The following is a 57,671-nucleotide window of genomic DNA, read 5'->3' on the forward strand; positions in this document are numbered from 1 at the left end:
AAGCCGAACCTTTGGTGTTGAAAAATGTCAGCATGAATTAAACGCTATCCTCGCTCATAAGCAGGCAATCACCGCCGTAGATTTAGCCGGTGATGAATATAACTTTCCTGGTGAATTATTTGTTGAACATTTCAAGCAAGTTACAAAAGCAGACCTGCAAGTCACTGTTCATGCAGGTGAAGCAGCCGGTAGTGAAAGTATTTGGCAGGCAATACAAGGGTTAAACGCGAATAGAATTGGTCATGGAGTAGCGTGTCAGCACGACAATAAACTAATGGATTATATGCGTGACAACGACATTGCTATTGAATCTTGTATTACTTCAAATTATCAAACGGGAACCGTGACCGATATAGACAATCACCCTATCAAAACATTTTTAGCCAATGAGTTATTGGTCTGCTTAAATACTGATGATCCTGCGGTGCAAAATATCGAGTTAAAACATGAATTTAATCTAGCATCAAGCAAATTACAGTTAAATGATAGCCAAATTAGTCAATTACAACAAAACGCACTGAACGCGAGTTTTTTATCTGAAAATGAAAAACAAACCTTGCTAAAGCAAAAACAAAATTGAAATAATACGTCCCTTAAGCGTTTTCATTTATTGAAGAAATAAGAACGCTTAACATTTAATGAATGATTTACAATCGCACTTCATTAACCATTTACAATAAAAACAGGAGGTTAAATGACAGAAATATTATTAGCATTATTTGCTGGTGCCATCGTCGGCATTTTATTTTCGTTAATTAAATTACCGTTACCTGCACCACCCGTGTTATCTGGTATTGCAGGAATTGTCGGCATTTATTTAGGCGGAATGGCTTATAGCTGGATTATCGAACGCTTTTTTAGTTAAAATAAACAGGTATAAATTCTAAAATCAACTAGAATAACAAAAGTAAAACTAACACCCTTCAGTAAAACACCCTTGATAGCAGCTTGCACATACTAATGCGCTGGCTAGAAACTTACTGAGACATAAAAATATAAGTAATTATAAGGTTATATCTCATGGCAACACCCCATATAGAAGCAAAAGAAAATGAATTCGCAAAAACGGTTTTAATGCCGGGCGACCCTCTTAGAGCAAAATTTATTGCCGAAAACTTTTTAGACGACGCAAAGTGCATTACCCGTGTTCGTAATATGTTCGGTTACACAGGCACTTATAAAGGCAAACCAATCTCAGTGATGGGCTCAGGCATGGGTATTCCATCTATTTCAATTTATGCAACAGAATTATATAAAGAGTACGGTGTAGAAAATATCATTCGCATTGGCTCATGTGGCGCAGTAAGAGACGATATAAAAGTACGTGATGTTATTGTTGGCATGACAGCAAGTACCGACTCAAATGTTAATCGACAACGATTTAACAACATGGATTTTGCCGCCAGCGCTGATTTTTCACTTTTACAAAAAGTAGTAAATACCGCTGATAAAATTAATAAAAAAGTGCATGTAGGTAATGTATTTACTGCCGATTTATTCTATACCCCACAACCAGAAATGTTTAAAAAAATGGAAGACATGGGAATTTTAGCGGTTGAAATGGAAGCGGCTGGTTTATATGGCGTTGCGGCTGAATTAGGTAAAAAAGCGTTAGCCGTATTTACTGTCAGTGATCATATTAAAACCGGTGAACAAACCTCAGCTGACGAACGTGAAAATACCTTTAAAGATATGATGGAATTAACCTTAGAAAGTATTCTTTAATCATTTACATGATATCAAGGCATAAAAAAGGTTGGCGACTAAGCCAACCTTTTTATTTTATACTTCATTAATTAAGTACATTTATTCAAGCTAATTAGTAAAAATCAGCTTTGAATTCAAGTCCCCAAAATACCGGCTCATTAACATAGCCAGTTAAGTTGTTGAAATCGATAGCACCTGTTAACTGCTCTTCATCGGTAATATTTCGACCAAAAGCTGCTACTTCGTAATCAGCCGACTCACCTGACCATTGATAGCCAACACGAATACCGCCTTCTAATAATGCATCACCGGTAAATTCTGTAGATTCATATAAAAAGAAGTTTACTTTGCTTCGATATGACCAATCTGAATAAACATAAAGCTCACCATTTTGCACTTCCTTCGACCAACGAAGCGCTATATTACTGATCCATTCAGGCGATTGCGGTAATGGATTTCCGTCGATTATTGCTTGGCCATCTCCACGAATCGTATCAGTGACCGTACAACCACCACCACAAGGAGCAACACCAATTGAACCATCTTGAAGCTCAGTATTGTTATAACTTACACTGCCTGTTAATACTAAATCAGCATTGATAAACCACTCGCCGTCTAGCTCAAAACCATAACCAACCGCTTTATCCGCATTTAATAAACGCGCTAAGTTACCTTCACCACCAACAGCCGTTAATTGTTGATCACTGACTTGATAATAAAAAATTGCACCATCTAAACGTGCCATATTATCTGCGCTAACGGTTTTAAAACCCGTTTCACCTGAAAGTACCGTTTCTGAATCTGCAGTCGTTGCATTTCCAGAAAACAATAAGTTACGACCTTGAATACTTGGCGCACGATAACCTCGGGCAATACGAGCATAAACATTGGTCTCATCTGTCCATTTATAACTTAAGCTTAAATCACCGCTGACTTGTGAATCGTCAACTGATGATTTTTCGCTAAAGCTTGGCGCGCCAAAAGGCGACTGAACTAACGTACCATCCCAATCTCGTTCGTCATTTGAATAACGTAAACCACCATTTAAACTTAATTTATCAGAAAGTTCGTAATCCCATGAACCAAATACCGCCCATGCAGTTGTTTGCATATTCTGTACTGCGATACCGTTCTGAGCACCGTTGGCCAATGTGTCAAAGCTTAGGTTATTGATCGTTAAGTCTTCATCAAAATAGAAAAAACCAAATTGATAATCTAATTGACCTAATTCATTGCTCGCAACGCGTATTTCTTGTGTTATTTGCTTATGATCAGGCATTGCCGCGCCCGTTTCAGAAGGGAATGGGATAAAACCTGGTCCCATGTAAGGTAAGAATGAGGCTCCGTAACCACCATCAATATCACCTACCGAGAACATTTCCGCTGATTCATAGCCACTAACAGACGTTAACGTGTGATTCCCCATATCATAAGATAACTTTAAACTTGCGCCTGACATTTCGATTGTTTGGTTATTACGACTAGCGGCATCGTGGTAAACCACTTCGCGATCAAAGTCAGAAACTAAATCGTTGGTACCCGGCTTAATAATATTGGCGCGAAAAACACGAGCATCGGCTTCAGCGTCTCTGAAATGATAATTAAAAAGTGCGTTAAACTTATCACTTGGCTCCCAAAGTAGTTGAATACGTCCAGCTGTTTCGCTGTAACCACCTAACTCATCTTTTGCTTCAAAGCCTGGTGCTTCGTTGTCAATCCAATCATCACGGTCTTGCTGTAATAATGAAACACGTGCAGATAAATCATCGGTTAAACCACCGCCAACCGCTAATCTAAAGTCAGTTGAACCGTAACTCCCGACACTAGCTGAAACAGAAGCATCAAAGTCTTGCGTAGGCTTTTTCGACTGAACTTTAATAATACCGGCGGTAGTATTTCGGCCAAATAAAGTCCCTTGAGGACCACGTAATACTTCTACGCGCTCAAGGTCAAACATCGGCATACCTTTGGTTAATGAGTTTTCTAATACCACATCATCATAAACTAAAGAGACAGGTTGAGAGGCTAATAAATCAAAATCTGTATTACCTAAACCACGAATATAAAAACGTGGGAAAGTACGACCAAATGAAGACTCAATTAATAAACTAGGTACTTTGCCTGATAACGCACGAACATCCATACCTGATGAACCTAAGATTTCCATTTTCTTAGTCGATAAAGCCGACACAGCAATTGGAACATCTTGAACATTTTCAGTTCTTTTACGCGCAGTTACTTGAATAACTTCAATACCTACTACTTCTTCTTGAGCTTCTTCGGCAATTGAAGTGGCTGAATAGCCTAACGTGGTAGAAAGTAATGCAGCTTGCACACTAGTGGCAAGCGTAGTTCGTCCGAACAGTTTCATGTAGTTCTCTCCCAAGGACTCATTAGTGTTATATAGTTAAAAAGAATTTCTTATAATCTCAGACATTATAGCGATTGTTTTATATTAATTGTGTTTTTTAAATAAGTTTTTATAAAAACTTTGACCATATTCAAGCTTTTCAAGATTAAACATTTCAGCAATGGTTTGCCCTAAATCGGCAAAAGTTGAACGCTCACCGAGATCAACCGATGCAATATCATGATGATAAGCCAACATTGGCACGTATTCGCGTGTGTGATCATTGCCGTGCCACGTAGGGTCACAGCCGTGATCTGCGGTTAAAAATAATACATCGTCATTATTCATCGCCGCGAAAATTTCAGGAAGCCGTTTATCAAACGCTTCAAGTGCTTTTGCGTAGCCAACTGCATCTCGTCGATGACCAAAATCTTGATCAAAGTTCACTAAATTAGTAAAGATTAAACTGTTATCTTGTGCACTAGTTAAATGTGAAATGGTAGCATCAACTAAAGCATCAATACCGGTTGCTTTTGTTTTTTCACTGATCCCTTGGTGAGCAAAAATATCGGCTATTTTACCCACACTGATCACATGTCCACCGGCCTGACAAAATTTGTCTAAAACGGTCGGCGCAGGCGGTAAAACAGAATAATCTCGTCGATTTCCTGTACGGACAAAATCATCAGAATTTTCGCCAATAAACGGTCTAGCAATGACGCGACCAATATTATAATCATCCAGTAATTCACGAACGGTTTCGCAATAGCTATATAGGTTATCTAAACCAAAATGTTCTTCATGAGCCGCTACCTGAAAGACACTATCTGCAGAGGTGTAACAAATAGGTAAACCCGTTTTGATATGTTCATTGCCTAACTTAGCAATAATATCCGTGCCTGAAGCATGACAATCACCTAAAACTCCAGCAAAACCCGTCGCATTATTGATCGATTCAATCAATTTTTTTGGAAAACTAGGCACCGTTTTAGGAAAGTATCCCCAATCAAACAATACAGGCACGCCTGCCATTTCCCAATGACCACTTGGTGTATCTTTACCGCTACTAATTTCCGCAGCATAACCATACGCTCCTTGGCTTAAACCGTAATTTTCGATAGGAAAAGTTTCTTTACCCGCCGCTAAACACGCATCTACCAAACCCATTGAAGCAAGGTTTGGCAGTGAAATTTTTTGCTGAGTTTGTTCAAAGTAATATTGTGCAAGATGAGCGAAAGTATTTGCAGGAACATCGCCAAATTTGTCAGCATCGGGAGCATGTCCTATGCCAAAACTGTCCATTACTAAAATTATTGCTCTAGCCACATTTCACTCCAAAAATTGATTTTATTTAATTTACTTCATGACCAACTAGTCAAGTTATGCTAATTTAGCACTAATCAATAAATAGTTATAGCGTATCGAGTCATTTGCTACGTTAATATTGAGTATAGATTGGTAATTAAATTATACTTAGCCAACAAAAATGTATTTTATTTCATTACTTTTATTTAATTTTAGTTCTTTTAAGGCAACTAGCATTGCAAACGATTAAACCAACAATTATTGCTATCACCGGCGCTTCAGCTTCAGGAAAAACCCTCTTTGCCCAAACGATTTATGATGAACTATTAGGTGAATTCGGCGAAAATAGTATCTCAATCATCAAGGAAGATGCTTATTACCGCGCACAAGATCATTTACCTATGGCTGAAAGAGAGCAAACTAACTATGATCACCCCGATGCTTTCGAACATGAATTACTCTCTGAACACTTAACCCAACTATTGAATAATCAATCGATTGAAACACCTATTTATTGCTATCAAACGCATACAAGGACAGATCAAACAACACCTTTGAACCCAACGTCTATTATATTAGTCGAAGGAATATTGCTTTTTTCTAATCATACATTACGCGACTGCTTTGATATAAAAGTGTATATGGATACGCCTTTAGATATTTGTTTGATCAGAAGAATTCAACGTGACACTGTTGAGCGTGGCCGCAGTATCGAATCAATCACTAATCAATATATTAAAACGGTTCGACCAATGTATTATCAACATATTGAACCGGAAAAATCTTGGGCTGATTTAGTGATCACCAAAGGCGGTAAAAATAGAATGGCAATAGAAGTATTAAAGGCGAAAATTCGTCAATTAATTAATCAGTACCAAAAATAACCTTGTTCCACTAACCACAATAATAAAATATACAAAGAGGTTTTTATGAATTTAGCGGCACTGCATGGCGTAATTGGCATCATAGCTTTATTACTCGTCGCGTATTTTTTTTCCAAAGATCGTAAAGCTATCAACTTTAGAACCGTTGGCTTAGCCTTTCTTTTACAACTAATGTTAGGCGCCTTTGTGCTTTATGTACCTTTTGGCAAGGATCTGCTTGGCTCATTCACCAATGGGGTGCAAGGTGTTATTGATAGCGCTAAAGCTGGAATAAACTTTCTCTTTGGCGGCTTAGGTACAGATGCGATGTTTGAAAATGGCGTTGGATTTGTCTTTGCGGTTCGTGTTCTTCCTGTGATCATATTCTTTTCTTCACTTATTGCCGTGTTATATCACCTTAATATTATGCAATGGGTGATCCGGATCATAGGTGGTGGATTACAAAAACTTCTTAAAACCAGCCAGCCAGAATCATTATCTGCTACGGCGAATATTTTTGTTGGCCAAACCGAAGCGCCATTAGTGGTACGCCCTTATATTGCAAAAATGACACAATCTGAGCTGTTTGCCGTAATGGTAGGTGGATTAGCATCTGTAGCAGGTTCAATATTAGCGGGTTACGCTGGCTTAGGCGTAGAACTTAAGTATCTCATTGCTGCCTCATTTATGGCGGCTCCTGGTGGATTATTGATGGCAAAAATAATCCTACCAGAAACTGAACATGACAAAATTAACACAACCAATATTGACATTCCTGAAGATGAAGAGAAACCCGTGAATGTCATTGACGCTGCAGCTTCCGGCGCGGCTTCTGGATTAAAACTTGCCGTAAATGTTGGCGCGATGCTATTAGCCTTTATCGCTATCATCGCTTTACTAAACTCCTTAGTTACTGGAGTCACTGGGGCAATGGGATTTGAAGGTATCACTATCGAATGGATTTTAGGTTACTTATTTGCACCATTTGCTTTTTTAATTGGGGTACCTTGGGATGAAATGCTACAAGCGGGTAGTTTTATCGGACAGAAAATTGTCGTCAATGAGTTCTTTGCCTATGTCAATTTTGTTGAAATAAAAGACACACTTAGTCCTGTTACTCAAGCTATCATCACGTTCGCGTTATGTGGTTTTGCTAACTTATCTTCAATTGCCATATTACTAGGCGGTATTGGTTCAATGGCACCTAATCGACGTCCTGACATTGCCAAGTTAGGCATGAAGGCCATGCTTGCTGCAACACTTGCCAATTTAATGAGTGCCGCTATCGCTGGTGTATTTATCAGTTTATAAGAGAATTGAATATGTCTTCACAAAAAGAGATTGCCAAACTTGCCTTATCGTTAATGGATTTAACCAGCTTAACGGACCAAGAAACTGAGCAAGATATCATAAACTTATGTAAACAAGCGAAGTCGACAGCGGGTGATACGGCTGCAATTTGTATATATCCTCGCTTTATTCCTATTGCGAAAAAACAACTTGCATCACAAGGTAGTAATGACATTAAAATTGCTACAGTGACCAATTTTCCACATGGCAGTACCGACATCATTCAAGCGGTAAAAGAAACCGCTGAAGCAATCGCCTTAGGCGCTGATGAAATTGATGTCGTCTTTCCTTATCACGCCTTAATACAAGGTGATGAGCAAATAGGGTTTGATTTAGTACATGCTTGTAAACGTGCTTGTGGTAGTCATATTTTACTGAAGGTTATTATTGAATCAGGTGAATTAAAAACCGATGAACTGATCACCAAAGCGAGCGAAATAGCCATTAAAGCGGGTGCTGATTTTATAAAAACCTCAACCGGTAAGGTGGCAATAAATGCGACACTTCCAGCGGCAAAAACCATGTTAACAGTCATTAAACAGCTAAACCCTAATATCGGTTTTAAAGCCGCTGGTGGAGTAAAAAATGTTGAAGACGCCGCGCAATATCTCACTTTAGGCATGGATATTTTGGGTTCTTCATGGCTTAGCCCTACTCATTTTCGTTTCGGTGCTAGTGGTTTACTTAATAATTTATTATTAACGCTTAGTGCTGATGAAACATCAGCAAATAACGTTAACCAAGACCAATCAACTTATTAAGAATCGATTGATTATTTCATTATTTACAACTTCATTTAACTGATAAACCATGGCCCAATTATATTTTTACTATTCAACGATGAATGCGGGTAAATCTACGCATTTATTACAATCTTCTTATAATTATCGTGAGCGCGGTCTAAATACTGTTTTATATACAGCGATAATTGATGACCGCTTTGCCCAAGGCAAAGTATCCTCACGATTGGGGATCAATGCCGAAGCAAAATTGTTTGATCAACAAAGCAATATTTTAAATGAAGTGACCCAACTCAAACAACAAAATCACATTGATTGTGTCTTAATCGATGAAGCACAGTTTTTAACCACTGAGCAAGTAAAACAGTTAACTGATATTGTTGACCATTTAAAAATTCCGGTTTTAGCCTACGGCATTAGAACTGATTTTTTAGGGCAAACTTTCAATGGCAGCGCTGCCCTACTTGCTTGGGCGGATAAACTTATTGAACTGAAAACTATCTGCCATTGTGGTAAAAAAGCTAATTTTGTTATTCGTCGAGATGTCAACGGAAAGCCTGTGACTAACGGACAACAAATTGAAGTAGGCGGAAATGAAAAATACGAATCTTTATGTCGTAGTCACTTCAAAGCACTAGTTTGGTAAAAATAGTTAAGTATTCTACAGTTAAATAAGTTTCACATTATAGGATAACTCATGGCGGTATATGCTAGTAATCACCCCTTAGTAAAACATAAAGTAAGTTTACTTCGTGACGATAAAATATCAGTTAAGTCGTTTAGAGAACTCACTAAAGAGCTTTCAGTGTTACTGACAATAGAAGCAACGACACAATTAACATTAGCAAACAAACCTTTAACCTGTTGGTCAGGCGTAATTTCTGCCCCTTTATTAGCGGAGAAACAACCGACCTTAGTACCAATTCTTCGCGCTGGTTTAGGTATGCTTGATGGTGCATTATCAATTTTACCTTGTGCTAAGGTGAGTGTGGTCGGTCTTAAACGAGATGAAGAGACCTTACAACCTATCAGTTATTATCAAAATATTGTTAATGATGTGAGCGAGCGACAAGCCATAATCATCGACCCTATGTTAGCGACGGGCGGTACGGCTTTAGCGACTCTTAATTTATTAAAACAATCTGGTTGTAAGCACATTAAAGCAATATTTTTAGTTGCTGCGCCCGAAGGCATAAAAATTTTACAAGAAGCTCACCCTGATGTAGATTTATTTATAGGCATGATAGATAAAGAATTAAATGAACAAGGCTACATTTTACCAGGTTTAGGTGATGCGGGAGATAAAATTTTTGGTACTTTATAAGTTAGAGCATAAGTTAAGCAACTGTAAATTAACGTTTAATCGTGGCTTTTTGTTCAATGTTTATAAAGTCATTATCTCGTTTTTTTTCTGCTTAATTAGCTTGCAACTAAATGCCAATGAACAAGCTGCACAACCAGAAATCACGTTTTATACTGAAGTTTACCCGCCAGCAAATTATTTTGAAAATGGCGAATTAAAAGGCATAACGGTTGATACGCTAAAAGCCATTTGGCAAGAACTTAAACAACCTGAACAATTTATCAACATAGTGCCTTGGGCAAGAGGTTATCGTAATACTTTAGATAAACCAAACAGCGCCTTATTCACTATGTCTAGAACACCACCACGTGAAAAGTTATTTAAATGGGTAGGGCCTATTTTTAATTCCACTCATGTCATAATGACGAAAAAATCAAATCAGTTTAACTTTACAGAATTAACTCAATTATTTGAATACAAAGTTGCTGCAGTCAGAGGCGATATTTCTGAGATATCACTGATAAAATTAGGCTTTCCAAATCAAAATATTGCAAAAGTCACTGAACTCAAACTTGCATATAAAATGATGGAAACGGGTCGCGTAGACATGTTAGTTGCAACAATTCATGGCTTCCAACATTTAGCGCAACAACTTAATTTTGATCATACCAAATATGAAAATGTATGGCAGGTAAACAAGTTCGCCAATTATATTGCTTTTAATATTGAAACACCTGATAGCATTATTAAACAATACCAAACTGCCCTCAATAATATCAGCGAAGAACATTTGCAAATTAAACAGAAATATAAATTAGCCCTTGAAGAGTATTAATCGAAGTGTTTTTTCGTAGTATTCGTGTTATTTTCTTCCTCACAAGTTATCATTGTTATAATTGCTTCATTTGAAATGGTTAACCCAAAGTAACATTTATATTTTTCAATTTAATTGTGATAAGGATTGAAAATGCATAAAGTTTTAATACCTTTACTGGTTTTTGTTAGTTTCGCCTGTCAAACACAAAGTATCCGTGTCGGCGTACCAAATATTGACCATAGTAGTTACTCAAAGGGAAATATCTCCGCTAACGTTTTTGAGCATAAGCCGCTGTTTAAATGCATGGAAGACAGTTTGCAAACAGCTATAGATTGGCAAGGCTACCCCCTTTTAAGACTGATGAAAATGGTCGAAAATAATAAATTGGATGCAAGTTTCCCCTTAATTTTTAATCAAGAGCGTGATAAAAAAGCTCACCGCAGTGAATATGTCAATGATGGGGTTTACTCTTGGGTAGCCATAGACGAATCCGTTGATATGGCCGACCGAGAATTAGACGTTGGTGCCATGCGCGGCTCAGCACAACATAGCAAATTATCCGCTTTAAATTATAAATATATATATCTCTCTGATGAACACAGCAAGTTATTTACATTATTATTGGCTAGGAAACTAAAAGTGATCGTGATCTCAAAGTTTATTTTAGATAAATTTAGGCTAGAACACCCCGACACTAAGCTAACAATAAAAAAACAATTTGGTTTTCAAGTAGGTTTTTATATGTCGCCACAGTATCATGCCAATAACGCCAATAGTTTTAATAAAGCAATAGCAGAATGTCGTCATTTATTTATCATTTAAAAGAAAACAGATACGAATGCTAAAGCGACGTTTAGCCTGCTGCTTCAGCCCCCTTCTCAGCTACATTGCTGACTTAAGTAAAATATCAAGGTTAACATTCATTAGCATTCAACAAAATACCTTCTACTGTTAGCCGCTTAAGTGGTCTCGTTGGTTATCTCGATAATCCACCCACTTCGTCTCAATTTCAATTGTTCAATCAAAGCCTTTATCACAGCTAACTGCCTATCGACAAAAGACGATGAGATGAAATAAAAGACACTTATTAGAATACTTACCCTATTAACATGCACTTAAAACGTGCAAAAGTTCTCTAGAAGTGCAAATCACATTGCACCTTAAACGAAGCATCATGTATAAACCCTTGTTTTTAAATGATTAAATTTATTTCACTGCCGTGGCACTCACTTTGCTTTACTGATATTAATTAAGATGAATCAATATTTGGGAGAATATAATGAGTGGACAAGCAGGTTTTAAACTCTGGTCATTCACAGGAAAAATAAAAATTTTACACCTAAGCTGGATGGCATTTTTTATTACGTTTGTCGTTTGGTTTAACCATGCCCCGTTATTAGCGGTTATTGGAGACAGCTTAGGATTAAGCAGTAGTGAAATTAAAACATTACTAATTTTAAACGTTGCTTTGACAATCCCCGCGCGGGTGATTATCGGTATGTTAACGGATAAGTACGGCCCAAGACTCACTTACTCGTTTATTCTCTTTTTCTGTAGTATTCCTTGTTTTATGTTCGCTACAGCAAACAACTTTGAACAAGCCGCTATATCTAGATTTTTACTAGGTTTTATCGGGGCAGGTTTTGTTATCGGTATTCGAATGGTCAGCGAATGGTTCCCTGTTAATGAATTAGGCACTGCTGAAGGTATTTATGGTGGCTGGGGCAATTTTGGCTCAGCTGCGGGCGCTATGTCTTTACCTGCCATTGCATTAATTTTTGGCGGAGAAGACGGCTGGCGATACGCTATTGGCCTGTCAGGTTTGATGAGTTTAGTCTTTAGCTTTGTTTGGTATTACAATGTAACGGATACACCTAAAGGCTCTACCTATTTTAAACCAAAACAAACAGGTGCGATGGAAGTGACCAGTGTCGGAGACTTTTGGTTATTATTAATCATGAAACTTCCTATGTATGGTGCGCTTACCCTCCTTGCTTGGAAACTTTCACCAAGTGGTGTGAGTTTACTAACCGAAACTACCACATTAATCGCCTATGTATCACTAGTGGCTTTATATCTTTTTGAAGTAAAACAAACCTATAAAGTCAATGGTCATATATTTAAAAAACCAGTCGATAAGATTCATCAATATAAATTTAAACAAGTAGCAGTCCTGAACGTGCTGTATTTTGCAACATTCGGCTCAGAGCTTGCGGTTATTTCAATGTTACCGTTATTTTTCGCCGAAGTGTTTGAATTAGATATGGTTTACGCTGGTTTACTTGCATCCATGTATGCTTTTATGAATTTAATGTCTCGCCCAGGCGGCGGTTGGCTCAGCGACAAATTTGGCCGTAAGAAAACGTTATTGATTTTAACAGCAGGTTTAGCATTAGGTTATTTCACTATGTCGACTATAGATAGCAGTTGGCCTCTTGCCCTAGCCGTTGTTGCAGTAATGGCGTGTTCGTTTTTTGTTCAAGCTGGTGAAGGTGCGGTATTTGCGGCTGTGCCTCTAATTAAACGTCGTTTAACAGGGCAAATAGCAGGCATGACCGGGGCATACGGTAATGTTGGAGCCGTAGTATATTTAACGGTATTGTCTATGGTAAGTTATCAAACATTCTTCTTAGTCATAGCTGCCACCGCTGTAGTTGGCTTTATCACACTACTCTTTATGGAAGAGCCAAATGGCACTATCACAGAAGTAAAAGAAGATGGTTCAATAGAGTTAATTAATGTAACTTAACGAGATGACAACACAGCAAAACACCTCAACACTTAACAAAGCCAATATAACTGCATTACAGTTAAGTTTTGGGGGCGATTCACGCAAAGGGATCAAAGATGAAAATCAAGATGCCTTTGCGGTTTCTTATCCTACTCATTCCGTGTTATCAGCTAAAGGTGCAATTGCAACTTTAGCTGACGGAGTAAGCAGCGCAAGTCATGCCGCGAAAGCAGCCCAGCTTGCGGTAACTCAACTTATTCAAGATTATTATGCAACGCCTGAAACTTGGTCTACCGAAAAATCGGTGTCAAAAGTACTCACCAGTTTAAATCAATGGTTATTTTCACAATCTGATAATATCGACTTGCATGATAACTCGATGCGTAACCAACAATGGTTCACTACCCTTTCCTCACTTATTATCAAATCAACAACCGGTTATATTTTTCATATTGGTGATACTCGAATTAGTCGATTAAGAGCAAACCAGTTTGAAATAATCACGCAAGATCACAATAGAAAACAAGGCAACCAAAGTAATATTTTAACGCGGGCACTAGGAGCAGATAGTCGCCTAAGAGTTGATTATCATAAAATTGATGTGCAAAACGACGATATTTTCATTATCAGTTGTGACGGTGTTCATGATTTTGTCGACAAAAAAACAATCACTCAAATGTTAACTACACTAACTGAAAAACCGACGAATCAGGAGTTAGAAGCGGCAAGTAGAGCCATCACAGACACTGCAATAAATAATGGCAGTGATGATAACGTCAGTTGTTTATTAGTACATGTAGCGCAAACACCTAATCGTCAGTTAAATGAAATAGAAAGGGATATTAGAGAAAGAGCCATTCCGCCTGCGATGGAACCAGGAATGAAAATTGATAATTACATTATTGGAAAGGCGATACATTCCAGCACGCGTTCACATTTGTATTTGGTTGAAAACATTCTCGATAAACAAACTTCGGTGCTTAAAGTACCGTCTTTAAATTTTAGTGACGACAGCCTTTACCTACAAGGATTTATGCGAGAAGCCTGGGTAGGCGAACGAATTAATCACCCTAACATAATGAAGGTCACCTCAGATTGTCATGACAGTCGATTTTTATACCATATTTGTGAATATATCGATGGTCAAACGTTATCTGAATGGATGCACGATAACCCTTCTCCTAGTATCGCACAGGTTAGAGATATCATAACGCAAGTTATTTCAGCATTGCGTGCATTTCAACGACTTGAACTTGTTCACCGTGATATTAAGCCCGACAATATTATGATCGATAAATACGGACAAATTAAGCTGATAGATTACGGTACAGTTTCTATCGCTTCGTTAGACGAAGACATTAACTCGATTAAAGATGAAGTACCACAAGGCACGTTAAATTATATAGCGCCAGAAACCTTGCTATCTATGCAGTCGAGCAATATGAGTGACTTATTTTCATTAGGGGTTATTTGCTATGAAATGTTAACCGGCGAATTACCATTTAAACCAATGAACAGAGCAGAAGTCACGCAAACAGGTTTTCAAGATTGGCAATATCGCAGTATCAAACAGTTTCGTCACGATATCCCTTTTTGGTTAGACCTTTGTTTAAAACAATGCACAGAGCCAGATCCCAGTTTACGTTATCAGGCGTTTTCAGAGTTTCAAAAAGACCTTACTAAACCAAATTTATCTGCCATTGAAGAATATAAAAAACAGCCGATACTACAACGAGATCCAATAAAATTCTGGCAAGGCATGTCTGTGATCCTTTTTGTCTTACTGATAATTTCGCTAACCAATTAATATTTTTCGTTTTGTTCAAAATGAACAAGCTAGCATCGGTTAATCCTCTACCCGCACCATCATAGCGCAAAAGCCCTGTTATAGTTCAACATACCTAGGTCAAAAACACATTAACCATTGATTTATAAAGAATTTATTTTCGGTGCGATTATTGCAAATCACAGACACACGCACTTTAAATTTATAAATTGGAATACGCTATGTTGTTTGGGCGAAAGAAAAGAAAACCTATTTCTATTCCTGCTAAAAAAGTAAAAGAGTGGAAATATACCACTTGTAATTATTGTTCTACCGGTTGTTCAATAGAGATCGGATTAGACGAAAACAAAAAGCTTGTTACTTCAAGAGGTCATGCGGGCGCAGATGTAAATCGCGGAAAATTATGCATTAAAGGTTTACTTGAACATGAATTGTTTGAAAGTCCTGGTCGTGGTACAACACCATTAATCAGAAATAAACATTATGAAAAATTTGAGAACACCTCATGGGACCACGCTTTAGATACCACCGCAGAACAAATAAAAAAGATACAAAACAAATACGGACGCGACGCATTCGCTATTATCTCAACCGGACAGCTTCTAACTGAAGAATTCTATACGCTGGGTAAACTTGCCCGCGGCTGTATTGGTACAAATAATTATGACGGTAACACCACACTATGTATGGCGTCAGCGGTAAGCGGCTATAAAAGAAGCTTTGGCTCTGACGGTCCTCCGGGTTGTTATGATGACTTTGAACATACTCATTGTTTTATGGCGTTTGGTTCAAACCTACCTGAACAACACCCTATTATTTACTGGCGATTAAAAGAAGCATTAGAAAAAAGAAAATTTCCCCTTATTGTTGTTGACCCTCGCGTCACAATGTTAGCGCAATTTGCAGATATTCATTTACCGATAACACCGGGTACCGATTGCGTATTAATCAACGCCATGATGCACGTGATCATCAATGAAGGTTTGCAAGATCAAGCGTATATCGACGCACATACTCAAGGTTTTGAAGAAGTTAAAGCCTTAGTTCAAGATTACGATCCAAAATCTGCTCAACATATTTGTGGTATTGATGAAGATAAAATTCGTACTGTAGCAAGGTTATACGCCAAAGCGCCAGCCGCGATGAGCATTTGGACAATGGGCATAAACCAATCAACCCATGGCTCTGACGGTGTTGCCAATATTAATAACTTAAACTTAATCACAGGGAACATCGGCAAACCGGGTGGCACCAGTTTATCAATTACCGGTCAATGTAATGCGATGGGCACTCGTGAATGGTCTTCTTGCTCGGGTTTACCTGGATATCGTTACCTTGAAAATCCAGAAGATCGAAAAGAAATCGCTGATTTTTGGGGCATTGATCCTGAGTTCTTCCCTAAAAAACGAGGCTTAGCTGAAACCGATATTTTTCCGGCCATTGAAACAGGTGAAATTAAAGGCTTATGGATAGTTGCTACGAATCCAATGACATCAATGCCAGACACCAGTCGAATTCGTAAGGCGTTAGAAAAACTCGATTTCCTTGTCGTACAAGACGTCTACGAAGATGTTGAAATGAATCAATATTCACACGTTTATTTTCCTGCTGCTGTATGGGCTGAAAAACAAGGTTGTCATACCAACACTGAACGTCGCGTTAACTTAATCGATAATGCCCTTGAGCCATATAAAGAATCAAAACCTGATTTTTGGATATTTAACCAAATGGCAAAACGTTTTGATAATGGCAATATTATTCATTTTCCTGACGAACCAGAGCAAGCATTTAACGAAATGAAAAAGCTTTCGGTAGGCACCAATGCTTACGGCAATGAAAGAACGTTAGACATTTCAGGCATGAGCTATGAAAAAATTATCAAAGCACGTGGTATTCAATGGCCTTATCGCGAAACGGCTGAAGGTGAAGAAGAAACCTTAAAAGGTGATCCGCGCTTATACACTGACGGACAGTTTCAAACAAAATCAGGTAAAGCAAATTTACTGCCGATTTCATTCTTTAATAATAATGAGCAGCCATGTAAAGACTATCCGTTTTGGTTAAACAGTGGTCGCGTCGTTGAGCATTTTCACACAAGAACACGTACCGGAAAAATCGGAAACTGTAATAAGTTCAGCCCTACTCCGTATATGGAAATGAACCCTGATGCAGCAATTGAATTAGGTATTGAGCATCAAAGTTATGTGCGATTGACAAGTCGTCGTGGTGACGCTGTTGTCATGGTGCAATTAACTCAACGTGTTCCGCGCAACATGGTATTTATCCCGTTTCATTTTCATGATTGTGTGAACCGCTTAACTTTAGGTTTATTAGACCCGCATTCAAGACAACCCGCTTTTAAACAAGGCTCCGTCAGAATCGACAAAGTAGATCAAAAAGAAGCCGCACAACTCAATGTTGAACGACGTGCATTTTAGAAAAAAGAAAAATCATTAAGCCGTATTATTTAGCTGACAAGGCATTAAAATGAATAATGTAATAGATAAAAAAATTGAAACTAAAGACCCTGTTGATTTAAGTGTAGGCAGTTTTGATCCTGCAACAATGTCTGTGGCTTCACCCGAGCAAGCAGGACGATCTAATCATTGGGAAGTGAGAACGCAAGAGCAAGATTATGCGTTTTTACCCACTCACGAAGATAAAAGTGAAATCAAAGAAAAAAACCGCTACGGGCAATTAATTGATTGTGTAGACCTTTCTGGCTTACCGAAAGAACGCTCAATGTTTATTAATGAAAACCCCGAAGTAGGCACAAACCCAAATCGTAATAAACAGCATGGTTTTTTCTTCACCGCTGATAACTGTATTGGTTGCCACGCTTGTGAAGCAGCCTGTTCGGAGAAAAATGAAAACCCCGCTCATTTAGCGTTTCGTTCAGTAGGTTATGTTGAAGGCGGTTCTTACCCTGATTATAAGCGTATGAACATATCTATGGCATGTAACCATTGTGATGACCCTGTTTGTTTAAAAGGTTGCCCAACAAAAGCTTATACCAAACATGCGGAATATGGAGCAGTTTTACAAGATCCTGAAACCTGTTTTGGTTGTGGTTACTGTACATGGGTTTGCCCATACAATGCCCCACAACTTGATCCTGTAAAAGGACAAGTATCAAAATGTAATATGTGTGTTGACCGTTTAGAGGTTGGGTTAAAACCTGCGTGTGTTTCAGCTTGTGTCGGTAACGCATTAGATTTTGGCGTAATCGAAAATACCCCAGAAAACCGTGAACAGTGTAAAACCAGTATTCCGGGTTTCCCTGATCCAGAAATTACTCATCCAAATATCCGTTTTCAACAAACAAAAACTTTACCGGATGAAATGAATCGTACCGATTCTATGCCTGTTAAATATCATAAAGATAAAGAAGGTTACTATAAGTCAGTTATCGATCAAAAAGCAGGTAAAGCGAAACATTGGAATTTTGGAAAACTTAACAGTAGAGAAAATCCATTAGTACTATTTACCTTATTTGCTCAAGCAGCATTTGGTACGTTTTTAATTCCATTTTTAACGGCATTATTTGGCGTTGAAGCGTTTACCGCTTTCGTAAAATCAGAGATGTTTTTACCACTAACGATTGTTTCGTTGCTAATGACAGCGTTTGCCTTATTAATGAGTGTTACTCATTTAGGTAAACCTATGCGCTTTTACCGCGGTTTTAATAACTTAAGATATTCGCCAATGGCACGCGAAGGTTTTGGTTTGGCCATGTTTTCTGCGGGTTGTGGTTTAACTGCATTATTTAGCTTACCAATGAACGAGTGGGTAAATGAGTTAAGCGTCGATTTATTCGCAGTAAACTTAGTTGAATTAACGAATGGTCTGCCATTAATTAATCTACAAGTGTCGGCTGGTATATTTGCCTTACTCGCGGGTACTGGCGGTATTTACTACATGAATAAGTGTTACCAAATTAAAGCACGTCCTTTTTGGCATCACATTCAAACGGCAACGTCATTTTTAGGGAATAGTTTATCGTTAGGTGCATTAGTGAGTGGCGTTATTGTGCTAGCAACACTTATCATTTCTGACAGTTCTGCTGAATTAACGAACCAAGCATTATTAGTATTTACCAGTGTATTTACCTTAGGATTATTACTAGAAGGTATCGGCTTAATTAAACATAACAAAGACTTAAATAGTAGCGATAATGAAGGTGGGGCTGCACATTACATTCAATGCACCACTTTTGGTAAAACTTACGTATTTAGAAATACCCTACTCGCTTTAAACACGTTAGCAGCAGTTGGGCTTTTAACGGCTAATATTTTAGGCTTTAATGATATCAATTCATTATTAGTATTATGGAGTGTTTTAGCGCTAGTGAATTGTGCAACCGCCGTTATTGGTAGAGCTTTGTTTTATATTCTTGTTATTCCAACGACAATGCCGGGTGCATTTTTCTGGAAAAACAAAGGATTCGAGCAACACGCTAGAGACATTGGCTTAGCAGACAACCCTGCTACAGGTGTTGCGCCGTTAGCCCATTAAGTTAATCTATTATCAAATAATCCCGATATTAGATTAAGAGATTCGAGAGATATTGCTAAAATTAAAGAATATCTCTCGATCAAATATTTGAGAACCATTCATGTTAGAAAACCTTGAAGACACCATAAATAAACGTTGTTTAATTGCCTTAAGCTATTTCAGTGTTGATGACAAACCCTTAAAACAAACATTACTGGCTGGTACCGTAAAATCGGTTGATAAAGAAATGGGGATCACCCTTTCACTTGATATTGAAGATGAAAATAAAACCACTACCCCAAGCCAACCTGAATTTATATTACCTGCAAACCTTTCTTGCTGGTTCAACTCACCTAAGGGAACATTCAATACTAGTAACCCAAAAATTAAAATTGAAAACCCCGATTTTTTAGTGACATGGGACATTTACCAAACCAAAAAACCTAAAGATGCCAAAGAAGAAGGCGAACAACAATGGTGGGAATGGCACCCAAGAACAGCACCACCACAAGTAAATTAAATCCAAGTTAGCTTTCATGCTAAAGACTGAAAGCTTATTTACCTTTTACCCTTCTTTTATTCCCCCCTTTTATTTTACGGAACAACTAGAATTTAAGCTTTATAAGTGATTGATAAACATTAACTGTTCACGTATTGTATTTTTATATCAATAATAAAAAGAGAAAATATTCTTCGATGATTGAGAGAATTTTTCTTATAATTAAGCTGTTAGGTGCTTCACAAGGAAGTTGAGGATTTAAGTTTGACGAAAAATTTCAAATTATTTTCAGAAAGTATCATTCTTGCAGCGATACCTGCATTAGGCTATTGGGTCGCTTTCGTTTACGAACTTGGATACTTTAACTATTTTGAGCTTCCAAGAAGCTTTATTGAAATTGCGTTAAACTCAGTTCTCCTTAACTCGTTATCGGTTGTAAGTGGTTTGTTTTTCTTTTTCATCGTATTTGATTTTATTCGGCGTGCAATGTCAGGAGTAACAGAGGCTCTTAGATACATATTGTATAGGCTTCTATTCGTCTGTTTCCTAGTTTTTGGCTTCGGACTCATATTCGACAAACCAATAGAGCAAATACAAGTGCTGCTATTCATTGTGGCTACTCCAATTATTTTCAAAGACATCTTGTGGCCTCTTTGGTCTCATCGCCATATTAAGGGGTTTGGAAATAAGATTGCGGCAGCTAGGAAACAAGACTTAGAGTTCGACTCCGTAACTGACAAGTTGGTAGAAAAAGCAGGCATAGCACCATTTTTAATAGTTATATTTATCTATCTTTTCTCCATTTTTTCCTACCTAGCTGGCGGCTATCAAGCAAATAAGCAAGAACACTTTCTAACGTCTAAAGAAAGACCAAGTTTCATTTTGGTTAGAAAATACAATGACAAATGGCTTTCTTTAAAAGTTGATGTTGTATCCCAAGAGTTTCATGAAACCTATGAATTAATTCCAAGTGACAAAATAAGTGTATTTTCAAATACCAATATCGGTAAACTAAAAAAACGGCAGAAAGATAATTCAACAGGTGGGTCGGGCGGCGGCACCTAACAAGCGCATTAAGTACGGGACTGCTAACAGTTGGCTCGGTTCCGTTTCGCTTAACATTTTAGCCAACTGCAAAAAGCATCTTAACAGGGCGTTAGATGATTAATCAAGTTTGGAGCATTAAGGAATATTTATGGCAACTATTAGACTTGCAGTAATAGAACGAATGAAAAAGAACTTTGACCAAACTGCTTTCTCAAGACATATGTTTGATTTTTCAGTAAACCAAAAAGATCACGTATTACAAGTGACTTTCCTCGGAAATGAAAAATTTCAATTCACTATAAAAGAAGTTTCCCCTCCAAAACAAAATAGATTTAAATTTGTAAGTATTGAGTCACCTGGAGATGTTTCAAATGAAATTGAACAGTTTGATCACGAAACTTTAAATAATGCCCAAAGTAGAGCTTACAGCTGGGCTGTTCGAATTGAAGAAGATTTTAGAATTGCGGCTCCTGAAGATAATGAATTAGAAAATTTCAGAGCCGAATTTTTTGCCAGCTTTGATCAGAGTAAAACAGCTGCCGATCATTTTACGGAAGATGAAAAATCAGTTGTTAATAATAAAATGAATGAGTTTGAAGAAAAGTTAGAAACTCTTTATGAAAAACTCAACGCAAATCATCAGCAAATGAATGAAATGCGTAGACAAATAGAAATGCTTAAGAAAAGTGTCGAGATATTGGATAAAAGAACTTGGTTATCAGCTGCATGTAATCGAGTTTTTGATATTGTTAAAGAAGTAAAAGGAGCTAAAAAAGAAATATCAAATCTTCTTGGCGATATGAGTAATTTACTGCCTGATAATACTTCAGCTACAGAAGAAAACCAAGATGAAATGGCTTAAAATCATCTCACAAGAAAATAAAGCGGGACTGCTAAAAGCTTGCTCGATTTCGCTCCGCTTCACATTTTAGCAAACTATTAATCAGCCCCTTATTTGGCGTTAAGCGTAAAAGGAATTCATTTGAGTAATCTGCAATACAAAAACCAAAAGAAACCGCTTGCGACTTCAAAGAAAGAAATCGATAGAGCTGCGACTTCAATTCGCCACGGAATTTCAGGTGAGGAAAGGCTAGCGGCTATTAAAACGATTCAAGGCTTTAGGGAGTTTCATTTATATCCATTAATGCTTTTGAAAAATCATCTTGTTAGGACATCATCAAAAGTATCTGGCAAAACTAATGTTGCTAGGAGATTAAAACGTCTAGCAACGATAGTTAATAAACTAGAAAGATCAACTCTTGATGGTGAGAGTTCTAACTCTATAAAATTAACTAGAATGCAAGATATAGCAGGTTGTAGAGTAATAGTTAAAGATATTAGCAAATTAAAAGCATTACAAAAAAAATTAGAGAAAAGTACTTCTGTCCATAAAATTATAAAGATACGTGACTATTTAATTCCAAAGGAAAGTGGCTATGGTGGCGTTCACTTGGTTTATAGCTGTTATGAAGGACTAATTGAACCTCACGAATGGAAGAAAGCAAAAGTCGAGGTGCAACTACGAACTGAGCTACAACATGCTTGGGCTACAAGCCTTGAGATTATTGATACTCTTGAGCAGATAAGCCTAAAAACTAGTCATGAAGGTCATGAGCAATGGCGTAATTTTTTTTCATTAGCAGGAAGGCTTGTTGCTCATCAAGAAGGTGCTTGCATTATCGATAACCAAGTTGAATTGAATAGCCTTCGAATTGAACTTGCAAAATTATCAGATGAATTAAAAGTAATCCCTAAAATTGCACGTTATACATTGGCTATTAACTTTACGACTAATGAAAAAGCTTCAAGGAAAAGTAAAAGTGGTCAGGGGATGTTTTTAGTTAAGATGTATCACCCTGATAACGAAAAAAAACAAATAAAAGTAGTCGTTAAATTTTTCCGTCTTAAAGATAGTTCTATAGCATTGGAACATTTAAATGAAGCAGATTTGGATGATAATATTGCGATTTCAGCATTGGTTTCTGCATCGGATGTACGAGCACTAAAGCAAGCCTATCCAAACTATTTCGGTTCAACTAAGAAGTTTGTAGAGTTTTTGACAAATCAAATTAACTTAATAACAAAGTAAACACACATAACAAAGCACTTAAACGCAACTAAAACAGTGGGTTACGTTTCGGTTCGCTACATATTTTAACCCACTATTTTAGTCCGCTTTGTGCGGCGTTAGGGCTCAGAAGTGTATTTTAACTAAGGAGAAGACTATTGCAATTATTCACAATAACAATCCATAGCAATTGTTTCGGCAAGGATATAGAAGATGAACTTCTTGAAGAAATGGCTGCTCATTTCCATCAAGAAATGAAGCGCCTTTTGAAAGTGCACGGGGTTGATTCAGATTTATCCGTTGATACATATTGGCGTAAAGGAAGTTTGATAGCCGAATTTCTATTAACACTTCAAAATGTTGATATAGCTTCAGTCCTCACTATTGCTGGTTCATATAAAGTTGTTAAAGAATACAAATCCCTTAGAGAGAATGTAGTTTTAATTGCGGGTGATATTAAAAAGTTCTCTACTAAAGTTGGTGGTGTATTTGTAAGCGCTAAAGATACACACCTCTCAGAGGGCAAACCATCACCAAAGTCAAAAAAACTAGAAGATAAATCAGATCATAAGCCCTAACAAGAGACTATGGCGTCAATAACTAATTTTTAGCTACTGGCGCTTTCCACATAACAGCGTCTCTGAAACTAGCATTCAAGATCACAATCATCTTTCTAATACAGGCAATTATCGCTACTTTTTAGATTTTCCAGCAGCAACCAAACTGCAACGGTACAATAAGTGCTCCGAAGAAAAGCACGTAAGAAAAGCACGTAAGAAAAGACGATGTATCAGAACTAACAGAGTCTAAGTAAAGGGGATAACTTTGTCCCCCATATCTGTCGGTTTACTAAACCATCCGCACATTATTTTCGTAACGACTGCTCTAAATAACGCCTTTCTTGGATAACATGTGCCAGTACAGAGATAGCAATTTCAAACGGCGTTTTACTGCCAATGTCTAGGCCTACAGGCGAATGCATTTTATCTAAACTTGCCACGTCTTCCACATAATTCATCAGGCGTTCCTTTCGTTTTCTACAGGTGTTTTGAGAGCCTATGGCACCAATATAAAACGCTTTGGTGGATAAGGCGTCAACTAAAGCAAAATCATCTACTCGGGGATCATGTGCTAAAGCAATTATGGCATTATTTTCATCAGCAAATTTTTCATTGATCAACTTTTCTGGCGAGCCTTGATAAATAGACACATTTGCTACTGCCCAATTGCGAATAAATTCTTCACGGTGATCCCACACTGACACATCAAAATCTAACGATTGTGCAAGCTGTGCCACACATCGCGCGACCTCACTGGCACCAATTAGTAACATTTGATACGCAGGTCCCATTACATGTTCAATGTATACTTCATCTTCGTCATTGCTAGCAACTCTTGTGATGCCCCGTTGAATATTTTTTTCTAGTAACGACATCTCCCCAGAACTTGCCATAACTTTTCTGCCAATTAGCTCACGTTTAGCTAAAAAACGATCAAGTGATGAAAAATGCTCAATACTAGTATTTGATGGTTGTATATATTCCACTAAAACGTGAAGCTGCCCGCCACAAGGCAAAACAAACTTAGCTTGTTCTTCTTGAGAGCCGCCATAAACCATTTCAATAGGATATTGCTGATGGTTTTGGTTCACGAGCAAAGTTCCCTGCTGCATTTTTTCCAATAAATCTTCTTCGATACAGCCACCCGATAATGTGCCCGCAACACCATATTTTGAGCTATAGGCCATTAATGTGCCTGCCGGTGTTGGTGAAGATCCCCAAGTACTGGTTATAGTGCATAACCAAACAGGCTCATTTGTGTTTAACCACTTCAAAACATTGGCTATCACGTGGTGATGACTTTGAATTTGCAAGTTTGCATCCTCTATTCTTTTTATTGTCGGTTTCAGAGCTGTCTTGCCCCTAGCTCTGTTTAAAATCAGATAATGAAAATGCAAATGAGTAAGTGATTTGCATCTTAGTCATTAAACTTTTCATGATGTCAGTTCAAAAAACAAACTTAAATACGCAACCAGTTTGCACTTTTTTACTTGCACACCAATAGTGCTATTTACGTTCAAACTAGTGCAATACTCGCTAGAATTTCACACATAAATTTTATAAGTCATTATTAAATATAGCTTTTATTATATGGCATTACCTTTGCTGTGTTAAAGAAAAAACATAAAGTTAACGTGTGTATTACATCTGTCTTGTGTGCATTTAACGTTAATAAAAAAGCCGTAGGAAGTATATTATGAGTTCAAACGCACAGACTCAATCGAAAACGTTTTCTAAAAAGAAACAAAATATTATTGTTGTCGGTAACGGTATGGTTGGTCACCATTTCGTAGAACAATTAGCTCAAGACGACAGCTACCATATTACGGTACTTTCAGCTGAATCAAGACTCGCTTATGACCGCGTTCATTTATCGGAATATTTTGCAGGTAAAACTGCCGATGATTTAGCGTTAACCACACCAGAAACTTACCGCCAATTAGGGGTTGAATTCCATTTAGATGCCAAAGTTACGCAAATAGATAAAGCAAGTAAAGTAGTAACTACCGAGCAAGGTCAAAGTTTTTCATACGACAAATTAATTTTAGCCACAGGCTCATACCCTTTCGTACCACCTATTCCAGGTAAAGAGCGCGAACACTGTTTAGTTTATCGAACCATTGATGACTTAGATGACATTCAAGCATCAGCCAACACAGGTAAAGTAGGTGTTGTAGTAGGTGGTGGTTTACTTGGTTTAGAAGCTGCGAATGCACTAAAAGAATTAGGATTAGATACTCACGTTGTTGAATTTGCCCCTCAATTGATGGGCATTCAGCTTGACCAGTCTGGAAGTGCGCTGCTTAAAAAGAAAATTGAAGATCTTGGCGTAACGGTTCACACCGAAAAAGCGACAAAACAAATTGTTGATGGCGAATCTGCTGTACACCGCATGGAGTTTGCGGACGGCAGCCATTTAGAAACCGATTTAATTTTATTCTCTGCAGGGATTCGTCCATACGATAACTTAGCGCGTGAATTTGATATCGAGATTGGCGAACGCGGCGGTATTGTTGTTAACAATCAATGTCAAACATCAGACCAAGACATTTATGCCATTGGCGAATGTGCTTTATGGAATAACTTTATTTTTGGTCTTGTTGCACCTGGTTACACCATGGCTAAGGTGGCCGCTAGTCATATTCAAGGCGGTGAAGAAAGCTTTACTGGCGCTGACATGAGTACCAAATTAAAATTGATGGGCGTAGAAGTTGGCTCTATCGGTGATGCTCACGCAAAAACACAAGGCGCACAATGCTTTACTTATCAAAATGATCGCGACGGTGTTTACAAAAAAATGGTGGTCAGCCAAGACGGTAAAACATTATTAGGAGCTGTTTTAGTTGGTGACACGAGTGAATACGATGCTTTATTGCAATACGCGTTAAATGGCATTGAATTACCTGACAATCCAGATGCTTTAATTTTACCCAGTAGTGGTGGTGAAAAGCCAACCCTAGGTGTTGATTCCCTGCCCGACTCTGCAACTATTTGTTCATGTTTAAACGTAACGAAAGGCGACATTATCGCAGCAATTGATTGCGGCGCTGTAGATGTTGGCGATGTTAAATCATCAACGAAAGCCAGTACTGGCTGTGGTGGTTGTACCGCCTTACTAAAAAATGTTACTGACAGCGAACTCGCCAAACGTGGTGTTGAAGTCAGCACTGATATTTGTAATCACTTTGCTTACAGCCGTACTGAGCTGTTTCATATCATCAAAGCGGAAAAAATTAGAAACTTTGATACCTTAATTGAGAAACACGGTAAAGGCGTCGGTTGTGAAATATGTAAACCGGCCGTCGGCTCAATATTAGCGTCAATCTGGAATGATTATATTTTGCAAGACGATCATTTACCACTGCAAGATACCAATGATACTTATCTAGGTAATATGCAAAAAGACGGTACTTATTCAGTTGTACCGCGTATGCCAGGCGGTGAAGTGACACCAGATAAACTTATTGTTATTGGTGAAGTTGCCAAAGAATATAATCTATATACCAAAGTAACCGGTGGTCAACGTATCGATTTATTTGGTGCTCGCATTGATCAATTACCTGCTATTTGGGAGCGCTTGATTGCGGCGGGAATGGAAACAGGCCATGCCTATGGTAAATCGCTACGGACAGTAAAATCTTGTGTTGGAAGCACATGGTGTCGTTATGGCGTACAAGACAGTATGTCAATGGCAATACGATTAGAAAACCGTTACAAAGGTTTACGTTCACCTCATAAAATAAAATTTGCTGTATCAGGTTGTACTCGTGAGTGTGCTGAAGCACAAAGTAAAGATATTGGCGTGATAGCAACAGAAAATGGTTGGAACTTATATGTTAGTGGTAACGGTGGTATGAAGCCAAGACATGGTGATTTATTTGCTACAGATTTAGACGATGAAACCTTAGTTAAATATATTGACCGTTACTTAATGTTTTATGTTCTCATGGCGGATCGCTTACAACGTACTTCTGTTTGGTTAGAAAGCCTTGAAGGTGGTCTTGAGTATATGCAAAAAGTCGTGATTGATGATCATTTAGGCGTTAACGATGAACTAGAAAAACAAATGGAAGCCGTTGTTGCTACTTATCAATGTGAATGGAAAACCACCATTGAAAGCCCTGAGCAATTAAAACGTTTCCGCCAATTTGTTAACTCAGATAAAACCGATTCAAGTATCCAATTTATCACCGAACGTGAACAAATTCGTCCAGCTACTTTGGAAGAAAAAGCCGCATCAGGCTTATTAATTGACACCGTAACGTTAGAAAGCGTTTCAACTCAACAAACAGAACCCGCTTAACTTTACTATTAGGATTGGAGGAGTAATCATGACAGCGAATAAAAACTGGCAAACCATTTGCCATAAAAATGACTTAGTTAAACATTCAGGTATTTGTGCCCTACTTGAGAATGACCAGCAAATTGCTATTTTTCAAACAGCTGATGATCAAGTTCAAACAATCAATAACTGGGATCCAGCGGGTAAAGCAAATGTTTTATACCGTGGTATAGTTGGCGATTATAATGGCGAGTTATTTGTCGCCTCACCACTTTATAAAGAACGCTTTTCTTTACAGACAGGTAAATGTTTAGATAATGAAAACCTCGCCGTTACTCCTTATCAAACGCGAATCATAGATGATAGCGTGCAAGTATTTGCTTAGTTTGAACAGATCATATCAATAATCAATAGTGAGTTTTGGCTCACTATTTTTTGTTTACAATTTGTTGTTTTTTTATTTCTACATTCACGCACGTTAATTCATCTTGAACACTTTTATGGTACTCTTACGAAAAATAACGACAGAAAACGTTTGCAATGGAAAAATATGAAGAATTGCTGATCTCAATCCGTAAGGTTATTCGCGCGATTGACTTGCATTCAAAACAATTAAATAAATTATCAGGACTCACAGGTCCGCAGTTGCTGATCATGCAAGAAATTGCACGAGTTAAAGGCGTAACAGCAAGTCAAATAGCCAAACAAATTAACTTAAGTGCTGCAACCGTAACCAATATATTAGATCGCTTGGAAAACAGAGGTTTAATTGAAAGAGTACGTAGTTCTGAAGATAAACGCCGTGTGAGTTTATTTTTAACGGATGATGGTCGAAACTCATTAATTGATGCTCCGCAGCCCTTACAAGAACATTTTATTCAAAAATTCTGTAGCTTAGAAAATTGGGAGCAATCGCTTTTACTTTCTTCCATGCAAAGAATCGCTTCTATGATGGATGCCAGCGAACTTGATGCTTCTCCAGTGTTAGAAATAGAACCTATGCACATGAGCTCTGAAAAGAAAGATTAAACTCTTTCTTTTCATTCTTTTTATTCTTTTCATTCTTTTTATTCAAGTCAATTTACTCACTTGCTAGCACAGTCCGAAAATTCTCAATCAGTTAAAGCACTTGTTATTCATCACAAGTGTTATTCATAGAAATATTTATCACTATATAAATTCACTAGAACTCTAAACAATTTTTAAATGACCGTTTAGCTTTTATATTTATTCTCTTGTTAGAATTCGTGTAATCGTGGTAATTAAAAAGGTATATATTAAGCCATGAAAAACTGTTGATTTTAATACAAGACAGTCTGCGCCTCGCAAAAATCCCCTTGAGTCATTCTCTGCTTAACTACCATATAATCAATCTCTATTGAGAAAAATGCTTAGAGTTGATACTATTGAGTTGTTTTTATAGATAAATATCTGCATCGAGCATCAATTCGCAATTTATTTCATCAGCTTAATTTCACGCATGAATAGCTGTGTTACGAGGAATTAGATGTAGAGTTGATTTATCCAATAGATTAAACAATATTTAAATAAAAAAGTATTAAATACATTTATGAACTCACTTGTTAATATCGACCTTTCTTGTTCAACGGCAATGAAAGCGTACTTGTCAGAGCAACAACAAGTATTTGAAGAGCGTTTCTTTGATACCTCCATAGAAACCTTACAAAATCAGCGGGCCATTTTATTTGATGATTTATTGATTGGACTATGGAAACATTATCAACTTGATACCATTGAAAACCTTTCGCTAAACGCCGTCGGTGGCTATGGCCGACAAACCCTCCACCCCAAATCAGACATAGATATCTGCATCTTATTCGACAAAGCCATCGCTAAAAACCAAGAAGCAAACTTATCCGCTTTTTTAACCCGTTTATGGGATTTAGGGGTTGATATTGGGCATGCGGTGCGTTCGCTGAAAGAAAATATTCACGCAGCAAAAAATGATATCACTATTGCCACTAATTTATTAGATATCAGAACCTTAGTTGGCCAACCGAATCACGCGAAACATATGCTTGAAGTGCTATATAATAATAGTTTATGGAATAGCGAAAAGTTTTGTCAGCATAAACTTCAAGAACAAGATGACAGACACGATAAAGCAAAAAATACGGCTTTATATTTAGAGCCCAATATTAAAAATAATCCGGGCGGTATGCGAGACGTTCAAACCATTATTTGGATAGCTCGTAAGCACTATAATGTGCCAGACGTACAATCATTAAAATCCCTTGGTGTGCTTAAATCTGATGAATATTACGAATTGATCGAATCGTATGATTTTATTTGTCGTATTCGCTGGGCATTACATATGGTGTCTAATCGTGCCGAAGAAAAGCTACTGTTTGATTACCAATTAGAAGTCGCCAAATATATGAAATTTGGTTATGGCGACAACGCTCAACTTGCCGTTGAAAAAATGATGCGTCAACTTTTCAGAGCCATGACCCGTATTCAAGAGCTCAATCAAATGATGATTGGCGTATTCAAACGTGAAGTGTTTAGCGTGAATAAAAATGACTCTAAATCCATTGATTTAGATGAAGGTTTTATCCTTGCTAATAATATGATCAAAGCAAATTTTGACGAGATATTTCTCAATAAAGCCAATGTATTACAATTATTTAAATTAATTGCCGAGTATGACCAGATAAAATATATTGCCCCTGAAACTTTAAGACTGATCCGTCAAACACGCAGGCGATTATTAGGGGAATTACAAGACTATCAAGAATGTCGAAAAGTGTTTATTTCAATCATTAAACATAAAAACGGCTTAAAACGAGCATTTAGTTTGATGCATCGCTATGGCATTTTAGCCGCTTATTTTCCTCAGTGGAAAGCCATTGAAGGGCAAATGCAGTTTGATATGCATAATGCTTATACCGTTGATGAACACGCCTTTAAGCTTATTCAGTGTATTGATAGTTTTGAAATAAATAAAAAAAATAAAAATTTAATCAACAGTATTTATAAACCCTCATCTCATAAGCATATTTTAGTCATTGCAGGTTTATGCCATGACTTATCAGGCAAGCAATCTCATGAAACCAACGAAGTTAGTGCTATCCACGCGAAAGAGTTTGCGTTATTACACGAGTTAAAAAAATCGGAAGTTGATTTGATCCATTGGATTGTTGAGCATCAAGACCTACTTGTTTCTACGACGCAAACTCTCGATATTGCCGATCCTGAAGTGATCAAAAAAGTCGCGAAACAAGTTCGTACAGAATCAAAGCTTAATGCCCTATACTGCTTCACCGTCGCTGATTTAATGGCAACTAATGATGAAGTCTGGAATGAATGGCAAGAAAGCTTGTTAAACGATTTGTATTTATCTCTTAGGAGTGCCTTAAAAAATGGCATTGAAAATGTTTTTGAGCAACGTACCGTAATTCGAGAAAATAAAACGGAAGCCTTAACTGAATTACTCGCAAAAGGCTATGATAACGCTCAAGTTAAAACACTGTGGACGACCCTTCCTTCCAGTTTTTTCAGTTCAAATCAATTACATGAAATTGTCGAATTTACGGTTCAAATCCTCAACTGCGACTCAATTGAACAAGCCGTGTCTATTTCAGATGACTCAAATTTAGAGTGCAGCAATTTATTAGTCTACGCCGATGATAGAAGTATGCTGTTTGTTGATATTTTTAATACACTGTCGTTATTAAAAATTAATGTCAAAGAAGCTCAACTTCATAAAACGAAAGATAATAAAGTGTTGGAAGTAATAAAGATTCTTGATCATAACGGTGAGTCTATAGCTGATCCATTTCGTATCAAGAAAATTATTAGTCGTGTTGAAGAAGTGATTTCAGGCGTTGACGTTGTTAAAAAACCTTCCAGCCCAAGGTTTGTTAAAAACTTTGAAAACACTCCTGTGATCGAGTTTTTAGCGACACCTAAACCCAATAAAACCTTATTAAGAATTAATGCTCTTGATGATCCTTTATTTATTGAAAAAATTTGTAATGTTTTCAAACATCAGCAACTTACCATTCACTCAGCGAGAATGAGCACATTAGGTGAAAGTTCAGAAAATGTGTTTTCTATTTCGTCCAAAGATAATGAAGCAATCTCACCAGAAGGCAAACAAGAATTAGCCGCTTTATTAATCAATAAAATAGCTTAAATCACTAAGGCTTATGCTTTTTACCTTTACTAAATGCGTGTTCGCTCATTAAACCTTGGCATATCACGCATTTTCATTTTTCTCTGTTTTCAATCATGGTATTATCGCAAAAATATTATTCTCACTTAGTTCACCTCTAAAGGTTTTTTCGATGAAAATCATCTCTTTTAATATAAATGGCCTTCGTGCTCGCCTGCATCAATTACAAGCAATTATCGATAAACATCAACCCGATATTATTGGTTTACAAGAAATAAAAGTGCATAACGATGCTTTCCCTGTTGAAGACGTTGAAGCGATGGGTTATCACGTATATTTTCATGGTCAAAAAGCACATTATGGGGTTGCTATGCTCTGTAAAAAAGAACCTAGCAAGGTTCAATATGGTTTTCCAACTGACAATGAAGATGCCCAAAAACGCATGATCATGGTAGAAACTACCAACGAAAAAGGTGAAAAAGTTACCGTGCTTAATGGCTATTTTCCTCAAGGTGATAATATTGCTCACGAAACTAAATATCCATATAAACGCCAGTTTTATAAAGATTTAATGGGATATTTAAACGATAACCATACCCCAGAGGAGAACGTGGTTGTTATGGGTGATATTAATATTTCGCCTATCGACTTAGATATTGGTATTGGTGAACCAAATAGAAAGCGCTGGTTAAAAACCGGTAAATGTAGCTTCCAACCCGAAGAGCGAGAATGGTTAGCAACGCTAATGAACTGGGGCTTTAAAGATACCTTTAGAGCATTACACCCAACACGTGAAGAACGCTATTCATGGTTTGATTATCGTTCACGTGGTTTTGACGACAATAGAGGTTTACGTATTGACGTGGTGCTTGCGACTGAAAAATTAGCAGCAACCTGTATTGAGTCAGACGTAGATTATGAACTCCGTGGTATCGAAAAACCGTCAGATCACGCGCCTATTTGGTCGACATTTAAATAACCTAAAGTACAGAGCAAAGGGAGAATAGATCACTTCTCCCAAATAACATTATGACGCAAAACCCGCAATATCAATGCCCTATCTGTCATCAAGCGCTTTTGTTAAAAGCGAGAACTTTTCGTTGCCCACAAAATCATTGTTTTGATCTCGCCAAAGAAGGCTATGTCAATTTATTACCGGTGCAATTTAAACATTCTAAAGAGCCTGGTGATAATAAAGCGATGGTTAATGCCCGTAGAGCTTTTTTAGAACAAGGCTATTATCAGCCTTTACTAAATAAGCTCTTAGATATTTATCACACTTATGGACAAAAAACGGCGAATCTATTTGATGCAGGCTGTGGCGAAGGTTATTACACTCACCAACATAAAACCGAAGAAAACACAGTCTATGGTATTGATATCGCAAAAGAAGCGGTAAAAAAAGCCGCCAAAAAGTATCAACAATGCCATTTTAGTGTCGGCACTTTGTCGCAATTACCTTTCGAAGATAACTTTTTTGATTGGATGATTTCAATTTACGCACCTATCTTAGAACAAGAGTTTACCCGTGTCCTTAACAAGCAGGGTTATTTTTTAACGGTTACGCCTGCTCAACGTCATTTAATAGAATTAAAAGAAAAAATATATCAAGACGCAAAAGAGCATGATGTTGAACGACAACCTATTGAAAAATTAAACTTAGTTCATCAAGAAACTTTATCTTACTCGATGCAGTTAAAAACAGGTGACGATATTTTAAATTTACTGTCGATGACTCCTTTCGCATTTAAAGCCAGTGAACAGGTAAAGGATCACTTAGCACAGTTACACAATTTTCAATGCCAAGCCGACTTTCTTATTTGCCTATATCAAAAGAACTGTTAAATGCTGCGCTATCTTTACTTAGGCTATTTAATGATCCAACGATTCTCGGAAAGCAATAAACTCTTCATAGAAAACAGCGCAGTTTCGGCAATTTTCTTCTCCTTGATAGTGTTTTTACTATAGTCTTTTATTTCTTTGGTAGATTATTTTCTGTCGATGTTGCTCAAAATACTCACCCAATATTACAAACGCTATTTTCTCGCTTATGGCGCTATGGTGACCTTAGTCGAAAATGGCTTGTTTAATTTCAAAATACTCACTTATTAACAAAATGTCTTAAGCACAGCTATCAGTGCAGTATTATATTTTCTTGTACCTTTTAAATTTCACCCAAAAAGAACAGTTAACCCTGCATCATTGACAACAAAAAAAAAGCGTTAATCTCAATAGATAAACGCCTTTTAAACTTTTCAAAAAATGTAATTTTATACAGAATATTTAAGAGCTGTGGTGAGCACCAGAATAACTAACATTGAGTAATTTCGCTAAATCGAAATAACGTGGTTTTTGAACAGAAAGCTTAATATTGCCACCGCTTTGATTAATTTTAGCCACGCCTTCTTTATACCAGATTGCTAATGCAGGAGGTAAAAATTTATCGGCTTTTACACCTAACATGACTAACGCTTGAACGGGAATACTTAAAATAAAAAAAGCATAAACAATTGATTGTGGTAATTGTTGAATACCACCTAAATAAAGTTGCATGATAAAAACGAATAAAGCTACACCGGGTAAATAACGGCATACTAAACGACTGACTTGAATAGCTCGGTACTCTTCAAAATAACTCGCTAATTCAACTTTTTCTGGCCAAAGCTGTTTGTACTTCTGACCTAACTTGATAATTTCTACTACATTCATAGGCGCACACTATAACAACTATTAATTAAAAGATAGTATAAACTTTTTACATAGTCTAAATAAAACCCAAGAAAATAAAAATATTGTAGTAAGTCAAACTTATATAAATTAAAAGCGTCTATACTTTAATTACCTTACTTAAATCCCTTAAAACAGATGCAAAACAATATATTAGTAATTAACTGTGGTAGTTCTTCTTTAAAGTTTTCATTAATGAATCCCGTCAATGGTCAAATCATCCTTGCAGGCCTTGCTGAGTGTTTATTAACAGCAGAAGCGGTTATTACCATCAAACATCAAGAGAAAAAAATATCCATAGCCTTATCTGATCCTTTTGATCATGAAGTAGCAATAAAGTTTTTAGTGGACTATTTAACCGAACATCAATTGAAAAAAAGCGTTTATGCCATTGGTCACCGTGTTGTTCATGGCGGAGAAAAATACAGTCAGCCGACGTTAATTGATGAAGACGTTAAAATCAGTATTGAGCAACTATCAAAGCTCGCCCCTTTACATAACCCTGCTAATTTACAGGGGATACAGGCAGCCGAAAAAGCATTTAAACAAACACCACAAGTTGCAATTTTTGATACAGCATTTCATCAAACTATGCCTAAGAAATCGTATTTATATGGTTTGCCCTATCATTTTTATCAAGATCATGGCATCAGAAAATACGGCTTTCATGGCACAAGTCACTACTTTGTTTGTAAAGAAGCCGCCACCATGCTTAAAAAACCAATAGAGCAATGCAATATTATTAGCGCACATCTGGGTAACGGATGTAGTGTAACAGCCGTTAAACAGGGTAAAAGTGTTGATACCAGTTTAGGCCTAACCCCGCTTGAAGGGGTCATGATGGGCACACGCAGTGGCGACATCGATGCCGGCGTAATTTTTCATCTGGTGGAGCAACTCGGCTATAGCCTAGAAGAAGTGAATAATATCTTAAATAAAAAAAGTGGCTTACTTGGCGTTTCACAATTAAGCAATGATTGTAGGACAATAGAAGAAGCGGCCAGTAATGGCAATGTACAAGCAACACTCGCACTTGAAATATTCAGTTATCGTATCGCAAAAAGTATTGCGTCTTTTACCTGTAATTTCACCTCGTTAGACGGTTTAATTTTTACTGGTGGCATTGGTGAAAACTCTATGTTCATTCGCTCATTAATTTTATCGCAACTTGCCCTGCTCAATTTCCATGAAGATAAACTTGCCAACGAAACCATGCGATTTGGCAAACAAGGCAATATTGCTCAAAGCGACTCGACTCCTTGTTGGGTGATCCCAACAAACGAAGAATGGGTTATCGCGGAACAAACCTATCAACGATTAAATCAGGAGCAATAAGATGAGTCGACGTATCATGTTAATTCCCGTTGGTTTTGGGGTTGGTTTAACCAGTGTAGCTTTAGGTTTAATGCATGCATGCCAACAAAAAGGCATTAAAGTTGGGCACTTTAAACCAATCAGCCAACCTTCAAGAAACATCCTACAAAATAAAAATCACGTAGTGAGCCTGTCTCAAAATACTAGCTCAATACCTCTAAGTTATGTTGAGGAACAAATGGGTGAAGGACATCATGATGTGGTACTTGAACAATTAGTGGCGAATTTCGACCGTTTCAGTAAAGATTATGACTTAACCATAATAGAAGGTTTGATCCCAACGACACGCCAACCATATGCCGGAAGAATTAATAGAGACGTTGCACAAACCTTATCTGCAGATATAATTTTAGTGGCGTCCCCGGATAATGACTCTCCAGAAGAATTTGAAGATCGCATAGAAATGAGTGCTGGAACCTTTGGCGGTATTAAAAATAAGAAACTCATTGGCTGTATTATCAATAAAATTAACTCTCCTGATAAAGACGAATTTGGCCTTTTACCAAGAGAGCACGAATTTACACATGACACCAATAGTGTTGACTGGCAAAACTTAGCCATCTTTAATGCAAGAAACTTTGACTTACTCGGCAGTATTCCTTGGGAAATGGATCTCATTGCTCCAAGAGTTATCGATATTTGCGATTATTTAGAAGCAAAAGTGATCAATGCTGGTGATATTGATCATCGGAGAGTTCGCAGTATTAGCTTTTGTGCTCGTAGTGCTGAAAATTTGATGAGTCACTTACAACCCAGTCGCCTTATTGTGACACCTGGCGATCGAACAGATATTATCATTGCAACCTGCCTTTCTGCTATGAATGGGACGAAAGTTGCAGCGTTGTTACTGACGAATGGTTATCAACCTAACGAACAGGTGATGCAATTATGTAAACAAGCTTTTCTAACCGGCCTTCCCGTACTTTCTGTACCATGGGATACGTGGCAAACATCTCGTTACTTAATGAATTTTAATCCTGAAATTCCACAAGATGATTGTCAGCGCCAAGACCGAGTTAAACAATATATCGCGGATAATATATCTCCTCAATGGTTAACTGAATTATCAAATCAAGCAACAGAACTGGAGAAGTTTTCGCCGCCAGCATTTCGCCACAAATTAACTGAATTAGCTAAAAGTGCGAATAAATTAATTATTCTACCTGAAGGCACCGATGTACGAACAATTAAAGCGGCTGCAATTTGTGTTGAACGTAATATCGCTCGATGCCAATTATTAGGGAATAAAGACACGATTCGCACGATTGCCGAACAACAAGGTATCATGTTACCACCGGGCTTATTAATTACAGATCCAAATACAATCAAAGACAACTATGTGGCGCCTTTAATGGAACTGAGAAAACACAAAGGGCTCACTGAAGTTGTAGCTAAACAAGAGCTCAATGATAACGTTGTACTTGCCACTATGATGTTACAACTCGGTCAAGTCGATGGTTTAGTCTCCGGCGCCGTTAATACGACCGCGAATACAATTCGCCCTGCGCTTCAACTAATAAAAACCGCGCCCAATAGCAATTTAGTCTCATCGATCTTTTTTATGTTGCTACCAGATCAAGTGTTGGTTTACGGCGATTGCGCCATTAACCCAGAACCAAATGCCGAGCAGTTAGCCGATATCGCTATTCAGTCTGCTGATTCGGCTAAAAGCTTTGGCATTGACCCTAAAGTTGCGATGATTAGCTACAGTACCGGCAATTCAGGCAAAGGAGCGGACGTTGAAAAAGTGATTAAAGCAACCGCTTTAGTTAAAGAGCGTCGGCCAGATATAATTGTTGATGGTCCATTACAATATGATGCTGCCATTATGGAAAATGTTGCCAAGAAGAAAGCCCCTAATAGCCCTGTTGCCGGTAAAGCAACGGTTTTTGTTTTCCCTGATTTAAATACCGGTAATACAACGTATAAAGCGGTACAGAGATCAGCCGATTTAGTCAGCATTGGTCCCATGCTTCAAGGCATGAAAAAACCAGTAAATGACTTATCACGCGGTGCATTAGTTGATGATATTGTTTACACCATTGCTTTGACAGCGATACAAGCCAACAACATTAATAGTGAGTGACAAATAATATACATTTGTTAGATAAAACATGGATTATCGGCTGTTTAATCTAAGTTAACTAGAAAATTCAACTAGGTTAACGAACATTAGTTTAAAAGTGGTTATTTAACCTGATCTTATTAAAAATTTGTTGATAAATTAACTAGACAAAAAACGAACGACCATTAAAACCTTTAAAAATCAACAGACTGAAAAGATAAACAACAGTTGCTCACAATGATATCCACAGCTTTTGTGGATATCATTTTTTATATTAATCAAGCCATTTATTCTATTTGTTTAAGATTTAAGCTAAATAAATAACGAGATTTAGCAAATTTACTGTTAAGTGCTCTTATTTGATCGTTTTTCTTGATTTTTAAATTTAAACACATCCAACTTATCGAACAATATAAGAGATAAATCAGCTGGGCTCTCTAGCGTTATCTCCTTGACAACGGTATAGTAACTAACACATTAATAATTCAGTAATCTGTTATTTAAATTTATGCTTACATTAAAATTATTAAAAGAAAATTTTTCCATCCATAGCTTGGCTGTTGATAGTAAAATTCCAGCGAAAGTGTTTGATGCGCCAATCTATTTTATTGGTAAAACATATGATGAAGTCTCTATTGTTTTACCTAGTTCAATTCACATTGACAGTGAAGACGTTGAATCAGACTGGCAAGCGCTTGAAGTAGTCGGTCCATTAGATTTTAACCTAACCGGTATTTTATCCAGCATTTCTACCGTACTCGCCAATGAAAAAATCAGCATATTTGCCATTTCAACATTCGATACCGACTATATATTAGTCAAAACGAACAAAGTAAACGATGCCGTAAGCGCATTACGTAAAAACCATTACCAAATAATATAAGAAGCCAATGACAACTCTCTACGGAATAAAAAACTGCGATACGATCAAAAAGGCCCGTAAGTGGCTTGAAGAGCAAGCAATACCTTATCAATTTCACGATTTTAAAACTGATGGTTTAAGCCATGAGCTACTCAGTGAATTTGTCAGTAAAAGCGACTGGCAAATATTACTCAATAAACGCAGTACTACGTTTAGAAATCTCAGCGATGAAATAAAAGAAAATTTAACCGATGACGTGATGTTTAACGCGGTGTTAGAGCAACCAACCTTGCTAAAACGTCCGTTATTATCACTTGATAACACTATACATATCGGCTTTAAAAAAGAACAATACCAAGAGTTATTTGCCTAATGAGTCAATCTACATCACCGGTAATTGAATTAACAAAAACACTCATTTCCCGAAAATCAGTCACGCCAATTGATGCCCAATGCCAAGTATTAATGGCTGAGATGTTAGCAAAATCAGGTTTTGCTAACGAAAGTATGGTCTTTGAAGATACAACAAACTTATGGTCAAGACGAGGCAGTGAATCCCCTGTTTTTTGCTTTGCCGGTCATACTGATGTTGTTCCCGCTGGAAATCTTGATAGTTGGAATACACCGCCCTTTGAACCCACGATAAAGGATGGCATGTTATACGGGCGCGGTGCAGCAGATATGAAAGGTAGTTTAGCGGCAATGTTAGTGGCCACTGAAAAATTTGTCGCGGAACATCCTGATCACAAAGGCTCAATTGCCTATTTGATCACTAGTGATGAAGAAGGCCCTTTTATTAACGGCACTACACGCGTTATTGATACGTTAGAAGCGCGTCATGAAAAAATTGACTATTGTATCGTTGGGGAGCCTTCTAGCACTCATGAAATTGGCGATATCATTAAAAATGGACGTCGAGGCTCTATTTCAGGAGAGTTAACCATTAGAGGTAAACAAGGTCATGTCGCTTACCCTCAACATGTTATTAACCCTATTCATAAAGCTATGCCTGCTTTAGCTGAATTGAGTAGCACTCATTGGGATCATGGCAATGATTATTTTCCAGAGACCAGTTTTCAATTATCAAATATAGAATCTGGCACTGGCGCAACCAACGTGGTACCTGGACATTTAACCGCATTATTTAATTTGCGTTTTAGCACAGAGCTAACCTTTGAAAAAATCGTCGATAAAGTCAATGAAATATTAACTAAGCATGATCTTGATTACGACATAAAATGGACATTTAATGGCAAGCCTTTTATAACAGAACCTGGTATTTTTATTAATGCTGTCAGTACTGCAATAGAAAACGTCACGGCCCGTAAAACCGAACTATCGACCTCTGGAGGTACATCAGATGGTCGCTTTATTGCACCAACAGGTGCTGAAGTGATTGAAGTAGGTCCATGTAATGCGACAATCCATCAAGTAAATGAATCCGTTAAATGTGCTGATTTAGAGGCGTTGGTGGATATTTATTATCAAACGTTAGTGCACGTTTTAACATAAGCTGCGCAAAATGAATATTGAAAGTTTAACAGGACAATCTGATCAACATATTCATTGGCTCTCTGCCAATACAGGCATTCACCAACACGTTATCGAACCTTGGCAAAAGCTCTGCGCTGCTGCTGAAAAACAAGGGTTTGAGTTAACTATCGCCAGTGGTTTTCGATCATTTGATCGCCAATTGGCGATTTGGAATAAAAAATGCCTTGGTCAACTTGATATTAAAGATATTGATAACAAACTTGTTGATCTCAACCGCCTTAGTGATGATGAAATCATTGAGGCTATACTAACTTTTTCAGCCTTACCTGGTGCTAGTCGCCATCATTGGGGCACAGATGTAGATTTTTACGATAAGAGTGCTTTAACAGCAGAACAATCAATACAGTTAGAGCCTTGGGAATATCAAAAAAATGGCCCTTTTTTTGCCCTAACGCAATGGCTGAATCAACATGCACCTAGTTTTGGTTTTTATTTTCCATATGATAAATACCGAGGTGGTATTGCCGCAGAGCCATGGCATTTATCCTACTACCCTATTGCTGAAAATTGTCAGAAACAATTTACACAAGAAAAGCTTTATCAATGCCTACAATCAAGTGACATTCAACTTAAAGCAAAAATATTAACGAAATTAACCGTCATATATAACCAATATATTACTAACATCGGACACAATTACCATGGATAGCTGGATTGCCCCAACCATTATCATTATTGCTTTAGTCCTTATAATCGGTAACTTTAGTACTTTTCAAAAAAGTGCTAAAACCCCACTTCGCAAAAAAAGCCTGAACGACTTAAAAGAAACACTGCCAAGAAGTCATAAAACTGAGCATAAAATGAAGACCATACCGAAAAAGTAAGTCATTTCGCCCTATATCATTTATCACGCCCAAATTACCTAGATAGCTGCCTGAAAAAATAAAGCCTTAAGCGTAATACTTAAGGCTTTGTTATTCTAGACGTTAGTTTAGTTTGAGCATAAATTTAAGGTTTTATACAACTAGGACGACTCTTGCTTTGATATAATTTATTAGCGGTTGTTAAATGTTGAGTTAAATCATCAATCCTTGTTTTATTTGACGGATGCGTTGATAAAAACTCTGGCGGCGCCCCCTTAGATTGTTTAGCCATATTCTGCCATAAAGCAATAGCTGCTTTGGGTTGAAAGCCAGACTTTGCCATTAAGTCTTGTCCAACAATATCCGCTTCACTTTCATGCATTCGACTATAAGGCATTAGAAATCCATACTGTGCAATAGCCATTCCTGCCATTAACCAAGTTTCTTTATTTTCAACGCCTTGTTGCGTCAATATTGCACTGCCGGCCGCAGCACCAATTTGTGTTAATTGATTAGAAGAAAGTCGCTCATTTGAGTGACGTTCAATCACATGAGCCACCTCATGACCTATAATCGCCGCTAATTGATCTTGATTTTCGGTTACTTGTAAAATTCCGGTGTAAACACCTATTTTTCCGCCTGGTAAAGCAAAAGCATTTACTTGCGGTGAATCGAAAGTCACAACTTCCCAATCACCACTATGAGCAGATTTTGGTACATGTTTTATTACTGCATTTGCAACACATTGAACATATTGATTAGTTTTTACATCTGTACTAATTTTTTCTTTTTGTTTTAACTCTTCAAATGAAGTTATTCCCATTTTGCTTAGTTCACTATTAGAGAATAAAGTGATTTGATTACGACCAGTAGACGATTTGGCGCAACCCGTAATAGTGAAGATGATTAAGCAGATTAATAATTTTATTTTCACAATGAATCCATATAATTAGAAGTTAACGTCTTTATTTTAGAAAGTATTTCAGAAAATTTCGAGGCAAAAATGGTTATATTTCCTCGGCAACTAATACTTCATTTATAATCAGCATAAAGCCTGACGTGACAAAACAGTATGATTAGCACAATTTTTGATTATTTAATTAAAGCGGTTTTGTCTTTAGCCACACCAAACACATCTTGTGACTTAAAGCCAAGTGTGACATGAAAGTCTTTATTTTGAAGTAATAATTTTTGACGTAAAAATTGCCCGTCCGGTGAACTTGCAACAACAAAGTAAGCGGTATTGTCACCTTGGCTAACTCGGCCTAAGCCATGTAATTGTACGCGTATTTTTTGATTAACAATTGCCTTTTTATCTGCTAAGGCTTGATATTCGTACGGATTAACTAAAGTTACATGAAATGAGTTGTGATCTCTGGCGCTTTGATGTCTACGATAAACGTCAAATTCATCAGCTAAAATCACCTGCATTTTATTAAGGTACTGTTCAATATCGGCTTTATTCACTTTGCCTGCTAAATATTTCAAGCCTGTACTATCAGACAATTCTTGTATTTCAAGTACCAACATCTTTATATCATCCATTTGATATTTCGCTTGTTCAATGGCTCGTAGAGCACGTGCGTGTCCAGGACGAACATGTATAGGCTTATTTTTAATTTCTGCTTGCCCATTACTATCATTTGGCGCTTTCTGTAAAATAGCAGCATGACTTTCTTGTGTGACAAGTGTCATTTCTCCGACAAAGTTTGCATGCGTGATAAATGAACAAAATAATAGTGAAGATAGTGTTATGCTCTTTTTTACGTTGAGTTTCATTTGCTTATTTATACTTATATTAAGTGATTGGAAAACTGTTAAGATAATCATAGCACTTTTTAATAAGGAAAAGCCTGACAAATGAAGCTTTGGTTCAGCCCTGAAGTATTTAACACAATCGCAATTTCTATTTCAGAATATCGCTGGAATTTATTGGCTTGGAGTGTTTTTTCGTTTCTACTCTTTATGGTATTACAACATCAAGTGACACAAACAACGCCAACATTACTCATTTGGTTAGCAATATTTGTCTTGTTTTCAGCGCTGCAAACTCTGGTCATCGCATCGTTTATCTTTTTCTTTCAAGTATTACCTTCTTCCAAAGTACAAAATACCCAATGGTACAAATTTTACCGCTCAATTGAATGGTGCGAAACCATACTCTTTGGCATTATTTTACCGGTTCCAACGCTGTTATTTATATATGCGTTTATAACCATTTAAATGTGGCGTTGCTTTTGCGCATATAGCCCCAGTGCAATAAAGATTACACTGACTACAGGTAGAATATAAAGATTGGGGATTTTTGCTAATTGCAGTGATAATAGTCCAGTTAACCAGACCGTGATTAAGCCATAACCTACGGCACAAACCACGATAAATATTATCGTGCGAATAATAAAATGTTGTTTACGTACTAACTGCTTAATAACATTATTAATATCATTACCAAATATCACTAATATTGTGGCAATAATTGCTAACGCACACTGGTACTGATAAGGACGAAACCAAACGCCTAATTCAATAAGCGAGCTACTGATCACTTCACTCATATACCAATACCATGCTCTTGTAATAAATTAAGCATATCTTGCTCGGATAGCACTTTGACACCTAAGTCTTGTGCTTTGGTCAATTTAGAACCGGCTTTTTCTCCTGCGACTAAATAATTTGTTTTTGCAGAAATACTGCCTGAAACTTTAGCCCCAAGTGATTGTAAATGCCCTTTGGCCTCACTGCGTCCCATTTGACTTAACGTACCCGTTAAAACAAAAGTTTGATTCAGTAACGGTTGTTGATCTTCACTTTTCACTTCAATCGTTGGCCAAGACATAATATTTTCAAGTTCATTCACCACTTCAACATTATGTGCTTGTTGAAAAAATGAAACGATGTTTTGCGCAACTACGGCTCCAACATCGGGCACTTGCTGTAAGCTTTCTATATCAGCAATTTTTATTTTTTCAAAAGTTAAAAAGTGTTGGGCTAAATTCGCAGCCGTAGTTTCACCCACTTCACGGATCCCCAAAGAATAAATAAACTTAGCTAACGTCGTTTGTTTCGCCTTTTGCAAACCTTGGATAAGGTTTTGTGCAGACTTTTTCCCCATTCTTTCCATCGTACTAACATTAAGCTCTGTTAAGCTAAACAAGTCAGCAGGCGTTTGAATAAGTTTTTCATCAACAAGTTGTTCTACTAACTTATCGCCTAAACCATCGATATCAATCGCTTTTCGAGAAGCAAAATGTTTGATGGCTTCTTTTCGTTGTGCACCACAAAATAGGCCGCCGGTGCAACGCAGTACGGCTTCACCCTCAAGTCGTAAAACTGCTGAACCACAAACGGGGCAAGATTCAGGAAAATAAATATCGACCGCATGGCTTGGGCGTTTATCGAGAACCACACTAACAATTTGAGGGATAACATCACCTGCTCGTCGAATAACCACAGTATCGTTAATTTTAATCCCTAAGCGATTAATCTCATCTTGATTATGCAACGTAGCATTACTGACGGTCACCCCGCCAACAAATACTGGTTTAAGGCGCGCAACGGGCGTTATTGCTCCCGTTCTCCCCACTTGAAATTCAACATCTTCTAAAGTGGTTAACTCTTCTTGCGCAGGAAATTTATAGGCAATCGCCCAGCGTGGTGCTCTAGCCACAAAGCCTAGTTTTTCTTGCAAGTTAATGTCATCGACTTTAAATACCGTACCATCAATTTCATAACTTAATGCTTGACGATTCGTAAGAATATCTTGATAAAAGGCTTCAACTTCTCCAGTGTTTTTCAAAAGCTTTACTTCTGGACACATAGGTAAACCTAACGTTTTTAACTGGCATAAACGTTGATAATGAGAGTTTGCTAACCAAGATTGGCCATTGTCTTGTTCATTTTCTCCGCCGACATAACCTATACCGTAGGCATAAAACGCTAAGTTACGTTTGGCGGTAATTTTTGAGTCTAATTGTCTTAAACTACCCGCAGCTGCATTACGCGGGTTTGCGAAGGTTTTCTCAGCTTTTTTAATGGCTGTGGCATTGAGCTGTTCAAAACTTGCTTTTGGCATAAACACTTCCCCCCGCACTTCAAGAACAGGTGGATAATCATCGCCTACTAGTTTAAGTGGGATAGACTTAATCGTACGGACATTTTCAGTAATATTTTCACCTGTTGTACCATCACCACGGGTAGCCGCTTGCACAAACACGCCGTTTTCATATCGAATACTAACCGCTAAACCATCCAATTTTGGCTCTGCACATAACGCATAATCCTGCGTAGATTTCAGTCGGTCTTGAATTCGTTTGTCAAATGCTTGCCATTCTTGCGCTGAAAAAACATTATCCAGTGACAACATAGGGACTTGATGAGTAACTTGAGTGAACGCTTTTAAAGGTGCGCCGCCAACTTTTTGGCTTGGCGAATCAAGAGTTTTTAATTCAGGAAATTCAGTCTCAATTTCAATCAGTTCACGCATAAGCCGATCATATTCGATATCGGGAACACTTGGCTCATCTAAAACATAATATTGATGATTGTACTGATTAAGCAGTTCATGAAGGGCTATTATTCTTTTTTTTGCGGGTGATTCAGTCATAGTTTTTAATTCTTAACGTTAGGTCTCTTAATAGATACAGTTTAAAAGACCCAACTAAAATAGGTTAGGCAGAAGCGATACGGTTTCTACGTTCAAATTCTCGTATTTTACCAATATAGTGTTGTTCCGTTTGCTTGGTCATCACACTGCGTTTGTCATCCAATAACTGAGCGTTAAACTCCATCGACAATTGTTTAGCTGCCGACATCATTTGAGCAAAGACTTCAAAAGGGTCACCTTCATTCGGTAAGGTCATAAATAACGTAACCCCTTGTGTATTAAAGCTTTCAATTTCATCCAAATCAAACGTACCAGGGTTCATCATGTTCGCTAAACTAAAAGTTACTTTTCCATTGCCAGCATTATCTTCATGGCGATGAAAAATATCCATATCACCAAAACGTAATCCTAAAGTGAGTAAGGTAGGTAATAAAGCAGCGCCTGAAATATTATTATTCTCCGGCATCACCACTGACACGACAATAACTTCGGGATCGATCGCTTTTTTATTTTCCTTTGCAGCACTTTGTGTGGACTGGTCATGTGCGGAAGAGGAAGTAGATAATTCCTCATTTTCTGCCTGTTCAATATCACCACCAAAGTTAATTTCCATTTGGTTACGTGCTAACTTTTCTTTCGTTGTTTTTCGTCCACCTTTAGCTTTAGATTTAGCCGTTGGTTTGATCGATGGTTTTTGTTGTTCTACAGGCTGCTGATAAACAGGCTGATCTATTTGAATTTGTTCAGGAGCAAGCTCACTAGTTTGCGCCGGATGTGGCGTATTCACTTTAGGGGGTTGTTCTGATATATCCGACAGATCTCCTAACGCAGGTTCAAGTGCTGGTTGCTCTGCACTCGGTTTTTCAACATCTATTGGTAATGGCTCTTCATCAAAAGAAGGTGCAGGCGCGGCTTCAGATGGAATTTCATTATCATTTAACGTGTTTACGCCAATAACTTTTGCTTTGCCAACTCCGTCTTGATCAAAGCCTGAACCATCAAAACCTCGAGTTTGTGGCTCAACTTTTTCATTTTTAGCTTTTAGCTTATAGGGGTTTTTATTTTTTCTAATTGTCCAAAAACCATGGATAAAGATAGCCGCTATGATAATAGCGCTGATAATAATTAAAACGTTTCTGAAGTTATCTTCCATTACCTAGCCTATTTTTATGATACTTCTGCCATAGCAACTGCTTCGTCAATATCGACCGCAACCATTCTTGAAACACCGGCTTCAACCATAGTTACTCCCGTTAAATGTGAAGCCATTTCCATGGCAATTTTATTATGACTAATATAAATAAATTGTACGGTTTGTGACATTTCTCTGACTAAATTACAAAACCGACTGACATTTGCGTCATCAAGTGGCGCATCTACTTCGTCTAACATACAAAACGGGGCTGGATTTAAACGAAAAATAGCAAAAACCAATGATAATGCGGTTAACGCTTTTTCTCCACCCGATAATAGATGAATCGTACTATTTTTTTTCCCTGGGGGTCTGGCCATTATCGTAACACCGGTATCTAATAAATCATCACCAGTCAGTGTTAAATAAGCTTGACCTCCACCAAATACTTTAGGAAATAAAGATTGTAAGTCTTGATTCACTTTATCAAACGTAATTTTAAATTTATGTCGACTTTCTTTATCTATTTTATCTATCGCTGATTCTAACGTTGAAATAGCTAAATTTAAATCCTGATCTTGTTGATCAAGATAGTTTTTTCGCGTTAATTGCGTTTCAAACTCTTCAATTGCTGCTAAATTAATCGCTCCCAGCATTTGTATGTCTTTTGCTAGCTTAATCAGTTGCGCTTGCCACTGTGATTCGCGAGCATTTTCTGGCATTGCTGCTTGTACAGATTGAACCGTTTGCCCTAATTCATGTAATTGCTCTAACGCACTTTGTGCTTTTAAACGATAACTTTCTCTGTCGAGGTGCAATTGATTAAGCGATTCTTTTAATGAATTAATAGCTTCAACGGTGACACGTTGTTTTTGTTCGCTTGATTGGATCACTTCATGGGTGTCACTTAACGTGGCTTGTGCTTTATCAAGTTGATTATCTAGGCTTACGAGCTCTGATAACCAAACTTGTAATTGTTTTTCATCAGCTTGCAATGGACTAATCCCTGCATCATGCATTTGTGCATGTTGATTTTGCTGTGCAGTAAGTTGTCGGATATTTTCTTGAAAACGAACAATATGCTGTTGACATTGGCTTTCAGCATTTTTGGTTTTTTCGATCGTTAATTCAAGTTGATGCTTTTCAGTCGTTAAAAACGATAGTTGCTTCTGAAAATCTTGTGCCTCTTGCTGTAATTGTTGCAGCTTCTGGGTTTGTGCTTGAATTGAAGTATTGTTGGCTACATCAGCTTGATGACTCGATGTTTTATCAGCCGATAATGAAGCTTCCAATGCTTCATAAGATCCCAAAGTTTCTTTTATGGTTTGTTCCAGTGATAACTGTTCAAGCTGCAATTGTTGACGTTGTGCTTGCTGTGTTTCTTGTTTTTGTTTATTCAAAGCATGCAACTGATTTAAATCGACCAACTGTTGTTGACGTTTATTGATCTGATGTTTGATTTCATCCAGTTGAGTAGTCAAAGTACTCTGTTCTTTCTCCAAGCACGATATTTGTTTTACATGTTCATCGTATTGCTGATTTAACCCCGATAAAGCGTGTTCATTTTCAGCTAACATTTCAGTATGGCTAAAGTGATCATTTTTAGCCGTAAATATACCTCGATGGATAAAATGCTGACTTAACCAAATACCTTCGGGACTTATCACCGACTCGTGTTCTTTTAGCTGAGGTAAAAGTGCAATAGCCGCTTGATAATCGCTGGCGATCCTTATTTGATTTAAGATGTTATTGATCGCCTCACTTCCTTGCACTTTTTCAGCTAAGGTATTGGCTTTACTTTTATTAGCTATTTGATGATTTAACAATAAAAAGGAGCAAGGACTGTTTTCAAGACTAGCTAAATTTAAAGGGAACTCTTCAATAAAAAGCGCTTGTAATTTATGTGACAACACCATTTCAACCGCTAACTCCCAGCCTTTAGCAATAGATAACTTACTCTGCAGTTCACCAAGCATGCGAACATTATGTTTATCCAGCCAGCTTGTTTGATCTTTTTGCCAGTCGTATTGCTGTGCCAATTTTTTAGTTAATTGGTCAATTTCTCGAACTAAAGCCGCCCTAGTTCCAGCAATATCACTTTTTTCTTGGTTTAACTGTAATATTTTATCTTGGTGTGCCTGCTTTTGAGTTAATAAAGCTTGTTGCTGTTGGTACAAATGCTCGCGTTGTTCCGTTAAGACAGAAAGTGAGGTTTCATCATCTTCAAGGTTGTTTGTCATTTCGGTCGTTAACTGAGTTAATTGTTCAACGACCACCGCCAATCTTGATTTTTTTTGCTCAATAGTTTCAGTCAGTTGCGCTTTTTTTCTGGTTTCTTCTAGTAACAGTTGATTTTGGTGTTCTTGCTGCTGATGGTAGGCTTGAACTGTTTGTTGTTGCTTTGACAACATTTCTTGGCACTGTTGATATTGCTGATTTAGCTCCGTATATTCTGCTGTTATTTGCAAATATTGCGGTTGTAAAGCATCAAGCTTATCTGTGTATATTTTAAGATTTTCTTGCTCAATTAATAACGATTTTTGTGCTTGGCTTATTTGTTGTTGATGAACTTGATTATCTTCTAACAACTTTTTCTGTTGTTGCTTTTGGTGTTTAATTTGCTGTTCAATTCGTGCCGTATTATTAATTAAAGTAATCTTTTGTTGCTGTAATGCTTGAATAGACTCGTTGGCAGATTGATAATTTTGCTTTGCGGTAAATAAAGCGATTTCATCACTTTTTTGTAATGATTCTTTTTGCGTGATTTGCGCCTGAAAGCCTTCGATACGAGATTGATTACTTTTATATTGTTGATCAAATTTTTGCCATCGTAATACCGCCAATTCTGCTTTGATTTTTCTTTCTTGAGCTTTTAAGGTTTTAAAACGTTTTGCCGCTTCAGCTTGTTGATGTAATTTATCAAGCTGCGTATTCAACTCTGATCGAATATCAAACAATCGCGCTAGATTCTCACGTGTGTGTCGGATCCTATTTTCAGTATCTCGCCGACGCTCTTTGTATTTTGATATTCCAGCGGCTTCTTCAATAAAAACACGAAGCTCTTGAGGTTTAGATTCGATTAAACGTGAAATAGTCCCTTGTTCAATAATCGCGTAACTACGCGGCCCCAAACCAGTTCCTAAAAAGATATCCGTAATATCTTTACGACGACATTTAGTCCCATTTAAATAATAAGAATTTTGACTGTCGCGATTTACCACTCGACGAATAGACACTTGATTTCTATCCGCCATAGAGCCTTGGATGCGCTCAGCGATATTATCAAATAAGAGTTCAACACTAGCTTGGCCGACAGGTTTTCGAGTGGCAGCACCGTTAAAGATAACATCTGTCATGGCATCACCACGTAAATTTTTTGCTGAGCTTTCGCCTAACACCCAACGTACAGCATCAATAATATTCGATTTACCACAGCCATTTGGGCCAACAATAGCCGTCATTTGCTGTTCAAATGGCACTTTTGTTGGATCCACAAAAGATTTAAATCCCGCCAATTTGATGTGCTTTAATCGCATGTAGTCAGCAAACCTAATATGTATTGTTTTAGTGGTGATTAATGACTTTATCAGAATTTGTTTTAGTTTGTAACAACTGACAACTTCTCACATTACATTAATAGCACTATAATCAATATTTGAACTTAACTAGTTAAAAAACAAACTAAATGTCATTACAAATTCAACAACCGTTTGCCAAAAGTGGCGCTGGCTATTTTATCAAGGGCTTCGATCTGATCAAACTAAAAGGGATCAAACGATTCGTTTTTATCCCCTTGGTCATCAATTTAATCTTATTTAGTGCTGCCTTTTATTTATTGATCGAGCAACTCGATGTATATATGCTCGAATTACAAAACTGGTTACCGGAGAGTTTATCTTGGTTAACTTCTACTGTTTGGTTAATCAGTTTATTATTTTTATTAGTGATGTTCTCTTTCGTTTTTAGCTCTGTAACGAATTGGATAGCCGCCCCTTTCAATGGCCTCCTTGCAGAAAAGATGGAAGCTTTGTTAACAAAAGATACGCCTCCGCCTGGCTCAGCTATCGACATCATTAAAGATGTACCTCGAACATTAAGCCGTGAATGGTGTAAATTTCGATATTATTTACCAAGAGCCATTGGTTTTTTTATACTTTATTGGCTTCTACCGATAATTGGTCAAGTGTTATGGTTTTTATTTTTAGCTTGGATGATGGCAATACAATATAAAGATTATCCCTTTGATAATCATAAGATTAATTTTAATGAGATGAAATCGGCCTTAATAAAACAAAAAGGCTTAAGCTATAGTTTCGGTATCACGACGGCGGTTTTTTCGATGATCCCACTTATAAACTTAGTGGTTATGCCCGTTGCTATTTGCGGTGCTACGGCACTTTGGGTTGACCATTATCGAGATGACTTTATTAAATCAAATCAGTAACTGATTATTATATGAACGAATTTTTAATAATGTCGTCCGTTCATATAAAATATAAAACAAACAATACATTGCTACTTTATAAACAATGTTTTAGTTTGATCAACTATGCTAATAAAAGCCCATTGCTTTGGAGATAAACCCATGAATAATCAAAAACACTTTTTAATGATATTAATGAGTTTTCTACTATGTTTACCTTCCATAGAAAGCCAAGCACAAGAAGCGAATAGCAACTACTCTATTCCCTTTATGGATGACGCTAAAATTTTCGCGCAGTTTACCCATGAATTGCCAGCAGTCATGAATTATTTTACCGCTCATACGGAACAAGAGATCATTGCGTTTTATGAAAGTAACTTCGGAAAAGCAACCAGTACTAAGCTAAAAAGAGAGAGATTAACGCTATATTTCACTCATCATGATAAACAACTTAGGGTGATAATTTCTCAACAAGATAAAAAAAATCAGGTGGATATTCTATTAAGATAACTCTCAGGGGCTCAACTTAATGTTTGGCTTCTTGGGTAACTAAACAATTTTCGCGGGTCGCCATCTGTTTCAACAACGCTTTACTTTCATCGCTTATTTGCGGGTTATCTAAAAGAATAACGTCTCTTTCATGACGATTAAATTGCTGCAAAATATTTGCACTTATCGGATGAGTTTTGAACAATTGCTCAAAACTGCCGTCTTTTACTGCTTGCTGTAACCCATACTCTAGGCGTGCAGCTAAACGTTTATTTGCTTTATTGACAAAAAAGAAAAAAGGCGAATCATAATAGATTAAAAATCGCTTTTCGATAGCTAACTCTGGATATTCAACAACTTCAGCTCTCGCTTCATGTAATGCACGAGGGAAATAATCAAAGCGCTCTTTTGCTAACATTTCAAAAAAGACTTTCATCTTCTGTGGAAGTCGTTAAGTTAAATTGATTTGATCGCAAAATAATACTATCAGGCCAATCTTCACCTTGTCCTGCAAAAAGTAATTTTAATTGGTCGTTATTGTCTAATTGATCAAACCTTGTTTGTTGGCCTTTTTTAATTAATGAGATACGACAACCAAATAAGCCTTTAAACAATGGGAAACGCACGGGTAATAACCTTTGCTCCCTTTTTTTAGAGGCCACCGTCCAGTACAAGTTAACAAATTTATTCTATTGAATAAGTCTCAAATTATGTTCTTGACTTGTACCTGCCTCCACTTTATTTACTATATAAGCACCATATTTATCTTCGGACTTATTCAGAGCGAGTGTTAAAACTTCTTCAAAGTAATTTTCAGTCGATAAGTATGTCTGACCCGACCAAGGAAAATTGATCACATCGTTGGCAAAAGATAATGATGAATATAAAATTACCGTTACCAATAGTATTAACACCTTCATTTAATTACTTTTCCTGATTAATAAAAACAAACATCTGTTAAATAATAATAGTTAAATTTAGCGATAAAAAAAGCACCGCTATCGGTGCTTTCATATGAAATAGAAATTAAGCCGTGTTAATGATTAAATATGATCAACAGCAATAATTTCGTATTCAACTAACCCGCCGGGTGTTTTAATTTCAATCTCAGTGTCTACTTCTTTACCGATTAAGCCACGTGCGATCGGAGAATTAACTGAAATTCTGTTATTTTTAATGTCAGCTTCATCATCGCCAACAATTTGATACTTCACTTCTTCATCCGTATCAATATTAAGCAAAGTGACGGTAACACCAAAAATAACTTTACCGTTATTAGGAATTTTAGAGACATCAATCACTTGTGCGTTACCTAATTTCCCTTCAATCTCTTGAATTCGGCCTTCACAAAAACCTTGTTCTTCACGTGCAGCATGATATTCAGCATTTTCTTTCAAGTCACCATGTTCACGGGCATCAGCAATATCATTGACAATTCTAGGACGTTTAACGGTTTTGAGGTAATTAAGTTCTTCACGCAAAGCATCAGCACCTTGCACAGTCATTGGAAATTGATTCATTATAATCCTTACTACATTTAACGATAAAGGCGGCTATACATAAAGCACAACCACCTTTATTTATATGTTTTGAAAGCTTAATTTTCAATACGAATATTGTTATCAAGCTTATTTATTTTATTGACACTTTTTGTGTAATTCTTGAATAGACGTTACTGTATTTCTATCGTCTGCAGCATGCGCTTGACAAGCAGCAAACGCAGCATTTAACGTTGTCGTATAAGCAACTTTATAGCGTAATGCTCCGCCGCGCAAGACTTTAGAGTCTTCAATTGCTTTTCGACCTTCAGTGGTGTTAATAATATAACTATATTCTTCATTCTTAATCCTATCAAGAATATGTGGGCGACCTTCATGGACTTTATTAACTAAACGACATGGAATATTTGCTTCACCAAGAATAACTGCAGTCCCGTGAGTGGCATCTAATTCATACCCTAGTTCAACCATTTGTTTCGCTAAATCAACAACACGTGCTTTATCACTATTGCGAACTGAGATAAGGGCTCGACCTGATTTAGGTACTGAAACACCAGCGCCTAAGTTTGCTTTGGCGTATGCCTCTTCAAAAGTTTTACCCACCCCCATGACTTCACCCGTTGAGCGCATTTCTGGACCAACTAATGGGTCACTGCCGTGGAATTTGTTAAATGGAATAACCACTTCTTTGACTGAAAAGTACGGCGGGATCACTTCTTTTGTAATTCCTTGCTCTTTCAGTGACTTACCAGCCATAACACGCGCACCGACTTTGGCTAGCGGTACAGAAGTTGCCTTTGAAACAAAAGGGACTGTACGAGCAGCACGAGGGTTTACTTCTATAAGATAAACCTTGCCATCTTTAACCGCCATTTGTGTATTCATTAAGCCATTAACGCCTAATTCAAACGCTAAATCAGTAACTTGTTTGCGCATCACATCTTGCACTTCTTGGCTTAAACTATAAGCAGGTAATGAACATGCTGAGTCACCTGAGTGAACACCTGCTTGTTCGATATGTTGCATAATACCGCCAACAACCACATCAGTGCCATCACACACCACATCGATATCTACTTCAATCGCATCATCTAAAAAGTGATCAAGCAAAACAGGAGAGTCATTAGAAACACTTACCGCTTCTGTCATATAACGACGTAAATCATCTAAGTCGTAAACAATTTCCATTGCTCGGCCACCTAAAACATAGGATGGGCGAACAACCAGCGGGAAACCAATAGCTTCAGCTTTTGCCATTGCTTCATCTAATGACGTCACTGTTGCATTTTCAGGTTGTAATAAATTTAAACGATCAACGGCTTGTTGAAAACGTTCTCTATCTTCTGCTCTATCAATGGCATCTGGTGAAGTACCTATGATAGGCACGCCAGCCGCTTCTAATGCACGCGCTAATTTAAGTGGCGTTTGACCACCATATTGTACGATGACACCTTTGGGCTTTTCTATACGAACAATTTCTAACACATCTTCAAACGTAATCGATTCAAAATATAATCTATCAGACGTGTCATAATCGGTAGAAACCGTTTCAGGATTACAGTTCACCATGATAGTTTCGTAACCGTCTTCACGAAGCGCTAATGCCGCATGAACACAACAATAATCAAATTCAATGCCTTGACCGATACGGTTCGGGCCGCCACCTAAAATCATGATTTTATCATTATTGGTTGGTGCAGCTTCACACTCTTCATCATAAGTAGAATACATGTAGGCCGTGTCAGAACTAAATTCAGCTGCACAAGTATCCACTCGTTTATAAACAGGAAAGATTTCCGCAGTGTGACGTTTTTTACGTACTTCTGCTTCTGCAACCCCAATTAATGAAGCTAAGCGTGAATCGGCAAAACCTTTGCGTTTTAACTGACGCAAGTACTCTGGTGTCAATACTTTTAAGCCACCTTCAGCCACTTTCGCTTCTTCAAGAATAATATCTTCAATTTGAACTAAGAACCAACGGTCAATTTTCGTTAAACGGAATACATCATCAACCGATAATCCTAGTCGAAATGCATCTGCAACATACCAAATTCGATCAGCGCCCGCTTCTTGCAATTCGTGCATTATTTTCGTTTTAGCACCAGGTTGAGTTACATCTACCATAGGATCAAAACCACTAACGCCTACTTCAAGACCACGCAATGCTTTTTGTAATGACTCTTGTTGGTTACGCCCAATTGACATGACTTCACCCACTGACTTCATTTGGGTCGTTAATCGGTCTTCTGAGCCAGCAAATTTTTCAAAGTTAAAACGAGGAATTTTGGTAACAACATAGTCAATGGTTGGCTCAAATGAAGCCGGTGTTGCGCCACCAGTAATATCATTTGATAACTCATCAAGGGTATAACCTACGGCAAGTTTCGCGGCAATTTTAGCAATAGGGAAACCTGTTGCTTTAGACGCAAGTGCTGATGAACGTGAAACACGAGGGTTCATCTCAATAATAACCATACGACCTGTATTTGGACAAATACCAAATTGAACGTTTGAACCACCCGTTTCAACACCAATTTCACGTAATACGGCAATCGAGGCATTACGCATGATTTGATATTCTTTATCCGTTAAGGTTTGCGCCGGAGCAACCGTAATTGAATCGCCGGTATGAATACCCATAGGATCAAAGTTTTCAATCGAACAAATAATGATACAGTTATCATTTTTGTCGCGAACCACTTCCATTTCATATTCTTTCCAACCGATTAATGATTCGTCGATCAATAACTCAGAGGTTGGTGAAAGATCTAAACCCCGTGTACAAATTTCATCAAATTCTTCACGGTTATAAGCGATACCACCACCGGTTCCACCCATAGTGAAAGAGGGGCGAATAATACAAGGGAAACCTATACGTTTGGACGTGTCGTGTGCTTCTTCCATACTGTGAACAATTTCAGCGCGAGGACATTCTAAACCAATGTTTTTCATTGCTTTGTCAAAACGTTCACGGTTTTCTGCTTTATCAATTGCGTCAGCGGTCGCCCCAATCATTTCAACGCCAAACTCCGCCAAGACACCTTTTGCTTCAAGCTCTAATGCACAGTTTAATGCAGTTTGACCACCCATCGTAGGTAAAACGGCACAAGGGCGTTCTTTCTCAATAATTTTACGAACAACTTCCCAATGAATTGGCTCGATGTATGTCGCATCGGCCATTTCTGGATCAGTCATAATAGTGGCTGGATTCGAGTTAACTAGTATAACGCGGTAACCTTCTTCACGAAGTGCTTTACAAGCTTGTGCGCCAGAATAGTCAAATTCACATGCTTGACCAATTACAATTGGTCCAGCACCTAAGATCAAGATACTTTTTAAATCAGTACGTTTTGCCATTTTTCAATTCTCTCTTATATCTTGGTTAAGTGCTTAAGCTTTTGATGCTTTGATTAAATCAATAAAATGATCAAACAAAGGTGCAGCATCATGCGGTCCGGGGCTCGCTTCTGGATGTCCTTGGAAACTAAAAGCGGGTTTATCGGTTAAATGAATGCCCTGAATCGAATTATCAAATAATGACTTATGCGTCACTTTAATATTGTCAGGTAAATTATTTTCATCAATCGCAAAACCATGGTTTTGTGCAGTGATCATCACAACATTACGTTCAAAGTCTTTCACCGGATGGTTACCACCATGATGACCAAACTTCATTTTCAATGTACTTGCCCCACTAGCTAGTCCAAGTAATTGATGACCTAAACAAATACCAAAAATGGGGATGTCGGTTTCTAAAAAGGATTGAATTGCTGAAATAGCATAATCACATGGCTCTGGATCACCAGGACCGTTTGAAAGGAAAATGCCATCAGGGTTCATGGCTAAAACATCAGCCGCAGGAGTTTCTGCAGGCACTATGGTAAGTTTACAACCACGGTCAACCAACATACGTAAAATATTACGTTTAGCACCAAAATCATAAGCAACTACATGAAAATCGTTATTTTCTGGTGTGATATGCCCTTTTCCTAACTGCCAACTTCCTTCTGTCCATAGGTATTGTTCTTTAGTAGAAACAACTTTTGCTAAGTCCATTCCTTTTAAACCGGGGAAGTCTTTAGCTTGAGCTAAAGCAGCTG

The 57,671-nt window shown here is 37.5% G+C and carries 50 protein-coding genes and 1 pseudogene (2 of these 51 cut by a window edge); 34 read left to right on the top strand and 17 right to left on the bottom strand.

What is annotated here, in order from left to right; genetic code table 11:
- The 3 genes from add to deoD all read left to right on the top strand — a co-directional run.
- Positions 1-580, top strand: partial view of an adenosine deaminase gene (gene add, locus RM573_RS01015; RefSeq protein WP_311575891.1) — the 3' portion only. It extends 419 nt beyond the left edge of the window; only the last 580 of its 999 coding nucleotides appear in the window; the start codon falls outside the window, past its left edge; the stop codon is at positions 578-580.
- A 114-nt stretch (positions 581-694) separates the two neighbouring features.
- On the top strand, positions 695-865 hold the full coding sequence (locus RM573_RS01020) for a XapX domain-containing protein (protein ID WP_311575896.1): 171 nt from the start codon (positions 695-697) through the stop codon (positions 863-865).
- A 155-nt stretch (positions 866-1,020) separates the two neighbouring features.
- The gene (gene deoD, locus RM573_RS01025; protein WP_311575899.1) at positions 1,021-1,725 is read left to right on the top strand and encodes a purine-nucleoside phosphorylase; all 705 of its coding nucleotides are present in this window, start codon (positions 1,021-1,023) and stop codon (positions 1,723-1,725) included.
- A 94-nt stretch (positions 1,726-1,819) separates the two neighbouring features.
- Here the strand turns inward: deoD and RM573_RS01030 are convergent, their stop codons facing one another.
- Both RM573_RS01030 and RM573_RS01035 read right to left on the bottom strand, forming a co-directional pair.
- Positions 1,820-4,078: a TonB-dependent receptor gene (locus RM573_RS01030; protein WP_311575902.1), complete on the bottom strand. Its 2,259-nt coding sequence runs from the start codon at positions 4,076-4,078 to the stop codon at positions 1,820-1,822.
- A gap of 84 nt (positions 4,079-4,162) precedes the next feature.
- Positions 4,163-5,383: a phosphopentomutase gene (locus RM573_RS01035; protein WP_311575905.1), complete on the bottom strand. Its 1,221-nt coding sequence runs from the start codon at positions 5,381-5,383 to the stop codon at positions 4,163-4,165.
- 224 nt (positions 5,384-5,607) lie between these two features.
- Between RM573_RS01035 and udk the strand changes: the two genes are divergently transcribed.
- The 16 genes from udk (at position 5,608) to RM573_RS01115 (ending at position 23,638) form a co-directional block, all read left to right on the top strand.
- Complete coding sequence (gene udk / locus RM573_RS01040; protein WP_311577397.1) at positions 5,608-6,246, top strand: uridine kinase; 639 nt, start codon at positions 5,608-5,610, stop codon at positions 6,244-6,246.
- A gap of 45 nt (positions 6,247-6,291) precedes the next feature.
- Positions 6,292-7,536 (top strand): NupC/NupG family nucleoside CNT transporter, encoded by a 1,245-nt coding sequence (locus tag RM573_RS01045; RefSeq protein WP_311575909.1) that lies wholly within the window; start codon positions 6,292-6,294, stop codon positions 7,534-7,536.
- A gap of 11 nt (positions 7,537-7,547) precedes the next feature.
- The gene (gene deoC / locus RM573_RS01050; RefSeq protein ID WP_311575914.1) at positions 7,548-8,336 is read left to right on the top strand and encodes a deoxyribose-phosphate aldolase; all 789 of its coding nucleotides are present in this window, start codon (positions 7,548-7,550) and stop codon (positions 8,334-8,336) included.
- 49 nt (positions 8,337-8,385) lie between these two features.
- Positions 8,386-8,961: a thymidine kinase gene (locus RM573_RS01055; protein ID WP_311575920.1), complete on the top strand. Its 576-nt coding sequence runs from the start codon at positions 8,386-8,388 to the stop codon at positions 8,959-8,961.
- 51 nt (positions 8,962-9,012) lie between these two features.
- Positions 9,013-9,639, top strand: a complete 627-nt coding sequence (upp, locus tag RM573_RS01060; RefSeq protein ID WP_311575926.1) for a uracil phosphoribosyltransferase — start codon at positions 9,013-9,015, stop codon at positions 9,637-9,639.
- Positions 9,626-10,453 carry a substrate-binding periplasmic protein gene (locus RM573_RS01065; RefSeq protein WP_311575930.1) on the top strand — a complete coding sequence of 276 codons (828 nt, stop codon included), beginning with the start codon at positions 9,626-9,628 and terminating at the stop codon, positions 10,451-10,453. The genes upp and RM573_RS01065 overlap by 14 nt, the downstream gene beginning before the upstream one ends.
- Before the next feature lie 132 nt (positions 10,454-10,585).
- Positions 10,586-11,257, top strand: a complete 672-nt coding sequence (locus RM573_RS01070; protein ID WP_311575933.1) for a transporter substrate-binding domain-containing protein — start codon at positions 10,586-10,588, stop codon at positions 11,255-11,257.
- Positions 11,258-11,714: 457 nt separating this feature from the next.
- Complete coding sequence (locus RM573_RS01075) at positions 11,715-13,184, top strand: NarK family nitrate/nitrite MFS transporter (RefSeq protein ID WP_311575938.1); 1,470 nt, start codon at positions 11,715-11,717, stop codon at positions 13,182-13,184.
- A 4-nt stretch (positions 13,185-13,188) separates the two neighbouring features.
- Positions 13,189-14,973, top strand: coding sequence for a bifunctional protein-serine/threonine kinase/phosphatase (locus RM573_RS01080; RefSeq protein ID WP_311575943.1), 1,785 nt, complete (start codon positions 13,189-13,191; stop codon positions 14,971-14,973).
- A 200-nt stretch (positions 14,974-15,173) separates the two neighbouring features.
- Positions 15,174-17,390: a molybdopterin oxidoreductase family protein gene (locus RM573_RS01085; protein WP_311575947.1), complete on the top strand. Its 2,217-nt coding sequence runs from the start codon at positions 15,174-15,176 to the stop codon at positions 17,388-17,390.
- Positions 17,391-17,439: 49 nt separating this feature from the next.
- Positions 17,440-19,467, top strand: a complete 2,028-nt coding sequence (locus tag RM573_RS01090) for a DmsC/YnfH family molybdoenzyme membrane anchor subunit (RefSeq protein WP_311575950.1) — start codon at positions 17,440-17,442, stop codon at positions 19,465-19,467.
- Between the two features lie 100 nt (positions 19,468-19,567).
- Positions 19,568-19,966: a hypothetical protein gene (locus tag RM573_RS01095; RefSeq protein ID WP_311575953.1), complete on the top strand. Its 399-nt coding sequence runs from the start codon at positions 19,568-19,570 to the stop codon at positions 19,964-19,966.
- Between the two features lie 243 nt (positions 19,967-20,209).
- A complete protein-coding gene (locus RM573_RS01100) occupies positions 20,210-21,010 on the top strand; it encodes a hypothetical protein (RefSeq protein ID WP_311575956.1) in 801 nt (266 codons plus the stop codon).
- 130 nt (positions 21,011-21,140) lie between these two features.
- Positions 21,141-21,854, top strand: a complete 714-nt coding sequence (locus tag RM573_RS01105) for a hypothetical protein (RefSeq protein ID WP_311575959.1) — start codon at positions 21,141-21,143, stop codon at positions 21,852-21,854.
- Between the two features lie 120 nt (positions 21,855-21,974).
- Complete coding sequence (locus RM573_RS01110) at positions 21,975-23,081, top strand: RelA/SpoT domain-containing protein (protein ID WP_311575962.1); 1,107 nt, start codon at positions 21,975-21,977, stop codon at positions 23,079-23,081.
- A gap of 137 nt (positions 23,082-23,218) precedes the next feature.
- The gene (locus RM573_RS01115) at positions 23,219-23,638 is read left to right on the top strand and encodes a hypothetical protein (protein WP_311575965.1); all 420 of its coding nucleotides are present in this window, start codon (positions 23,219-23,221) and stop codon (positions 23,636-23,638) included.
- Between the two features lie 22 nt (positions 23,639-23,660).
- Here RM573_RS01115 and RM573_RS01120 read toward each other — a convergent pair.
- A pseudogene (locus tag RM573_RS01120) lies at positions 23,661-23,782 on the bottom strand (IS110 family transposase); the annotation flags it as partial.
- 143 nt (positions 23,783-23,925) lie between these two features.
- The gene (locus RM573_RS01125) at positions 23,926-24,933 is read right to left on the bottom strand and encodes an XdhC family protein (protein ID WP_311575968.1); all 1,008 of its coding nucleotides are present in this window, start codon (positions 24,931-24,933) and stop codon (positions 23,926-23,928) included.
- A 383-nt stretch (positions 24,934-25,316) separates the two neighbouring features.
- Between RM573_RS01125 and nirB the strand changes: the two genes are divergently transcribed.
- The 6 genes from nirB to rlmA all read left to right on the top strand — a co-directional run bounded on the left by nirB (position 25,317) and on the right by rlmA (position 33,885).
- Positions 25,317-27,923, top strand: a complete 2,607-nt coding sequence (gene nirB / locus RM573_RS01130) for a nitrite reductase large subunit NirB (RefSeq protein WP_311575972.1) — start codon at positions 25,317-25,319, stop codon at positions 27,921-27,923.
- A gap of 28 nt (positions 27,924-27,951) precedes the next feature.
- Positions 27,952-28,287: a nitrite reductase small subunit NirD gene (gene nirD, locus RM573_RS01135; RefSeq protein ID WP_311575975.1), complete on the top strand. Its 336-nt coding sequence runs from the start codon at positions 27,952-27,954 to the stop codon at positions 28,285-28,287.
- 155 nt (positions 28,288-28,442) lie between these two features.
- Positions 28,443-28,931, top strand: a complete 489-nt coding sequence (locus RM573_RS01140) for a MarR family winged helix-turn-helix transcriptional regulator (RefSeq protein ID WP_311575978.1) — start codon at positions 28,443-28,445, stop codon at positions 28,929-28,931.
- Between the two features lie 541 nt (positions 28,932-29,472).
- A complete protein-coding gene (glnD, locus tag RM573_RS01145; RefSeq protein WP_311575981.1) occupies positions 29,473-32,061 on the top strand; it encodes a [protein-PII] uridylyltransferase in 2,589 nt (862 codons plus the stop codon).
- 151 nt (positions 32,062-32,212) lie between these two features.
- Entirely contained in the window at positions 32,213-33,019 is an 807-nt protein-coding gene (gene xthA, locus RM573_RS01150) for an exodeoxyribonuclease III (RefSeq protein WP_311575985.1), read from the top strand.
- 50 nt (positions 33,020-33,069) lie between these two features.
- Complete coding sequence (gene rlmA / locus RM573_RS01155) at positions 33,070-33,885, top strand: 23S rRNA (guanine(745)-N(1))-methyltransferase (protein WP_311575988.1); 816 nt, start codon at positions 33,070-33,072, stop codon at positions 33,883-33,885.
- Between the two features lie 438 nt (positions 33,886-34,323).
- On the opposite strand, the gene yfbV is transcribed toward rlmA, so the two are convergent.
- The gene (gene yfbV / locus RM573_RS01160; protein WP_311575991.1) at positions 34,324-34,749 is read right to left on the bottom strand and encodes a terminus macrodomain insulation protein YfbV; all 426 of its coding nucleotides are present in this window, start codon (positions 34,747-34,749) and stop codon (positions 34,324-34,326) included.
- 156 nt (positions 34,750-34,905) lie between these two features.
- On the opposite strand from yfbV, the gene RM573_RS01165 reads away from it, so the two are divergent.
- The 6 genes from RM573_RS01165 to RM573_RS01190 all read left to right on the top strand — a co-directional run bounded on the left by RM573_RS01165 (position 34,906) and on the right by RM573_RS01190 (position 41,271).
- Positions 34,906-36,102: an acetate kinase gene (locus tag RM573_RS01165; RefSeq protein ID WP_311575994.1), complete on the top strand. Its 1,197-nt coding sequence runs from the start codon at positions 34,906-34,908 to the stop codon at positions 36,100-36,102.
- 1 nt (position 36,103) lies between these two features.
- Positions 36,104-38,227, top strand: a complete 2,124-nt coding sequence (gene pta, locus RM573_RS01170; RefSeq protein WP_311575997.1) for a phosphate acetyltransferase — start codon at positions 36,104-36,106, stop codon at positions 38,225-38,227.
- Positions 38,228-38,714: 487 nt separating this feature from the next.
- Complete coding sequence (locus tag RM573_RS01175) at positions 38,715-39,089, top strand: ACT domain-containing protein (protein ID WP_311576000.1); 375 nt, start codon at positions 38,715-38,717, stop codon at positions 39,087-39,089.
- Positions 39,090-39,096: 7 nt separating this feature from the next.
- A complete protein-coding gene (locus RM573_RS01180; RefSeq protein ID WP_311576003.1) occupies positions 39,097-39,441 on the top strand; it encodes an ArsC family reductase in 345 nt (114 codons plus the stop codon).
- Positions 39,441-40,580: a succinyl-diaminopimelate desuccinylase gene (gene dapE, locus RM573_RS01185; RefSeq protein WP_311576006.1), complete on the top strand. Its 1,140-nt coding sequence runs from the start codon at positions 39,441-39,443 to the stop codon at positions 40,578-40,580. The genes RM573_RS01180 and dapE overlap by 1 nt, the downstream gene beginning before the upstream one ends.
- A 10-nt stretch (positions 40,581-40,590) precedes the next feature.
- Positions 40,591-41,271 carry a M15 family metallopeptidase gene (locus RM573_RS01190; RefSeq protein ID WP_311576008.1) on the top strand — a complete coding sequence of 227 codons (681 nt, stop codon included), beginning with the start codon at positions 40,591-40,593 and terminating at the stop codon, positions 41,269-41,271.
- 299 nt (positions 41,272-41,570) lie between these two features.
- On the opposite strand, the gene RM573_RS01195 is transcribed toward RM573_RS01190, so the two are convergent.
- Together RM573_RS01195 and RM573_RS01200 are read right to left on the bottom strand one after the other, a co-directional pair.
- Entirely contained in the window at positions 41,571-42,359 is a 789-nt protein-coding gene (locus RM573_RS01195; RefSeq protein ID WP_311576010.1) for a M48 family metallopeptidase, read from the bottom strand.
- Between the two features lie 158 nt (positions 42,360-42,517).
- On the bottom strand, positions 42,518-43,120 hold the full coding sequence (locus tag RM573_RS01200) for a hypothetical protein (RefSeq protein ID WP_311576013.1): 603 nt from the start codon (positions 43,118-43,120) through the stop codon (positions 42,518-42,520).
- A 165-nt stretch (positions 43,121-43,285) separates the two neighbouring features.
- Here RM573_RS01200 and RM573_RS01205 point away from each other — a divergent pair, with 165 nt between their 5' ends.
- The gene (locus tag RM573_RS01205) at positions 43,286-43,648 is read left to right on the top strand and encodes a hypothetical protein (RefSeq protein WP_311576015.1); all 363 of its coding nucleotides are present in this window, start codon (positions 43,286-43,288) and stop codon (positions 43,646-43,648) included.
- On the opposite strand, the gene RM573_RS01210 is transcribed toward RM573_RS01205, so the two are convergent.
- The 4 genes from RM573_RS01210 to smc form a co-directional block, all read right to left on the bottom strand.
- A complete protein-coding gene (locus RM573_RS01210) occupies positions 43,645-43,980 on the bottom strand; it encodes a DUF3392 domain-containing protein (RefSeq protein WP_311576017.1) in 336 nt (111 codons plus the stop codon). The two genes, RM573_RS01205 and RM573_RS01210, sit on opposite strands and share 4 nt — an antisense overlap.
- A complete protein-coding gene (ligA, locus tag RM573_RS01215; RefSeq protein WP_311576020.1) occupies positions 43,977-46,028 on the bottom strand; it encodes an NAD-dependent DNA ligase LigA in 2,052 nt (683 codons plus the stop codon). The genes RM573_RS01210 and ligA overlap by 4 nt, the downstream gene beginning before the upstream one ends.
- A 64-nt stretch (positions 46,029-46,092) precedes the next feature.
- Positions 46,093-47,181, bottom strand: coding sequence for a cell division protein ZipA (zipA, locus tag RM573_RS01220; RefSeq protein WP_311576021.1), 1,089 nt, complete (start codon positions 47,179-47,181; stop codon positions 46,093-46,095).
- A gap of 14 nt (positions 47,182-47,195) precedes the next feature.
- Positions 47,196-50,696 carry a chromosome segregation protein SMC gene (smc, locus tag RM573_RS01225; protein WP_311576025.1) on the bottom strand — a complete coding sequence of 1,167 codons (3,501 nt, stop codon included), beginning with the start codon at positions 50,694-50,696 and terminating at the stop codon, positions 47,196-47,198.
- Between the two features lie 149 nt (positions 50,697-50,845).
- On the opposite strand from smc, the gene cysZ reads away from it, so the two are divergent.
- On the top strand, positions 50,846-51,604 hold the full coding sequence (gene cysZ, locus RM573_RS01230; RefSeq protein ID WP_311576027.1) for a sulfate transporter CysZ: 759 nt from the start codon (positions 50,846-50,848) through the stop codon (positions 51,602-51,604).
- Positions 51,605-51,745: 141 nt separating this feature from the next.
- Positions 51,746-52,093 carry a hypothetical protein gene (locus RM573_RS01235; protein WP_311576029.1) on the top strand — a complete coding sequence of 116 codons (348 nt, stop codon included), beginning with the start codon at positions 51,746-51,748 and terminating at the stop codon, positions 52,091-52,093.
- Positions 52,094-52,109: 16 nt separating this feature from the next.
- Here the strand turns inward: RM573_RS01235 and RM573_RS01240 are convergent, their stop codons facing one another.
- The 6 genes from RM573_RS01240 to carA form a co-directional block, all read right to left on the bottom strand.
- A complete protein-coding gene (locus tag RM573_RS01240) occupies positions 52,110-52,508 on the bottom strand; it encodes a hypothetical protein (RefSeq protein WP_311576031.1) in 399 nt (132 codons plus the stop codon).
- Positions 52,492-52,698 carry a hypothetical protein gene (locus RM573_RS01245; RefSeq protein ID WP_311576033.1) on the bottom strand — a complete coding sequence of 69 codons (207 nt, stop codon included), beginning with the start codon at positions 52,696-52,698 and terminating at the stop codon, positions 52,492-52,494. The genes RM573_RS01240 and RM573_RS01245 overlap by 17 nt, the downstream gene beginning before the upstream one ends.
- 63 nt (positions 52,699-52,761) lie before the next feature.
- Positions 52,762-52,992: a hypothetical protein gene (locus RM573_RS01250; RefSeq protein WP_311576035.1), complete on the bottom strand. Its 231-nt coding sequence runs from the start codon at positions 52,990-52,992 to the stop codon at positions 52,762-52,764.
- Between the two features lie 123 nt (positions 52,993-53,115).
- The gene (gene greA, locus RM573_RS01255; protein ID WP_311576037.1) at positions 53,116-53,592 is read right to left on the bottom strand and encodes a transcription elongation factor GreA; all 477 of its coding nucleotides are present in this window, start codon (positions 53,590-53,592) and stop codon (positions 53,116-53,118) included.
- A gap of 117 nt (positions 53,593-53,709) precedes the next feature.
- Positions 53,710-56,928: a carbamoyl-phosphate synthase large subunit gene (carB, locus tag RM573_RS01260; RefSeq protein WP_311576039.1), complete on the bottom strand. Its 3,219-nt coding sequence runs from the start codon at positions 56,926-56,928 to the stop codon at positions 53,710-53,712.
- A 33-nt stretch (positions 56,929-56,961) separates the two neighbouring features.
- Positions 56,962-57,671, bottom strand: partial view of a glutamine-hydrolyzing carbamoyl-phosphate synthase small subunit gene (gene carA, locus RM573_RS01265; RefSeq protein ID WP_311576041.1) — the 3' portion only. Its footprint extends 421 nt past the window's final position; the window shows 710 of its 1,131 coding nt (coding positions 422-1,131); the start codon falls outside the window, past its right edge — the gene reads right to left on this strand; its stop codon occupies positions 56,962-56,964.

The organism is Thalassotalea castellviae (genome assembly GCF_031846185.1).
GTDB lineage: Bacteria > Pseudomonadota > Gammaproteobacteria > Enterobacterales > Alteromonadaceae > Thalassotalea_H > Thalassotalea_H castellviae.

What these genes read in the sequence shown, in the direction of transcription:
- RM573_RS01250 (WP_311576035.1), bottom strand. Translation starts at nt 52,992, where the DNA reads ATGAAGGTGTTAATACTATTGGTAACGGTAATTTTATATTCATCATTA.
- nirB (WP_311575972.1), top strand. Translation starts at nt 25,317, where the DNA reads ATGAGTTCAAACGCACAGACTCAATCGAAAACGTTTTCTAAAAAGAAA.
- RM573_RS01030 (WP_311575902.1), bottom strand. Translation starts at nt 4,078, where the DNA reads ATGAAACTGTTCGGACGAACTACGCTTGCCACTAGTGTGCAAGCTGCA.
- pta (WP_311575997.1), top strand. Translation starts at nt 36,104, where the DNA reads ATGAGTCGACGTATCATGTTAATTCCCGTTGGTTTTGGGGTTGGTTTA.
- zipA (WP_311576021.1), bottom strand. Translation starts at nt 47,181, where the DNA reads ATGGAAGATAACTTCAGAAACGTTTTAATTATTATCAGCGCTATTATC.
- RM573_RS01175 (WP_311576000.1), top strand. Translation starts at nt 38,715, where the DNA reads ATGCTTACATTAAAATTATTAAAAGAAAATTTTTCCATCCATAGCTTG.
- carB (WP_311576039.1), bottom strand. Translation starts at nt 56,928, where the DNA reads ATGGCAAAACGTACTGATTTAAAAAGTATCTTGATCTTAGGTGCTGGA.
- RM573_RS01095 (WP_311575953.1), top strand. Translation starts at nt 19,568, where the DNA reads ATGTTAGAAAACCTTGAAGACACCATAAATAAACGTTGTTTAATTGCC.
- dapE (WP_311576006.1), top strand. Translation starts at nt 39,441, where the DNA reads ATGAGTCAATCTACATCACCGGTAATTGAATTAACAAAAACACTCATT.
- greA (WP_311576037.1), bottom strand. Translation starts at nt 53,592, where the DNA reads ATGAATCAATTTCCAATGACTGTGCAAGGTGCTGATGCTTTGCGTGAA.
- xthA (WP_311575985.1), top strand. Translation starts at nt 32,213, where the DNA reads ATGAAAATCATCTCTTTTAATATAAATGGCCTTCGTGCTCGCCTGCAT.
- RM573_RS01165 (WP_311575994.1), top strand. Translation starts at nt 34,906, where the DNA reads ATGCAAAACAATATATTAGTAATTAACTGTGGTAGTTCTTCTTTAAAG.
- yfbV (WP_311575991.1), bottom strand. Translation starts at nt 34,749, where the DNA reads ATGAATGTAGTAGAAATTATCAAGTTAGGTCAGAAGTACAAACAGCTT.
- upp (WP_311575926.1), top strand. Translation starts at nt 9,013, where the DNA reads ATGGCGGTATATGCTAGTAATCACCCCTTAGTAAAACATAAAGTAAGT.
- deoD (WP_311575899.1), top strand. Translation starts at nt 1,021, where the DNA reads ATGGCAACACCCCATATAGAAGCAAAAGAAAATGAATTCGCAAAAACG.
- RM573_RS01090 (WP_311575950.1), top strand. Translation starts at nt 17,440, where the DNA reads ATGAATAATGTAATAGATAAAAAAATTGAAACTAAAGACCCTGTTGAT.
- cysZ (WP_311576027.1), top strand. Translation starts at nt 50,846, where the DNA reads ATGTCATTACAAATTCAACAACCGTTTGCCAAAAGTGGCGCTGGCTAT.
- glnD (WP_311575981.1), top strand. Translation starts at nt 29,473, where the DNA reads ATGAACTCACTTGTTAATATCGACCTTTCTTGTTCAACGGCAATGAAA.
- RM573_RS01105 (WP_311575959.1), top strand. Translation starts at nt 21,141, where the DNA reads ATGGCAACTATTAGACTTGCAGTAATAGAACGAATGAAAAAGAACTTT.
- RM573_RS01045 (WP_311575909.1), top strand. Translation starts at nt 6,292, where the DNA reads ATGAATTTAGCGGCACTGCATGGCGTAATTGGCATCATAGCTTTATTA.
- RM573_RS01075 (WP_311575938.1), top strand. Translation starts at nt 11,715, where the DNA reads ATGAGTGGACAAGCAGGTTTTAAACTCTGGTCATTCACAGGAAAAATA.
- RM573_RS01240 (WP_311576031.1), bottom strand. Translation starts at nt 52,508, where the DNA reads ATGAAAGTCTTTTTTGAAATGTTAGCAAAAGAGCGCTTTGATTATTTC.
- RM573_RS01180 (WP_311576003.1), top strand. Translation starts at nt 39,097, where the DNA reads ATGACAACTCTCTACGGAATAAAAAACTGCGATACGATCAAAAAGGCC.
- rlmA (WP_311575988.1), top strand. Translation starts at nt 33,070, where the DNA reads ATGACGCAAAACCCGCAATATCAATGCCCTATCTGTCATCAAGCGCTT.
- ligA (WP_311576020.1), bottom strand. Translation starts at nt 46,028, where the DNA reads ATGACTGAATCACCCGCAAAAAAAAGAATAATAGCCCTTCATGAACTG.
- RM573_RS01055 (WP_311575920.1), top strand. Translation starts at nt 8,386, where the DNA reads ATGGCCCAATTATATTTTTACTATTCAACGATGAATGCGGGTAAATCT.
- RM573_RS01020 (WP_311575896.1), top strand. Translation starts at nt 695, where the DNA reads ATGACAGAAATATTATTAGCATTATTTGCTGGTGCCATCGTCGGCATT.
- nirD (WP_311575975.1), top strand. Translation starts at nt 27,952, where the DNA reads ATGACAGCGAATAAAAACTGGCAAACCATTTGCCATAAAAATGACTTA.
- RM573_RS01070 (WP_311575933.1), top strand. Translation starts at nt 10,586, where the DNA reads ATGCATAAAGTTTTAATACCTTTACTGGTTTTTGTTAGTTTCGCCTGT.
- RM573_RS01140 (WP_311575978.1), top strand. Translation starts at nt 28,443, where the DNA reads ATGGAAAAATATGAAGAATTGCTGATCTCAATCCGTAAGGTTATTCGC.
- RM573_RS01205 (WP_311576015.1), top strand. Translation starts at nt 43,286, where the DNA reads ATGAAGCTTTGGTTCAGCCCTGAAGTATTTAACACAATCGCAATTTCT.
- deoC (WP_311575914.1), top strand. Translation starts at nt 7,548, where the DNA reads ATGTCTTCACAAAAAGAGATTGCCAAACTTGCCTTATCGTTAATGGAT.
- RM573_RS01085 (WP_311575947.1), top strand. Translation starts at nt 15,174, where the DNA reads ATGTTGTTTGGGCGAAAGAAAAGAAAACCTATTTCTATTCCTGCTAAA.
- RM573_RS01210 (WP_311576017.1), bottom strand. Translation starts at nt 43,980, where the DNA reads ATGAGTGAAGTGATCAGTAGCTCGCTTATTGAATTAGGCGTTTGGTTT.
- RM573_RS01235 (WP_311576029.1), top strand. Translation starts at nt 51,746, where the DNA reads ATGAATAATCAAAAACACTTTTTAATGATATTAATGAGTTTTCTACTA.
- smc (WP_311576025.1), bottom strand. Translation starts at nt 50,696, where the DNA reads ATGCGATTAAAGCACATCAAATTGGCGGGATTTAAATCTTTTGTGGAT.
- RM573_RS01190 (WP_311576008.1), top strand. Translation starts at nt 40,591, where the DNA reads ATGAATATTGAAAGTTTAACAGGACAATCTGATCAACATATTCATTGG.
- RM573_RS01080 (WP_311575943.1), top strand. Translation starts at nt 13,189, where the DNA reads ATGACAACACAGCAAAACACCTCAACACTTAACAAAGCCAATATAACT.
- RM573_RS01200 (WP_311576013.1), bottom strand. Translation starts at nt 43,120, where the DNA reads ATGACACTTGTCACACAAGAAAGTCATGCTGCTATTTTACAGAAAGCG.